At 61.3% G+C, this 49,531-nt stretch carries 39 protein-coding genes; 19 read left to right on the top strand and 20 right to left on the bottom strand.

The features are described 5' to 3' along the window. Both L6D81_RS26640 and rlmKL read right to left on the bottom strand, forming a co-directional pair. Positions 1–2,352: sensor domain-containing diguanylate cyclase (locus L6D81_RS26640; protein WP_236182583.1), on the bottom strand; the 2,352-nt coding region annotated here is incomplete at its 3' end. Positions 2,353–2,498: 146 nt separating this feature from the next. Beyond that, entirely contained in the window at positions 2,499–4,769 is a 2,271-nt protein-coding gene (gene rlmKL, locus L6D81_RS26635) for a bifunctional 23S rRNA (guanine(2069)-N(7))-methyltransferase RlmK/23S rRNA (guanine(2445)-N(2))-methyltransferase RlmL (protein WP_236182582.1), read from the bottom strand. 531 nt (positions 4,770–5,300) lie between these two features. On the opposite strand from rlmKL, the gene rmf reads away from it, so the two are divergent. Beyond that, the gene (rmf, locus tag L6D81_RS26630; protein ID WP_003223300.1) at positions 5,301–5,516 is read left to right on the top strand and encodes a ribosome modulation factor; all 216 of its coding nucleotides are present in this window, start codon (positions 5,301–5,303) and stop codon (positions 5,514–5,516) included. Between the two features lie 139 nt (positions 5,517–5,655). Here the strand turns inward: rmf and L6D81_RS26625 are convergent, their stop codons facing one another. After that, positions 5,656–6,675, bottom strand: a complete 1,020-nt coding sequence (locus L6D81_RS26625) for a quinone-dependent dihydroorotate dehydrogenase (RefSeq protein ID WP_011333259.1) — start codon at positions 6,673–6,675, stop codon at positions 5,656–5,658. Positions 6,676–6,897: 222 nt separating this feature from the next. Here L6D81_RS26625 and L6D81_RS26620 point away from each other — a divergent pair, with 222 nt between their 5' ends. The 8 genes from L6D81_RS26620 to cobA all read left to right on the top strand — a co-directional run bounded on the left by L6D81_RS26620 (position 6,898) and on the right by cobA (position 18,435). Next, positions 6,898–8,109, top strand: a complete 1,212-nt coding sequence (locus L6D81_RS26620; RefSeq protein WP_236182581.1) for a CmpA/NrtA family ABC transporter substrate-binding protein — start codon at positions 6,898–6,900, stop codon at positions 8,107–8,109. A gap of 15 nt (positions 8,110–8,124) precedes the next feature. After that, a complete protein-coding gene (locus L6D81_RS26615; RefSeq protein ID WP_007916390.1) occupies positions 8,125–8,700 on the top strand; it encodes an ANTAR domain-containing response regulator in 576 nt (191 codons plus the stop codon). A 275-nt stretch (positions 8,701–8,975) separates the two neighbouring features. Continuing rightward, complete coding sequence (locus L6D81_RS26610) at positions 8,976–10,187, top strand: nitrate/nitrite transporter (RefSeq protein ID WP_236182580.1); 1,212 nt, start codon at positions 8,976–8,978, stop codon at positions 10,185–10,187. 7 nt (positions 10,188–10,194) lie between these two features. Continuing rightward, positions 10,195–11,865 (top strand): bifunctional protein-serine/threonine kinase/phosphatase, encoded by a 1,671-nt coding sequence (locus L6D81_RS26605; protein WP_236182579.1) that lies wholly within the window; start codon positions 10,195–10,197, stop codon positions 11,863–11,865. 322 nt (positions 11,866–12,187) lie between these two features. Then, positions 12,188–14,641 carry a nitrite reductase large subunit NirB gene (gene nirB / locus L6D81_RS26600; RefSeq protein ID WP_236182578.1) on the top strand — a complete coding sequence of 818 codons (2,454 nt, stop codon included), beginning with the start codon at positions 12,188–12,190 and terminating at the stop codon, positions 14,639–14,641. Next, positions 14,638–14,955: a nitrite reductase small subunit NirD gene (gene nirD, locus L6D81_RS26595; RefSeq protein WP_007951992.1), complete on the top strand. Its 318-nt coding sequence runs from the start codon at positions 14,638–14,640 to the stop codon at positions 14,953–14,955. Before nirB ends, nirD begins: the two co-directional genes overlap by 4 nt. Next, positions 14,955–17,669, top strand: a complete 2,715-nt coding sequence (locus L6D81_RS26590) for a nitrate reductase (protein WP_236182577.1) — start codon at positions 14,955–14,957, stop codon at positions 17,667–17,669. Before nirD ends, L6D81_RS26590 begins: the two co-directional genes overlap by 1 nt. Before the next feature lie 13 nt (positions 17,670–17,682). Beyond that, the gene (cobA, locus tag L6D81_RS26585; protein WP_236182576.1) at positions 17,683–18,435 is read left to right on the top strand and encodes a uroporphyrinogen-III C-methyltransferase; all 753 of its coding nucleotides are present in this window, start codon (positions 17,683–17,685) and stop codon (positions 18,433–18,435) included. Positions 18,436–18,510: 75 nt separating this feature from the next. On the opposite strand, the gene L6D81_RS26580 is transcribed toward cobA, so the two are convergent. The 8 genes from L6D81_RS26580 to ppsA all read right to left on the bottom strand — a co-directional run bounded on the left by L6D81_RS26580 (position 18,511) and on the right by ppsA (position 26,674). Continuing rightward, positions 18,511–19,545: an OmpA family protein gene (locus L6D81_RS26580; RefSeq protein WP_236182575.1), complete on the bottom strand. Its 1,035-nt coding sequence runs from the start codon at positions 19,543–19,545 to the stop codon at positions 18,511–18,513. Positions 19,546–19,652: 107 nt separating this feature from the next. Next, positions 19,653–20,243, bottom strand: coding sequence for an RNA polymerase sigma factor SigX (gene sigX, locus L6D81_RS26575; protein WP_011333251.1), 591 nt, complete (start codon positions 20,241–20,243; stop codon positions 19,653–19,655). Positions 20,244–20,333: 90 nt separating this feature from the next. Continuing rightward, complete coding sequence (locus L6D81_RS26570; protein ID WP_007951987.1) at positions 20,334–21,158, bottom strand: mechanosensitive ion channel family protein; 825 nt, start codon at positions 21,156–21,158, stop codon at positions 20,334–20,336. Between the two features lie 2 nt (positions 21,159–21,160). Then, on the bottom strand, positions 21,161–21,409 hold the full coding sequence (locus L6D81_RS26565; RefSeq protein ID WP_085700244.1) for a CrfX protein: 249 nt from the start codon (positions 21,407–21,409) through the stop codon (positions 21,161–21,163). A gap of 63 nt (positions 21,410–21,472) precedes the next feature. Then, entirely contained in the window at positions 21,473–22,468 is a 996-nt protein-coding gene (locus tag L6D81_RS26560) for a zinc transporter ZntB (RefSeq protein WP_236182574.1), read from the bottom strand. Between the two features lie 24 nt (positions 22,469–22,492). Further along, positions 22,493–22,984 carry a ribonuclease E activity regulator RraA gene (rraA, locus tag L6D81_RS26555; RefSeq protein WP_236182573.1) on the bottom strand — a complete coding sequence of 164 codons (492 nt, stop codon included), beginning with the start codon at positions 22,982–22,984 and terminating at the stop codon, positions 22,493–22,495. Between the two features lie 226 nt (positions 22,985–23,210). Continuing rightward, positions 23,211–24,200 carry an alpha/beta fold hydrolase gene (locus L6D81_RS26550; RefSeq protein ID WP_236182572.1) on the bottom strand — a complete coding sequence of 330 codons (990 nt, stop codon included), beginning with the start codon at positions 24,198–24,200 and terminating at the stop codon, positions 23,211–23,213. A gap of 98 nt (positions 24,201–24,298) precedes the next feature. Further along, on the bottom strand, positions 24,299–26,674 hold the full coding sequence (ppsA, locus tag L6D81_RS26545) for a phosphoenolpyruvate synthase (RefSeq protein WP_236182571.1): 2,376 nt from the start codon (positions 26,672–26,674) through the stop codon (positions 24,299–24,301). Positions 26,675–26,848: 174 nt separating this feature from the next. Here ppsA and ppsR point away from each other — a divergent pair, with 174 nt between their 5' ends. After that, positions 26,849–27,667, top strand: coding sequence for a posphoenolpyruvate synthetase regulatory kinase/phosphorylase PpsR (ppsR, locus tag L6D81_RS26540; RefSeq protein WP_236182570.1), 819 nt, complete (start codon positions 26,849–26,851; stop codon positions 27,665–27,667). On the opposite strand, the gene prpD is transcribed toward ppsR, so the two are convergent. From prpD to L6D81_RS26510, 6 genes are all read right to left on the bottom strand, one after another. Beyond that, entirely contained in the window at positions 27,660–29,144 is a 1,485-nt protein-coding gene (gene prpD / locus L6D81_RS26535; RefSeq protein ID WP_236182569.1) for a 2-methylcitrate dehydratase, read from the bottom strand. The two genes, ppsR and prpD, sit on opposite strands and share 8 nt — an antisense overlap. A 117-nt stretch (positions 29,145–29,261) precedes the next feature. Continuing rightward, entirely contained in the window at positions 29,262–30,452 is a 1,191-nt protein-coding gene (gene prpF, locus L6D81_RS26530; protein WP_236182568.1) for a 2-methylaconitate cis-trans isomerase PrpF, read from the bottom strand. A 56-nt stretch (positions 30,453–30,508) separates the two neighbouring features. Next, positions 30,509–33,103 (bottom strand): Fe/S-dependent 2-methylisocitrate dehydratase AcnD, encoded by a 2,595-nt coding sequence (gene acnD / locus L6D81_RS26525; protein ID WP_236182567.1) that lies wholly within the window; start codon positions 33,101–33,103, stop codon positions 30,509–30,511. 61 nt (positions 33,104–33,164) lie between these two features. Next, positions 33,165–34,292, bottom strand: coding sequence for a bifunctional 2-methylcitrate synthase/citrate synthase (gene prpC / locus L6D81_RS26520; protein ID WP_236182566.1), 1,128 nt, complete (start codon positions 34,290–34,292; stop codon positions 33,165–33,167). Between the two features lie 43 nt (positions 34,293–34,335). Further along, complete coding sequence (prpB, locus tag L6D81_RS26515; protein ID WP_236182565.1) at positions 34,336–35,226, bottom strand: methylisocitrate lyase; 891 nt, start codon at positions 35,224–35,226, stop codon at positions 34,336–34,338. Then, complete coding sequence (locus L6D81_RS26510; protein ID WP_169432611.1) at positions 35,223–35,945, bottom strand: GntR family transcriptional regulator; 723 nt, start codon at positions 35,943–35,945, stop codon at positions 35,223–35,225. Before L6D81_RS26510 ends, prpB begins: the two co-directional genes overlap by 4 nt. Positions 35,946–36,244: 299 nt before the next feature. Between L6D81_RS26510 and rloA the strand changes: the two genes are divergently transcribed. The 4 genes from rloA (at position 36,245) to pabB (ending at position 40,820) form a co-directional block, all read left to right on the top strand. Further along, positions 36,245–36,781 (top strand): retropepsin-like aspartic peptidase RloA, encoded by a 537-nt coding sequence (gene rloA, locus L6D81_RS26505; RefSeq protein WP_011333239.1) that lies wholly within the window; start codon positions 36,245–36,247, stop codon positions 36,779–36,781. A 5-nt stretch (positions 36,782–36,786) separates the two neighbouring features. Continuing rightward, complete coding sequence (gene rloB / locus L6D81_RS26500; protein ID WP_236182564.1) at positions 36,787–38,322, top strand: osmotic stress tolerance membrane protein RloB; 1,536 nt, start codon at positions 36,787–36,789, stop codon at positions 38,320–38,322. Then, the gene (locus L6D81_RS26495) at positions 38,322–39,308 is read left to right on the top strand and encodes an alpha-L-glutamate ligase-like protein (RefSeq protein WP_236182563.1); all 987 of its coding nucleotides are present in this window, start codon (positions 38,322–38,324) and stop codon (positions 39,306–39,308) included. Before rloB ends, L6D81_RS26495 begins: the two co-directional genes overlap by 1 nt. Positions 39,309–39,476: 168 nt before the next feature. Further along, the gene (gene pabB, locus L6D81_RS26490) at positions 39,477–40,820 is read left to right on the top strand and encodes an aminodeoxychorismate synthase component I (RefSeq protein ID WP_236182562.1); all 1,344 of its coding nucleotides are present in this window, start codon (positions 39,477–39,479) and stop codon (positions 40,818–40,820) included. Between the two features lie 51 nt (positions 40,821–40,871). On the opposite strand, the gene thrH is transcribed toward pabB, so the two are convergent. Beyond that, on the bottom strand, positions 40,872–41,489 hold the full coding sequence (thrH, locus tag L6D81_RS26485) for a bifunctional phosphoserine phosphatase/homoserine phosphotransferase ThrH (RefSeq protein WP_236182561.1): 618 nt from the start codon (positions 41,487–41,489) through the stop codon (positions 40,872–40,874). Positions 41,490–41,651: 162 nt separating this feature from the next. Between thrH and L6D81_RS26480 the strand changes: the two genes are divergently transcribed. From L6D81_RS26480 to L6D81_RS26470, 3 genes are all read left to right on the top strand, one after another. Continuing rightward, complete coding sequence (locus tag L6D81_RS26480; RefSeq protein ID WP_236182560.1) at positions 41,652–42,386, top strand: phosphoadenylyl-sulfate reductase; 735 nt, start codon at positions 41,652–41,654, stop codon at positions 42,384–42,386. 508 nt (positions 42,387–42,894) lie between these two features. After that, positions 42,895–44,439, top strand: a complete 1,545-nt coding sequence (locus L6D81_RS26475; RefSeq protein ID WP_236182559.1) for an NCS1 family nucleobase:cation symporter-1 — start codon at positions 42,895–42,897, stop codon at positions 44,437–44,439. A gap of 53 nt (positions 44,440–44,492) precedes the next feature. Next, complete coding sequence (locus tag L6D81_RS26470; RefSeq protein WP_236182558.1) at positions 44,493–45,221, top strand: aspartate/glutamate racemase family protein; 729 nt, start codon at positions 44,493–44,495, stop codon at positions 45,219–45,221. On the opposite strand, the gene L6D81_RS26465 is transcribed toward L6D81_RS26470, so the two are convergent. Continuing rightward, positions 45,190–46,131 carry a LysR family transcriptional regulator gene (locus L6D81_RS26465; RefSeq protein WP_236182584.1) on the bottom strand — a complete coding sequence of 314 codons (942 nt, stop codon included), beginning with the start codon at positions 46,129–46,131 and terminating at the stop codon, positions 45,190–45,192. The genes L6D81_RS26470 and L6D81_RS26465 overlap by 32 nt on opposite strands. A 125-nt stretch (positions 46,132–46,256) precedes the next feature. Here L6D81_RS26465 and L6D81_RS26460 point away from each other — a divergent pair, with 125 nt between their 5' ends. Next, positions 46,257–47,003: a 3-oxoacyl-ACP reductase family protein gene (locus L6D81_RS26460; RefSeq protein WP_236182557.1), complete on the top strand. Its 747-nt coding sequence runs from the start codon at positions 46,257–46,259 to the stop codon at positions 47,001–47,003. 76 nt (positions 47,004–47,079) lie between these two features. On the opposite strand, the gene L6D81_RS26455 is transcribed toward L6D81_RS26460, so the two are convergent. After that, positions 47,080–47,775, bottom strand: a complete 696-nt coding sequence (locus L6D81_RS26455) for an HAD-IA family hydrolase (protein ID WP_039769963.1) — start codon at positions 47,773–47,775, stop codon at positions 47,080–47,082. Positions 47,776–48,024: 249 nt separating this feature from the next. Here L6D81_RS26455 and L6D81_RS26450 point away from each other — a divergent pair. After that, a partial coding sequence (locus L6D81_RS26450; protein WP_236182556.1) for a DUF6531 domain-containing protein occupies positions 48,025–49,531 on the top strand: 1,507 nt, incomplete at its 3' end.

Here is a 49,531-nt window from a genome sequence, read left to right as displayed (position 1 = left end):
GCCCTGCTTCGCTGCGTAAACCCCGGAATCCGCCCGCAGCAACAGCGCGTCCGCGCCCTCCCCCGGTCGCCAGCTGGCGATGCCGAAACTGGCCGTCACCACCCCCACCACGTCGATCGGCGCACTGCGCAGGCTGTGCCATAACTCCTCGGCCAGCATGTGGGCGTGATCGCCGTCGATGTCCGGGCACAGCACCATGAACTCTTCGCCGCCCAACCGGCAGAACACGTCGGTACGCCGCAGACGATGGCCGATGCGTTCGCAGACCGCCTGCAACACGCGGTCGCCCACCGCGTGACCGTACTGATCGTTGATCCGTTTGAAGTGGTCGATGTCGAGCATGATCACCGACAACTCGCCACCGCCACGCTCGACCCGGGCCATCTCGGTGGTCAATCGCTCCTGGAAATAGCGGCGGTTGTGAATGCCGGTCAGGGAATCGGTCACCGACAGTGCGCGCAGTTCTTCTTCAACGCGCTTCAGGTCGGAGATGTCGGAAATATAACCGTGCCACAGCACCCCGCCGCCCGGCAGTTCCTCCGGGGTCGCCTCACCACGAACCCAGCGCAGGCCGCGCTCGGGTAACTGCACACGATATTCCTCGCGCCACGGGCTGAGGTTGTCCGCCGAGGCGCGGATCGACTTGCGCACCCGGCTGACGTCCTGCGGATGAATGCGGGTGAAGATCGCTTCGGCATTGAGCAGCAGCACGTCCGGCTCCAGCTCGTAGATTTCGCGGATACCGTCGCTGGCGTAGATCACGCTGAAGCGTCCGTCGAACTCCATCTTGAATTGATAGATCCCGCCGGGAACGTGGGCGCTGAGCTTCTTCAACAGCACGTCCCGCGCCGCCAGGGCTTCATGCACACGCTTGCGTTCGGTGATGTCGATGCAGATCGCCAGATGCCCGACCCACAGGCCCTGCTCGTCCAGCACCGGGGTGGCGAGCATGTTCACCGGCAGGTGGCTGCCGTCCTTGCGCACCAGTGTCCATTCCCGCGCCTCGTGCCCGCCGACTTCGCCGCCCTCGACCAGCATCGCCTGACAGGTCGGAATGGCCTTGCCATAACGGGCGCTGAGTTCCGCCGCGCGGGCCACCAGTTCCCGGGGAAAGTGCAGGTTTTCCAGGGTCATGTGACCGACCACTTCCTGGCTGCGGAAGCCGAGCATCTGCTCGGCACCAGGATTGAAGGTGTTGATCACGCCGCGCAGGTCGGTGGCGATGATTGCCACTTGAGTCGCCGCGTTGAGCACCCCGCGCAACTGGCCGTGGGTGCCGCGCAGTTCCTGTTCACGCTCATGCAGTTCCTGAGTGCGCAACTCGACCATGCGCAACGCGCGCTGGCGCTGACTGACCAGCACATAAAGCAGCGCGCTCAGCAGTACACTGAGTAATCCGCCCAGCACCACCACGCTGCCCACCGACGAATGGTTGGCCTGCATGAAGGCTTCGCTGGGCAGGATATCCACCTGATAGTCGTGATCGGCCATGCGCACCAGCCGAGTGGCCGACAAATCGCTCGACACCGGTTCATTGGTGGATTCGAACAGCACTTCATGCTGATCGTTGGTGGAGAGATCGAGAATACGTAACGACAGATAATCATGGAGTGCATCCGGCAGGCCGTCCGCCAGCAGCTGACGCATGCTGATGACAGCCATCACATAGCCATATGATCTGGACTCCCCTTCACGCAGCACCGGTGCCACCAACAATACGCCGCGTGCGTAAGCCGGCTCGATACCGACCAGATGCATCGGCTGCGACACTGTCAGGCCGCGAAGCTGGTCGGCACGCTCCAGGGTCGATCGGCGCAACGGTTGTGCCAGCAGGTCGTAACCCAGCAACGAGCCGAGCCGGCTCTGGGTCTGGCTGTACAACAACACCACGTATTCATCGCGGGCCGAGGCCAGTTGTAGCTCGCCGCGCGCATTGAGTTCGCGCACGCTGAAGGTGCTCAGGCCCTCGTCGCGCACCTTCTGCTCGAAAGCAGCGCGTTCGGCACCACTCACCCGCAGGGCAAACGAATAGGCCTGGGTGCGCAGCAATAAAGGATGGGTGTAGCCGTCGAATTCGGCGCGGGACACCGATTCGGAGTTGGCGAAGAACCGACGCAGGCCGTCGAGACGTTGCTCCTGATCCTGAAAACGTTCTTCGATGCGGCTGTAACGTTCGTTGGCCAGTAGCTGAAAGCGTTGGCGCAACTGGCTGTGAAACTGATTGAAGGTGCCCCAGGCAAGCAGCCCCGTGAGAATCCCGCCGGCGAGCAATACCAGCAGCGCGACCAGCCAGGCCGAGACGTCTTCGCTGATGAAACCCAATATCTTCGGGCGTACGGGGTGCAACGACATAAAAGCCACTCACTACGTCAGCAACTGCGGGAAAAACCCCATCGGCCGTGTGTGAGTTATAGCTATTAGCCACTAATTTGGCTAGCTCTGAACGGATCCAAGAGCCTTTAAAAATCAAGGCTCTGTGGATCCAATTTTGCAGAGTGTCAACGAGCCGTGATTTTCCAGGCGCGGTGGATCTTGCCGTTACGGGCGAAATCCGGGTCGATGGTGCTGGCGGTGATTTCCTCGACCGCGTAACGCTCGGCCAGGTTGTCTTCGAGCTGGAACTTGCGGAAGTTGTTGGAGAAGTACAACACCCCACCGCTGGCCAGACGCGCCATGGCCAAGTCGATCAACTGCACCTGGTCACGCTGCACGTCGAAAATCCCTTCCATGCGCTTGGAGTTGGAGAAGGTCGGCGGATCGATAAAGATCAGGTCGTACTCCTCGCGGCAGTTTTCCAGCCACGCCATCACGTCGCCCTGCTCCAGACGGTTCTTGTCGGAGAAACCGTTGAGCGACAGGTTGCGGCGCGCCCAGTCGAGATAGGTTTTCGACAGGTCGACGCTGGTGGTGCTGCGCGCGCCGCCCTTGGCTGCGTGGACGCTGGCAGTCGCGGTGTAGCAGAACAGGTTGAGGAAGCGCTTGCCGGCGGCCTCTTTCTGAATCCGCATGCGCATCGGCCGGTGGTCGAGGAACAGCCCGGTGTCGAGGTAGTCGGTGAGGTTGACCAGCAACTTGACGCCGCCCTCGGTCACTTCATTGAATTTGCCTTGGGCAGCCTGCCGCTCGTATTGCCTGGTGCCGCTCTGGCGCTCGCGGCGCTTGACCACCACGCGGCTCTTGTCGATGTTCAGCGCCTGCGGGATGGCCGCCAGCGCATCGAACATGCGGATCGAGGCCTTTTCCGGGTCGATCGACTTCGGCGCGGCGTATTCCTGAACGTGTACCCAGTCGTGGTACAGGTCGATGGCCATGGCGTATTCCGGCATGTCCGCATCGTAGACGCGGTAGCAATCGATGCCTTCACGCTTGACCCACTTGCCCATCGCCTTGAGGTTTTTCTGCAGGCGGTTGGCAAACATCTGCCCGCCTTCGCTCAGGCGCGGTTGTTCGACCACCGGCGCGGGGGCCGGCGTCGGTTTGATCGGATTGCCGTTCTTGTTGAACTTGCGCTCTTGCGGCTCGTTCGGCGTCTGGTCGTAAGCGGCTTGCTCGCGCTCGGCCTGACGCTGTTCCGGTGTGCGGCGCTCGCCGGTGACGAATTGATCCGGCAACACTTTGATCAACAGCAGCTTGCACGGCAGCGCGCCGTTCCAGAACGAATACTGCTTGTGGCTGCGGATGCCCATGCGCTTGCCCAGGTCCGGCGCGCCGGTGAACACCGCCGCTTCCCAGTTCAGGCAGGCCTGACGCAGGCGCTCGCCGAGGTTCTGGTAGAGGTACAACAGGCTGGCTTCATCACCCAGACGCTCGCCGTACGGCGGGTTGCAGATGACCAGACCTTTCTGGTTCTGGTCCGGACGCGGTTCGAAGGTCGCGACTTCGCCCTGGTAGATCTTGATCCACTCGCTCAAACCGGCGCGTTCAACGTTGTTGCGGCCCGGCTGGATCAACCGGGGGTCGGCTTCATAACCACGGATCCACAGCGGCGGCCTGGCCAGACCGGCAGCGGCGCGCTCGACCGCTTCTTCATGCAGTTTTTTCCACAGCGCCGGCACGTGACCGAGCCAGGCGGTGAAGCCCCACTGTTCGCGACGCAGGTTCGGCGCCATGTCGGCGGCGATCATGCCGGCTTCGACCAGGAACGTGCCGACACCGCACATCGGGTCAGCCAGCGCGCCACCCTCGGCGGCAATGCGCGGCCAGCCGGAACGGATCAGGATCGCAGCTGCGAGGTTTTCCTTCAGCGGCGCAGCGCCCTGCTGCAAGCGGTAGCCGCGCTGGTGCAGGCTGTGGCCGGAGAGGTCGAGCGACAGAATCGCTTCGCCGCGATCCAGGCGCAGGTGAATGCGCAGGTCCGGGTTGAGCTTGTCGATGCTTGGGCGATCGCCCTGCGGGGTGCGCAGTTTGTCGACGATGGCGTCCTTGACCTTCAGGGCGCCGAAGTGGGTGTTGTCGATGCCCGAACCGTGACCGCTGAATTCCACGGCCAAAGTGCCGTCAGCCAGCATGTGATCCTGCCAGTCGACGTCCAGTACGCCGTGGTACAGGTCTTCGGCGTTTTTCATCGAGAAACGCTTGAGCACCAACAGCACCCGATTGGCCAGACGCGACCAGAGGCACAGGCGATAAGCGGTTTCCATGGTCGCCATGCCACGCACGGCGGAGGTGTGTTCGCGGGCCTCTTCAAGGCCAAGCCCGACGGCTTCCTCGATGAGCAGGCCTTCAAGGCCTTTGGGGCAAGTGAGGAAGAGTTCGAAACGGTCGGACATGGTTTTTCCAGAGCCTTTGGCTGATGAACCGGCAACGCATTGCCGATCCGGTTTTCAATCAGGCGCTTTTCTAAAAGAGCGCCCGCGTGGCACGAAGGTGTGCCGTTCCATCCCCCGCTGCTCGGGTTAAAAGAGCTTAGATGCCGGGACAGATAAAAAAGTTGAAGCAACAAAATGATTCAAAGCAACCCTTCGTCGAATAGTACCCCAGCGTAAACGTGGGTCATTCTCACTAAAGGATTAACCTCATCATCCAGCGCGGAGCCGATCATACCGGGGTTTGGCCAACAGACGCAGGACAAATACGCGGTTACTTATGGCCATAGCATCTTTTTCGTTACGTCCTTATGACAAAACGGTCATTCCATCGATGTGACTCATTGGTTAGAACTGGACACAGGTTGACGTCGCAACGGCGTCAACACCTTGGCTCGCCACGCCGGCAGCGAGCCGCCAACGGCAGAGTATTTCTGCCAGACCTCAATTGAGGTCGACGCGACAAAAACAGTCAACAAGTGAGGGAAACACCCTATGAGAAGACTTAAGCGTGATCCGTTGGAAAGAGCATTTTTGCGCGGATATCAATATGGCGTTGGTGGCAAATCCCGTGAGCTTTGCCCATTTACTCTACCGTCGGTACGTCAAGCCTGGATCAACGGCTGGCGAGAAGGACGCGGCGACAACTGGGACGGTATGACCGGCACTGCGGGAATCCACAGACTCAACGAACTTCACGCCGTCGGCTGACACAGGGCACTTATTGCGACACGACAAACTGATTTCATAACCACCTGATCACCATGCACGTCCTTCCCGGACGGCGGGCTACGGCCCAGGGGCTCCTTCGAGGAGCCCTTTTTTATGCCTGACTTTTTATGTCGGCCAATCAGCGCTTGGCGGCGATGGCGTCGACCGATTCGCGGATCAGCGCCGGGCCCTTGTAGATGAAGCCGGAATAGATCTGCACCAGACTCGCGCCGGCAGCGATCTTCTCCGCCGCATGCTTGCCCTCGGTGATGCCGCCCGCCGCGATGATCGGCAGTTTGCCGCCCAACTCGGACGCCAGCACTTTCACAGTGTGGGTGCTCTTCTCGCGCACCGGCGCACCGGACAGACCGCCCGCCTCGTCACCGTGTTCCATGCCTTCGACGCCCACGCGGCTGAGGGTGGTGTTGGTGGCGATCACCGCGTCCATCCCGGTTTCGATCAGTGCTTGGGCGACTTGCGCGGTTTCTTCGTCGGTCATGTCCGGCGCGATCTTGATCGCCAGCGGTACATGTTTGCCGTGGCGCAGGGCCAGCTCGGCGCGGCGCGTGGCCAGGTCCGCCAGCAATTGCTTGAGCGAATCACCGAATTGCAGGCTGCGCAGGCCCGGGGTGTTCGGCGAGCTGACGTTGACCGTGACGTAACTGGCGTGGGCGTAGACCTTGTCCAGGCAGATCAGGTAGTCGTCCACTGCGCGCTCGACCGGGGTGTCGAAGTTCTTGCCGATGTTGATCCCCAGCACGCCTTTGTATTTGGCCGCCGCCACCCGCGCCAGCAGGTTATCCACACCGAGGTTGTTGAACCCCATGCGGTTGATGATCGCCTCGGCTTCCGGCAGACGGAAAATCCGTGGTTTCGGGTTGCCCGGCTGCGGGCGCGGGGTCACGGTGCCGATTTCGACAAAACCGAAACCCAGTTGGGCGAAGCCGTCGATGGCCGCGCCGTTCTTGTCCAGACCGGCTGCCAGACCGACAGGGTTCGGGAACTGCAGGCCCATGACGTTTACCGGCAACGACGCCGGCGCCTTGCACAGCAAGCCATTGAGGCCCAAACGCCCGCCCGCGCCGATCAGATCCAGCGACAGATCGTGGGAGGTTTCCGGGGAAAGTTTGAACAACAGCTGACGGGCCAGGGTGTACATGGGCGGCAATGACTCGGGCGGCGAAAAGAGGCGGCGATTATAGCCGGGCATCGTCCCGCCGCGCGAGGCGCACGGGTAAATCGGTGCGCATGGCATATGCCTTGCACCTTCCTCGGCATCAGCCCGCAGGCCAATGGCGGCGTGCAGGCAAGGACAATGGCGTCGTCTCTCGGTTTTGCGCGGGCAAAGCCTGGGACGACGTTTTTTTTGAGGGTGGCTTTCATGACTCGAACCTCCGCCGGGCCGCTGGCCTGGGTCAACGGCAGCGATGCCCCGGAAAAAAGCGCGATCAACCTGGGTTTCATGGCGCTGAGCGACTGCGCCTCGCTGGTGGTCGCGGCCACCCAGGGCTTTGCCCAGCCTTACGGCCTGACCCTCAATCTCAAGCGCCAGAGTTCCTGGGCCAACCTGCGGGACAACCTGGTCAGCGGCGAACTCGATGCCGCCCACAGTCTCTACGGCCTGATCTACGCGGTGCATCTGGGCATCGGCGGTGTCGCGCCGACCGACATGGCGGTGCTCATGGGCCTGAACCAGAACGGCCAGAGCCTCAACCTGTCCCACGGTTTGCAGGGCCTGGGCGTGACCGGTCCTGAAGCGCTGCACCACCATGTGCACCAAACCCGCGCAAAACTCACCTTCGCCCAGACCTTCCCCACCGGCACCCATGCCATGTGGTTGTATTACTGGCTGGCGAGCCAGGGCATTCATCCGTTGCAGGATGTCGACAGCGTCGTGGTGCCGCCGCCGCAAATGGTCGCGCACCTTCAGGCCGGTCGCATCGATGGCCTCTGCGTCGGCGAACCGTGGGCGGCCAGCGCCGTGCAGCAGAATCTCGGTTTCACCCTGGCCACCAGCCAGACCATCTGGCCCGATCACCCGGAAAAAGTCCTCGGCTGTACCCGCGCCTTTGTCGAGCAATACCCCAACACAGCCCGAGCGTTGGTGATGGCAATCCTCGAGGCCAGCCGTTTCATCGAAGAGAGCCCGGAAAACCGCCGCAGCACCGCGCAATTGTTGAGCGCCGCGGAATACCTCGACGCCCCGGTGTGCTGCATCGAACCGCGCTTTCTCGGCGACTACGACGATGGCCTCGGCAATCGCTGGCGAGACCCGCACGCCCTGCGCTTCCACGGCGATGGCGCGGTGAATCTGCCGTATCTGTCGGATGGCATGTGGTTCATGACCCAGTTCCGCCGCTGGGGCTTGCTGCGCGATGACCCGGACTACCTCGCCGTCGCCCGGCAGGTGCAACAACTGGCGCTGTACCGCGACGCCGCCAGCGCCATGGGCGTGTCCGTGAGCACCGAGGACATGCGCAGCAGTCAGTTGATCGACGGCAAAATCTGGGACGGCAGCGATCCGGCCGCCTATGCCCGAAGCTTCAAGCTCCACGCGCTGAGCGACAGCGCCCCCCTTCTTGCCCACCGCTGACAGGAGACCGCGAACATGCTGCGCATTCTGCTGATCAACGACACCGCGAAAAAAGTCGGGCGCCTGAAAGCTGCGTTGACCGAGGCCGGTTTCGAAGTGATCGACGAGTCGGGCCTGACCATCGACCTGCCGGCGCGCGTCGAAACGGTGCGTCCGGACGTGATTCTGATCGATACCGAGTCACCGAGCCGCGATGTGATGGAGCAAGTGGTATTGGTCAGCCGCGACCAGCCCCGACCGATCGTGATGTTCACCGACGAGCACGACCCCGGCGTGATGCGTCAGGCGATCAAGTCCGGGGTCAGTGCCTACATCGTCGAGGGCATTCACGCACAACGCCTGCAGCCGATTCTCGACGTGGCCATGGCCCGCTTCGAGAGCGATCAGGCCCTGCGCGCCCAGCTTCAGGCCCGCGACCAGCAACTGGCCGAGCGCAAGCGCATCGAGCTGGCCAAGGGGCTGTTGATGAAAATGAAGGACTGTAACGAAGAAGAGGCCTATACCCTGATGCGCCGCCAGGCCATGAGCCGCCAGCAGAAACTGATCCAGGTCGCGGAGCAGATCATCGCCATGAGCGAGCTGCTTGGCTGAAGCCCTGCCCTGCCTTAATCGTTCCCACGCTCCGCGTGGGAATGCAGCCACATCGATCTGGCACAAATCTCGCTATGTAATCCCTACAGGTAACCAACGGCGGTTGCCCCACCTACGACAAAGACGTCGCTCACCTTCTTCGCCCCTTTCGGCGATCCGGGTAGCGGCGTTTTTGCGTTTTGGCCCCACAGCCCGGGGCCGGTGGAGCGGCCGTGGCGGCGCCCCACTGTGCGGTTCTGATTCCTTCTCGAGATTCTCTACAGCTGAGGTGCGCGATGAATAAAAGCTTCTGGAAATCCGGCCACACCCCGACCCTGTTTGCGGCCTTCCTGTATTTCGATCTGAGCTTCATGGTCTGGTACCTGCTCGGCCCGCTGGCGGTGCAGATTGCCGGTGACTTGCACCTGACCACCCAACAGCGTGGCCTGGTGGTGGCCACGCCGATTCTGGCCGGCGCGGTGCTGCGTTTTGCGATGGGCATGCTCGCCGATCGCCTGTCGCCGAAAACCGCCGGGCTGATCGGCCAGGTCATCGTGATCTGCGCGTTGTTCGGTGCCTGGAAACTCGGCATCCACAGTTACGAACAGGCCTTGCTGCTCGGTCTGTTCCTCGGCATGGCCGGCGCCTCATTCGCCGTGGCCCTGCCGCTGGCCTCGCAATGGTATCCGCCGGAGCATCAGGGCAAGGCGATGGGCATCGCCGGGGCCGGCAACTCCGGGACCGTGTTTGCAGCGCTGATCGCCCCGGTACTGGCGGCGGCGTTTGGCTGGAGCAATGTGTTCGGTTTCGCCCTGATCCCGCTGATCCTGACCCTGGTGCTGTTTGCCTGGCTGGCGAAAAACGCACCGGAGCGACCAAAAGCCAAATCCATGGCCGACTACTTCAAGGCCCTGGGCGACCGAGACAGCTGGTGGTTCATGTTTTTCTACAGCGTCACCTTCGGCGGCTTCATCGGTCTGGCCAGCGCCCTGCCCGGCTACTTCAACGATCAATACGGCTTGAACCCGGTGACCGCCGGTTATTACACCGCGGCCTGCGTGTTCGGTGGCAGCCTGATGCGTCCCCTCGGTGGTGCGCTGGCTGACCGTTTCGGTGGTATTCGCACACTGTTGGCGATGTACACGGTGGCGGCGGTCTGCATCGCGGCAGTCGGCTTCAACCTGCCGAGTTCCTACGCGGCGCTGGCCCTGTTCGTCTGCACCATGCTCGGTCTCGGCGCGGGCAACGGCGCGGTGTTCCAACTGGTGCCGCAGCGCTTTCGACGCGAAATAGGCGTGATGACCGGGCTGATCGGCATGGCCGGCGGCATCGGTGGTTTTGCCCTGGCGGCGGGCATGGGCGCGATCAAACAGAGCACCGGCAGCTATCAACTGGCGCTGTGGCTGTTCGCCAGCCTTGGTGTGTTGGCGTGGTTTGGCTTGCATGGCGTCAAACGTCGCTGGAGAACCACCTGGGGTTCGGCGGCCGTGACCGCTGCCCGGGTCTGAGGCCCGAATGGCCCTGCAACTGAGCTTTGCCGAAGCCAGCGCCACCGGCCCGCGCGCGGAAAACCAGGACGCCGTGCGCCTGGTGACCCCGGCCCCGGCGCTGGCCGCCAGCAAGGGGTTCCTGTTCGCCATCGCCGACGGTGTCAGCCAGTGCGCCGATGGTGGTCTGGCCGCGCGTTCGACCTTGCAGGCGCTGGCGCTGGACTACTACGCCACCCCGGAAACCTGGAGCGTGGCCCAGGCCCTCGATCGTCTGCTGCTCGCGCAAAACCGCTGGTTACAGGCCAACGGTGGCGGTCAACCGCTGCTCACCACGGTCAGCGCGCTGGTCCTACGCGGCCGGCGCTTTACCCTGGCGCACGTCGGCGATTGTCGGGTCTATCGCTGGCACGCCGAGACCTTGCAGCGGATCAGCGAGGATCACGTCTGGGATCAACCGGGCATGCAACATGTGCTCAAGCGCGCACTGGGGCTGGATCAGCATCTGGTGCTGGACTTTCTCGACGGCGAACTGCGTGACGGTGAATGTTTCGTGCTGCTCAGCGATGGCGTGTGGGCCGCGCTTGGCGATACCGCCATCGCCGGGATTCTGCGCGATCAACCGGACCTGCACAGCGCCGCGCAAACGCTGGTCAACGCCGCGCATCTGGCCGGCAGTCAGGACAATGCCAGCGCTTTATTGGTGCGAGTGGATGCCGTTGGCGAGGCCAGCCTCGGCGATGCGCTGATTCATCTGCAGCAATGGCCCCTTCCGCCGCCGCTGAAACCGGGTCAGGCCTTTGAAGGCTGGCGGGTTCAAGAGGTTATCAGTCAGAGTCAGCAATCGTTGCTGTATCGCGTGCTCGATGGTCAGGGCCAGGCGTGGCTGTTGAAGACCTTGCCTGCACAACTGGCAGACGACACCCAGGCCGGCCAGGCCTTGCTGGCGGAGGAATGGTTTCTCAAACGGGTCGCCGGGCGGCATTTCCCTGAAGTCCATGGCGCCGTTCAGCGTCAGCATTTGTACTACGTGATGCGTGAATATTCGGGGACCACCCTGGCGCAGCTGTTCGAACCAAGCGGCCCGCTGCCACTGCCTCAATGGCAGGATCTGGCCGAACGCCTGCTGCGGGCCGTCGGCCTGCTGCATCGACGGCAGATCCTGCACCGCGACATCAAACCGGAAAACCTGCATCTGGGAGACGACGGCGAATTGCGCCTGCTGGATTTCGGTCTGGCGTATTGCCCCGGCCTGTCGCAGGACGCACCGTCAAGCTTGCCCGGAACGCCGAGCTACATCGCGCCGGAAGCCTTTCAGGGCGCAGCACCCGGCGCACAACAGGATCTGTATGCGGTAGGCGTGACTCTGTATTTCTTGCTCACGGGGCATTTTCCCTACGGCGAGATCGAAGCGTTCCAGCGCCCGCGTTTCGGGGTGCCGGTGAGTGCCGGTCGCTACCGCCCGGATCTGCCGGAGTGGCTGGCGCAGTGTCTGGAACGCGGGGTCTCAGCCGATCCTTTGCAACGCTATGAAACCGCCGAGCAATGGTTGCTGATTCTGGAGCAAGGTGAGCGCCGCAGCCTGAGTGTGCGCCCTCGCCCCTTGCTGGAACGCGAGCCGCTGAAGGTCTGGCGGACGTTGGCGTTGCTGGCAATGCTGGGCAATCTGGTGCTGCTGTTGCTGTTGTTTCATGGCTGACCTACAGGGTCAGAACATCGCTCCATTAACGTGCAGACTGCTTCCATTCAGTGCAAAAACCACAACGAACATCTGGCCAATTCCAGCATTACCCCAGTGAATTCGCGGCCCGCCGCGACTTGGCACAACCACTGCATTACCGTTTTCAACTGACATAAAGCCCGACCTTCAACGACGAAGGCCAGGCTTCCCGAGAGAACGGGACAAGGACAAAGGCGTCCTCGCTAGGTAACTGGCGGGACGCCTTTTTTGTTTGCGCCATTTTTGTCGAGCAAGGCCTGACTGCCCACAAGAGGCAAGCCCGATGCTTGCGGAGAACCTGATGAAAAAACTCAAACTGGTGATGATCGGCAATGGCATGGCCGGGGTCCGCACCCTGGAAGAATTGCTCAAGCTGAGCAACGAGCTGTACGACATCACGGTCTTCGGCGCCGAACCGCACACCAACTACAACCGCATCCTGTTGTCGCCGGTACTGGCCGGCGAACAGACCTTCGAAGAAATCGTGCTCAACGACCTCGACTGGTATTTGGAAAACGGCATCAAACTGCTGCTCAACCGCAAAGTCGTGGAGATCGACCGGGTCAAGCGCCGGGTGATCGCCGAAGACGGCACCGAGGCCGAATACGATCGCCTGCTGATCGCCACCGGCTCGACCCCGTTCATCCTGCCGATCCCCGGCAACACGTTGCAGGGCGTGATCGGCTACCGCGACATCGCCGACACCCAGGCCATGATCGACACCGCCAAAACCCACAAACACGCCGTGGTGATCGGCGGCGGCCTGCTCGGCCTCGAAGCGGCCAACGGCTTGATGCTGCGCGGCATGCACGTCACCGTGGTGCACCTCGGTGAGTGGCTGCTGGAGCGGCAACTGGACAAGACCAGCGGCCAGCTCCTGCAAACCGCCCTCGAAGCCCGCGGCCTGCACTTTCGCCTGAGCGAGCAGACCCAGGCCCTGCACGACGCCGGCAATGGTCGGGTCGGCTCGGTGCAGTTCAAGAACGGCGACATCATTCCTGCCGATCTGGTAGTGATGGCTGCCGGCATTCGCCCCAACACCGAACTCGCGGAAAAAGCCGGCATCCCGTGCAACCGCGGGATTCTGGTCAACGACACCCTGCAAACCTACGACCCACGCATCTATGCCATCGGCGAATGCGCCAGCCATCGCGGCATCGCTTACGGCCTGGTCGCACCGTTGTTCGAACAGGCCAAGGTCTGTGCCAACCACCTGGCGCAACTGGGTTTCGCCCGTTATCAGGGCTCGGTGACATCGACCAAATTGAAGGTCACCGGCATCGACCTGTTTTCCGCCGGCGATTTCATGGGCGGCGAAGGCACCGAAACCATCACCCTCTCCGACCCGATCGGCGGGGTGTACAAAAAACTGGTGATCAAGGATGACGTGCTGGTCGGCGCCTGTCTGTACGGCGATACGGCAGATGGCGGTTGGTATTTCCGGCAGATTCGTGAGAATCACGCCATCGGCGAGATCCGCGATCACCTGATGTTTGGAGAAAATGCACTTGGCGATGTAGGACATCAGGGCCAGGACAAAGCCATGAGCATGGCCGACAACGCCGAAGTCTGTGGCTGCAACGGCGTGTGCAAGGGCACCATCGTCAAGGCGATTCAGGAACACGGGCTGTTCAGCGTCGACGAAGTGAAGAAACACACCAAGGCCGCCAGTTCCTGCGGTTCCTGCGCCGGGCTGGTCGAGCAGATCCTGATCAACACCGTCGGCGGCGCGGCGGACGTCAAACCGAAAAGCGAAAAAGCCATCTGCGGTTGCAGCGACCTCAACCACGGCCAGATTCGCCAGGCCATCCGCGAACAGCACCTGCTGACCATCGCCGGCACCATGAGCTACCTCAACTGGCGCACTCCGAACGGTTGCGCCACCTGCCGCCCGGCCCTCAACTACTACCTGATTTCCACCTGGCCCGGCGAAGCCAAGGACGATCCGCAGTCGCGCCTGATCAACGAGCGGGCCCACGCCAACATCCAGAAGGACGGCACCTATTCGGTGGTGCCACGGATGTGGGGCGGCGTGACCAATCCGTCGGAACTGCGACGGATCGCCGACGTGGCGGACAAATATCAGGTGCCGATGGTCAAGGTCACCGGCGGCCAGCGCATCGACCTGCTGGGGATCAAGAAACAGGACCTGCCCGGCGTGTGGAAAGACCTCGACATGCCGTCCGGCCACGCCTACGGCAAATCGATCCGCACCGTGAAAACCTGCGTCGGCAGCGAGTTCTGCCGCTTCGGCACGCAGAATTCGACCCAGCTGGGCATCGACCTCGAACACGACCTGTTCAACATGTGGTCGCCGCACAAAGTGAAGCTGGCGGTCTCTGGATGCCCGCGCAACTGTTCGGAAGCGGGGATCAAGGACGTGGGAATTATCGGCGTCGATTCCGGCTGGGAGATGTACATCGGTGGCAACGGCGGGATCAAGACCGAAGTCGCCGAGTTCTTCGTCAAGCTCAAGACCGCCGAGGAAGTGCGCGAATACAACGGCGCGTTCCTGCAGCTGTACCGCGAAGAAGCCTTCTACCTCGAACGCACCGTGCACTACCTGCAACGGGTCGGCATGGAGCACATCAAGAAAGCCGTGCTGGAAGATCCCGAGCGCCGCAAGGCGCTGAACGAGCGCCTGCAATTCTCCCTGTCGTTCGAACAGGACCCGTGGAAAGAGCGCCTGGCGCAGCCGCAACTGAAGAAAGAATTCGACGTGATCCCTGTGAAAAACCTGGAGGTGCCGGCATGAACTGGCTCGATATCTGTGCCCTGGAAGAGATCAACGCCCTCGGTTCGCGGATCATCGCCGGCCCCAAGGGTGACATTGCGATCTTTCGCACAAGCGACGACGAAGTTTTCGCACTCGATGACCGCTGCCCGCACAAGGGCGGCCCATTGTCCCAGGGCCTGATCTACGGCAAACGCGTCGCCTGCCCCCTGCACAACTGGCAGATCGACCTGCAATCCGGCGAAGCCCAGGCACCGGACGTCGGCTGCGCCCATCATCACCCGGCCCGGGTCGAAAACGGCCGCGTGCAACTGGCCCTGCGGGATGCCGTCTGATGAACCGCCAGACGACCGCCTCGACCTGCTGCTATTGCGGGGTCGGCTGCGGCATGCTGATCGAGCATGACGGCAAGCGCATCCTCGGCGTCAGCGGCGATCCGGCGCATCCGGCCAACTTCGGCAAACTGTGCAGCAAAGGCTCGACCCTGCACCTGACCGGCGACCTGGCGGCCCGAGCGCTGTACCCGGAATTGCGCCTGAGCAAAGCCCTGACGCGCAGTCGTTGCGACTGGGACACCGCGCTGGAACATGCCGCCAACGTGTTCGCCGACACCATCGCCGAACACGGCCCGGACAGCGTGGCGTTCTACATCTCCGGGCAGTTGCTGACCGAGGATTACTACGCCTTCAACAAACTGGCGCGGGCGCTGGTCGGCACCAATAACATCGACAGCAATTCGCGGCTGTGCATGTCTTCGGCGGTGGTCGGCTACAAGCGCAGCCTCGGCGCCGACGCACCACCGTGCAGCTACGAAGACCTGGAGTTGAGCGATTGCGTGGTGATCGTCGGCAGCAACATGGCCTACGCTCATCCGGTGCTTTTTCGCCGCCTCGAAGAAGCCAAATCCCACCGCCCGCAGATGAAAGTCATCGTCATCGACCCACGGCGCACCGACACCTGCGACCTGGCCGACCTGCATCTGGCGATTCTGCCGGGCACCGATGTCGCGCTGTTCCATGGGATTTTGCATCTGCTGTTGTGGGAAGACTGGATCGACCGCGACTTCATCCAGGCCCACACCGATGGCCTCGCCGAGCTGAAAAGCCTGGTGCGCGATTACACCCCGGCGATGGTTTCGCAGCTGTGCGGGATCAGTGTCGAACAATTGCAGCAATGCGCCGAATGGATCGGCACTTCACCGAGTTTTCTGTCGCTGTGGTGCATGGGCCTGAACCAGTCCACCGCCGGTAGCGCAAAGAACAGCGCGCTGATCAATCTGCACCTGGCCACCGGGCAAATCGGCCGGCCGGGTGCAGGACCTTTCTCCCTGACCGGTCAGCCAAATGCTATGGGCGGACGCGAAACCGGCAGTCTGTCCAATCTGTTGCCCGGGCATCGTGAAGTGGCCAACCCGGAGCACCGTGCCGAAGTGGCGGCGTATTGGGGTGTGGATAAGCTGCCGGAAAATACAGGTCTCAGCGCCATCGAACTGTTTGAACAAGTGCGCAGCGGCAAGATCAAGGCGTTGTGGATTGCCTGCACCAACCCCGCGCAATCGATACCGGACCAGAACGCCGTGCGCGCCGCGCTGGAGGCTTGTCCGTTCGTGGTGTTGCAGGAGGCGTTTCGCACCACCGAAACCGCCGCGTTTGCCGATCTGTTGCTGCCGGCGGCCAGTTGGGGCGAGAAGGAAGGCTCGGTAACCAACTCCGAGCGGCGGATTTCCCACGTCCGCCAGGCCATTGCCGCACCGGGTGAAGCGCGCCCGGACTGGGCGATCACGGTAGATTTCGCACAACGCCTTGAGAAACGTCTGCGCCCGCAACAACCGGGTCTGTTTGCCTTCGAGCAATCGGCGCAACTGTTTGACGAATACAAACAACTGACCCGGGGGCGCGATCTGGATTTGTCCGGGATCAGCCATCAGTTGATTGATGAGCTGGGGCCACAGCAATGGCCCTTCCCCGCTGGCGCTCGCCAAGGCACAGCCCGGTTGTATGGCGACGGGATCTTTCCTACAGCGAACGGGCGCGCGCGATTCGTTGCCGATCCCTATCGCGCCGCCAAGGAACAACGCGACGCGCGCTTTCCACTGACCCTGATCACCGGTCGCCTGCGTGATCAATGGCACGGTATGAGCCGCACCGGAACGGCGGCGCAGTTGTTCGGCCATGTCAGTGAAGCGGCGTTGAGCCTGCACCCGGACGAATTGCGCCGCCACCGCTTGCAGCCGGGGGATCTGGTGAACCTGAAAAGTCGTCGGGGCGCGGTGATCGTGGCGGTCGCCAGCGATGACAGTGTGCGTCCGGGCCAGGCATTCCTGCCGATGCACTGGGGCGATCGTTTCCTCAAGGGCGGCGTGAACAGCCTGACCCTGCCCGCCTTCGATCCTTTGTCGAAACAACCGGAACTCAAGCACAGCGGTGTGCGGCTGGAATCGGTGGACTTGCCATGGCAACTGTTCGCACTGATCGAGGGCGATGTTCAACGGCATTTAGAGGCACTTCGACCGCTCTGTGAGGCGTTTTCCTACGCAAGTCTCAGCCTTGTCGGACGTGAACGGCCTGCGTTGCTGATACGCGCAGCCAGCGCCGTGGCACCCGAGCCGCGATTGCTGGGTGAAATCGACCAGTGCCTGGCCCTGATCGACGGGCCGGTGCTGGCTTATGACGATCCTCGCCGCGCCATCGGCAAACGGGTGCGCATCGAAAACGGACGAATCACCGCGATCCGCCTGGCCGGTGAAACCCTCGCCCAGCACTGGTTGCAAGGTCTGTGGCTGGAAGGCCGCACCGACGAACAACTGCGGCGCTGGCTGCTGGCACCGATGAGTGCACCGCCGGGCAATGCCGGCGCGCAGGTTGTGGCGGACAAGACCCTGTGCAACTGCAAGAACGTCAGCCACAGCGCGGTCTGCGCCGGTATCCGTGAAGGTCTGGATCTGCAGGGTTTGAAAAATACATTGGGGTGCGGCACGCAATGCGGTTCCTGCGTCCCGGAAATCAAGCGTTTGCTGGCCGCTGAAGTGCGTCCGGTCGCCGTCATCTGAAGAGGAAAACACCATGAACGCGAAAGTCTGGCTGGTGGGCGCGGGCCCCGGTGATCCTGAATTGCTGACGCTCAAAGCGGTGCGGGCCCTGCACGAAGCCGAGGTGGTGCTGATCGACGATCTGGTCAACGAAGCGGTGCTGGAGCATTGCCCGGCTGCGCGGATCATTGCCGTCGGCAAACGCGGCGGCTGCCGCTCGACGCCCCAGGCGTTCATTCATCGGTTAATGTTGCGTTACGCCCGTCAGGGCAAATGCGTGGTGCGGCTCAAGGGCGGTGACCCGTGCATTTTCGGGCGCGGGGGCGAGGAAGCGCAGTGGTTGCGCGAGCGCGGGGTCGAGGTGGAACTGGTCAATGGCATCACCGCCGGACTGGCCGGCGCGACCCAGTGCGATATTCCGCTGACATTGCGCGGCGTCGCACGGGGCGTGACGCTGGTCACGGCCCATACCCAGGACGACAGCCAGTTGAACTGGCGGGCCTTGGCGCAGGGCGGCACGACGCTGGTGATTTACATGGGGGTGGCGAAGCTCGGCGAGATTCGCGAGCAGTTGTTGGCGGGGGGGATGGCGGCGGATACGCCGGTGGCGATGATCGAGAATGCCTCGTTGCCAGAACAGCGCGAATGCCGCAGCGATCTGACAGCGATGGAAGACGATGCCCTTGGCTTCCAGCTCAGGAGCCCTGCGATTCTGGTCATAGGCGCCGTCGCAGCCGCTGCGACCCAGGTCGACTCGATTGACTGGGCAGCCGATCGACTGGCCTGACAATCTCTGGTTTCATCAAATCGCAGGCAAAGAAAAGCCCGGCCTGAGCCGGGCTTTTCTCGCAGCGGCAGCTAATTACTTAGCTTGAGCTTCAACCTGCGCTTCTACGCGACGGTTAACAGCGCGGCCAGCGTCAGTAGCGTTGTCGGCAACTGGGCGGGACTCGCCGTAGCCAACAGAGTTGACGCGGGACGATTCAACACCGTACTGGTTGGTCAGAACTTGCTTAACGGCGTTTGCACGACGCTCGGACAGTTTCTGGTTGTAAGCGTCAGGACCGACGGAGTCAGTGTGACCTTCAACAGTAGTGGTGGTGGATGGGTACTGCTTCATGAAGTCAGCCAGGTTTTTGATGTCGCCGTAGCTGTTTGGCTTCACAACCGACTTGTCGAAGTCGAACTTCACGTCCAGCTCAACACGAACAACTTCGGCAACTGCAGGGCAGCCATCAGCGTCAACAGTTACGTTGGCTGGGGTGTCCGGGCACTTGTCAACGTTGTCGCACACGCCGTCGTTGTCGCTGTCGGAGCAGACTTCAGCGGGTGCTGGAACTGGAGCAGCAGCTGGCTTGGAGCCGCCACCGAAGTTCACACCGATACCGACGCTAGGAGCCCACTCGGTGTCGCCCTGGTCGATGTTGTACTGAGCTTCAACGCCAGCACGGGCGTAGAAGTTCTCGGTGAAGTACAGCTTGGCACCGCCGCCAACGTTGGCGAAGGTGGAACGGTTACGACCGTTCGAACCGTTCTGGTCGATGCTCTGGTCAGAGAAACCGGCCGAAACGTATGGACGCAGCATGTCGCCTGGGTTGTTGAAGTGGTACAGAGCGTCCAGAGCGGTGTTGGCGCCCTTGACGTTCTTGCCGTCGTCAGCACGTACGTTGTGCACTTCGTCGTAGGCCAGACGCAGTTCAACGTCGTCGGTCAGGAAGTAACCGATCGAACCGCCGAACAGGTTGCCGTTGTTCTTGAAGTCACGAGCGCTGTCGAATTGTTCTTTCTTTGCGAAGCCTTCGATTTCAACTGCGCCTTGGCCTTGTGCCAGAGCGCCGAAAGAAGTGGCGGCAATCAAAGAACCAATGGCCAAGCCCAAGGTGTTTTTCAGTTTCATCCGTTAAATCCCCATCTGGTGATTGTGAAGCAGTCCCGCAAACCGGGGGACAACTCGGCGGCAAGTCTATCAGAACTTGCCTACACGTAAGAGATATTTGCGCCGAACTAAGTTTCAGCAATACCTGCAAATTTCTCACGCAATTTATCAAGAGCACGCTTGTAACGCATTTTTGTCGCACTCAAACCCATGTGCATGATGTCTGCGATCTCCTGAAACTCCAGCTCTGCGACAAATCGTAGCACCAGAATTTCCCGGTCAATCGGGTTCACATACACCAGCCAGCGATCCAGTCCGCCCTTCTCCTCGGGTTTCGGCGCCTTTTCTTCGGACGCTTCCTCGAGAGGGTCAAGACTCAGTGCGTCCATCAAGCGACGCTTTCGCCGTTCCTTCCGATACTGTGTGATGCATTCGTTGTAAGTGATGCTGTATAGCCATGTCTTGAACTTCGATTTCCCCTCGAAGTTCTTCAGGCCGTACAGCACCTTCAACATCACTTCCTGACAGACATCGTCTGCGTCGCGATCGTTCCCGAGATATCGCGCACAAACGTTAAATAATGTCCGCTGGTAACGCCGCATCAGTTCTTCGTACGCGCGCGTCACGTGAAAAAGCTCGGTATGCGAGCGCGCGACCAACTCCTCATCAGAGAGCTCGCGGGGGTCGTAGCGCGTGGATAGCGTTTGGGCTTTATTCAAAACAAGTCGTGCCGACAGTCAGGTCAATGTCCACCGCAGCCAGCGACGGCTGGCATTTTGCGGCGGCATACATTAGCAGGGTTTGCCGGGTTAGCGGCTACTCACATGCTGCTCCAGCAGGATCCGATTGGAGAGAGAGACTAGCTCACCCTCATCGGTCAGCAATGTGGTCTTAACCGTGCCGATCTCTTCGATCTGGCCTTCGACCTCGCCAATACGCACTTGTTGCCCAACCTGATACAACTCACGCACATAGATTCCCGCAAGAATCTGCCCGGCAATTTCCCGGCTTCCCAAACCCATCGCCAGCGCAACCGCCAGACCAACGGTAATCAATACGATGACGATCACATGGTTCAGCAGGTCGGTCTTGACCTCCAGCTGACTGATCGCGACCGAAATGCTGATGATGATTACCAGGCCCTGGGCAATTCGCCCAAGTCCTGAAGCGTAGTCCAGGCCTACGCCTTCTGCCGCCCCGCGTACCAGGCCGTTGGCCAGTTGCGCAAGCAGGACACCCACAAGCAACACCAGCGCGGCACCGAATACTTTCGGTAAATACAGCGCCAGCATGTCAAGCGTAGCTGAAACTCGCTCAAGTCCAAGGGATTCTGCTGCAGAAACAAGAAAAATCAGCAGAACGAACCAATAGACGATTTTGCCGATCAACGTGGAGATCGGCACTTGCAGCCCGGCGCGGGACATCAATTTGGTCAGGCCGGTGCCGCCCATCAGGCGATCGAGGCCCAGTTTGGCCAGCAGTTTGGACAGCAAGGTATCGAGCAGCTTGGCCACGACGAAACCCAACAGCAGCACAACCAGTGCGCCGAACAGGTTCGGAATGAAGTTAGCGACTTTGGTCCACAACGCAGTCATTGCAGTGACGAGGCTCTGAGTCCAGAGATCAAGTTCCATATTCAATCAGCCTTATCAGCAGTGCGAGCGGTAGGTTTACGGAGACGGGAGACCGGCGCGACATGGGCCGAGCCGTTGTTCAGGGCGATCATCAGCGCGGGCAGCCAGCGGCCCAGCAGGCTGAAGAGATCGCCGGCACCCACCTGGCGGTTGGCGGTTTTGAGTACGCGGCCCAGGCAGGCATCGTCGTCGCGACCGGACGGCGAGGCGTTGAGCATGTCGCGCAAAGACTGTTCAAACGGATCGTGCATACGCACCTCTCGTGATGTCTGTGAAAGACGCGGGCAAATTTGGTCGGGTCACATGGTGCATCGTCAGACCCAGCGCAATCGGCGGAACAACCACCACTGGCCGAACGCCAGGGCGAGCACTGTCAGGCAAGCGATCAGGAAACCATAAGGGCTGCTGGCGAACGGTATTCCGCCAACGTTTATGCCCAACAGACCGGTAATAAAACTCATCGGCAAGAAGATGCAGGTGATGATCCCGAAACGATACATCGTGCGATTCATGTGCACGCTCAGGCGCCGGTCTTCGGCCTCCAGCACAAGCCCCACACGCTCCCGAGTCAATTCGAGCTCTTCGAGATAACGAGTCAGGCTGTTATTCAATTCGTTCCAGTAGTCGGCATCGTCATCGACGAACCACGGCAGTTTTATTCGCGTCAGTTGTCCGAAAATATCCCGTTGCGGTGCCAGAAAACGCTTCAGTCCGGCGGCCCGGCGACGGATGTGCAAAATGGCGCCATGCTCCGGAGTATACCGTTCGTCGGCATCCAGTTTTTCTTCCTCTTCATCGACCACTTCGGAGAGGCAAGTCACAAGATCCTGCACCTTATTGGTGAGGAATTGCGCCAGATAAAGCATCAGTTCGGACGAGGTTTTCGGCCCCTTGCCCTCACCCAGCATCACCAATAATTCATCGGTGGCGCGCAATGGACGCAAGCGCAGGGAAATCACCCGCCGGGCCGAGGCAAAAATCCGCACCGACACCATGTCTTCCGGCTCGGCGCCCGGGTTGAGATTGACCCCGCGTAAAAACAGCAACAGCTCGGAGTCCGGCAGCGGCAACAGACGTGGACGGGTGTTTTCTTCCAGCAGCAGGTCGCAGGTGAACTCGTTGAGCCCACTGGATTTGCGCAGCCAGGTCTGGGTCTGCGGGTGACTGCGATCCCAGTGCAACCACAGGCTTTCATGGGCCTGCAGCTGCAAATCGTCGAGATCAGTCCGGGCTATCGAACGCGCACCGCCTTTACCGTCCAGCACCAGGGCATGCACCAGCCCCCATTGCGCGTTTTCTTCCTCGAACATCCTCACCCCTGTGGTTACCGCGATTTATTCAGGCATTTTCAGCGGACTTGGCGAGATGATCACGCCGTTGTTGTCCGCATAGAGGTACTGGCCGGGCTGGAAAGTGACGCCCGCGAAAGTCACGGGTACGTTGAGGTCGCCGAGACCGCGTTTCTCAGTCTTTTTCGGATGGCTGGCCAACGCCTGAACGCCGAGATCGGTCTGAGCGATGACATCCACATCACGGATGCAGCCATAAATCACCAGCCCTTCCCACCCGTTTTTCGAGGCTTTCTCGGCGATCATATCGCCCAGCAGCGCGCAGCGCAGCGAACCACCGCCATCGACCACCAGCACTTTGCCGTTACCCTTGAGTTCCGCTTGTTCCTTGACCAGCGAGTTGTCTTCGAAGCACTTGATGGTCACGATTTCGCCGCCGAACGAATCACGGCCGCCGAAATTGCTGAACATCGGTTCCAGCACCTGGACCAGCTCCGGATAGGCGTCGCACAGGTCAGGCGTAAGGTAATGGTTCATCGAAAAACTCCTGTAACAAGGAAAACGATCAAGGATGTCGCACTCTTTTGAAACGAGTCCCAACGGTCGCTGTTTACCTTAGCCCATGTCATGGTCGCTGAACGAACCTGAACACAGGCTGAAACGTAATAGCGAAACAGTCACCAAATATGACCAGAACCGTCCATAGCGTCATATCTTAGCCGCAAGCCGATTCGAACGAAATGCTCTTTTCAGGGCACTTCGCCTACACCGCTGTCGCCAGATCCGGCTTCTCGCCGAGCAACGGCGTGTGCTGATCCGCCAGCCAACGCGCCACCAGTGGCCAGACCTCAGCCTGCGCCGCCTTGCTGACCAGCATCTCGACATGCCCGAACTGATCGTTGAAACCCTGCTCACGGCCCAGGTTGATGAACTGCTTGTGCTCGGAACCGATCTGTTCGAACAGCTTCCGGCACGCCCAGGCCGGATCCTGATGATCCCCCGCCGCGCTCACTGCCAGCACCGGCACCTGCACATCGGCAAGGCCGGCCCACCAATCCTTGTCCTTGTCGCCGAAACGGCCGAACAGCCCATACCAGCGCATGCTTTCCAGCGCCAGGCCGATCGGCTCGTCCTCGGGGCCGCGCTTGAGCCGCGAGCCGGACAACTGGGCAAAACGCTTGAGAATGAAGCGCCCGCTCCACTCCACCGGCGGAATCTTCAGCGGCCAGTACGTACGGCTGACCTGGGTGCCGAAAAACGCCGCCGACGCAACCGCTGGCTCGCCAAGGTATTCGCCGCCCAGCGCAGCCGCCAGCGTGATGCCTCCCAGCGAGTGGCCGATCCAGTGCGGAATCTGCCCGCTCTGCTCTCGGACGAACGCCGCGATCGCCGGCAGATCGTAACGGGCGTAGTCGGCGACCCGGTTGCGACGGTAGTCCTCGTTGCGCTGGGACAGACCGTGACCGCGCATTTCCGGGATCCACACATCGAAACCCAGACGCGTCAGATACGCGCCCAGGCCCAGGCCCTTCGGCGAGAACCAGAAGCGCCGATTGGAAAAACTGCCGTGCAGCAAGATCACCGGCACGCCGCGCGACGCCGGCTCATCGGCCATACCGAGACGGGTCACCGCGATCTCCACGGACCAGTCAGGGCTGTTGCCCGGTTTCAAACGATAAACGTCTTCGCTCAGATCACCGCGTCGCTCGGCGCTGATCAGGGCGACAGGAAATAGGTTGCTGCTGCTTTGCATAATGCTCTTGCACAAAAAAGGGCGGCATCCGGAGAGCTCGCCCTACTTCAATCTTAAAGCCTCGACCCGGTTCAACGGGCCGAAGCTTGATTCACGGCTTATTCCGCCGCCTGGCCTTCGGCAAGGAAGAACCAGGTTTCCAGCACGGTGTCCGGGTTCAGCGACACGCTTTCGATGCCCTGCTCCATCAGCCACTTGGCCAGATCCGGGTGGTCCGAAGGCCCCTGACCGCAGATGCCGATGTACTTGCCGGCCTTGTTGCATGCGGCAATCGCGTTGGCCAGCAACTTCTTGACCGCCGGATTACGCTCGTCGAACAGGTGCGCGATGATCCCGGAGTCACGGTCCAGGCCCAGGGTCAGCTGAGTCAGGTCGTTGGAGCCGATCGAGAACCCGTCGAAGAACTCGAGGAATTCTTCGGCCAGGATAGCGTTGGACGGCAGTTCGCACATCATGATCACGCGCAGACCGTTGTCGCCACGGGCCAGGCCGTTTTCGGCGAGCAGATCCACCACCTGACTGGCTTCGCCCAGAGTACGGACGAACGGCACCATGATTTCGACGTTGGTCAGGCCCATCTCGTTGCGCACGCGTTTCAGCGCACGGCACTCGAGTTCGAAGCAGTCCCGGAACGATTCGCTGATGTACCGCGAAGCGCCACGGAAGCCCAGCATCGGGTTTTCTTCTTCCGGCTCGTAGAGTTTGCCGCCGATCAGGTTGGCGTACTCGTTGGACTTGAAGTCCGACAGACGCACGATGACCTTCTTCGGTGCGAACGCAGCAGCCAGGGTGCTGATGCCTTCAACCAGCTTCTCGACATAGAAGCCGACCGGATCGTCGTAACCGGCGATGCGCTTGTCGACGCTTTCCTTGATGTCCTGTGGCAGGCCGTCGTAGTTCAACAGCGCTTTCGGGTGCACGCCGATCATGCGGTTGATGATGAATTCCAGACGGGCCAGGCCCACACCGGCGTTCGGCAGCTGCGCGAAGTCGAAGGCGCGGTCCGGGTTGCCGACGTTCATCATGATCTTGAACGGCAGCTCCGGCATGGCGTCGACGGAGTTCTTCTTGATGTCGAAACCCAGTTCGCCTTCGAAGATGTAACCGGTGTCGCCTTCGGCACAGGACACGGTCACGCCCTGGCCATCCTTCAGCAGTTGGGTGGCGTTGCCGCAACCGACAACAGCAGGAATACCCAGCTCACGAGCAATGATCGCCGCGTGGCAGGTACGGCCGCCACGGTTGGTGACGATGGCGCTGGCGCGCTTCATGACCGGTTCCCAGTCCGGGTCGGTCATGTCGGAGACCAGCACGTCGCCCGGCTGGACCTTGTCCATCTCGGAGACGTCCTTGATGATCCGCACCTTGCCCGCGCCGATGCGCTGGCCGATGGCACGACCTTCCACCAGCACGGTGCCGGTTTCTTTCAGCAGGTAACGCTCCATGACGTTGGCCTGGGTGCGGCTCTTCACGGTTTCCGGACGGGCCTGCACGATGTACAGCTTGCCGTCGTCACCGTCCTTGGCCCACTCGATGTCCATCGGGCAGCCATAGTGCTTCTCGATGATCATCGCCTGCTTGGCCAGCTCGCTGACTTCTGCGTCGGTCAGGCAGAAGCGCGCGCGGTCGGCCTTTTCGACATCAACGGTTTTCACGGAACGACCGGCCTTGGCCTCGTCGCCGTAAATCATCTTGATGGCCTTGCTGCCCAGGTTGCGCCGCAGGATCGCCGGGCGACCGGCTTCCAGCGTGCCCTTGTGGACATAGAATTCGTCCGGGTTCACCGCGCCTTGTACAACGGTTTCGCCCAGGCCGTAGGCGCCGGTGATGAACACCACGTCACGGAAGCCGGATTCGGTATCGAGGGTGAACATCACGCCGGCGGTGCCGGTTTCCGAACGCACCATGCGCTGCACGCCGGCCGACAGGGCGACCAGCTTGTGGTCGAAGCCCTGGTGGACGCGGTAGGAAATGGCACGGTCGTTGAACAGGGATGCGAACACTTCCTTGGCCGCGCGGATGACGTTTTCGACGCCACGGATGTTCAGGAAGGTTTCCTGCTGACCGGCGAACGAAGCGTCCGGCAGGTCTTCGGCGGTGGCGGAGGAACGCACCGCCACCGCCACGTCAGGATTGCCGGCCGACAACGCGGCGAACGCGGTGCGGATCTCGGTGTTCAGTTTTTCAGGGAATTCGGCTTCCATGATCCATTGGCGGATCTGGGCGCCGGTCTTGGCCAGGGCATTGACGTCATCGACGTCCAGCACATCGAGGGCCTTGTGGATCTGATCGTTCAGACCGCTCAGTTCCAGGAAGTCGCGATAGGCTTGCGCGGTGGTGGCGAAGCCGCCGGGGACCGAAACACCGGCACCGGCCAGGTTACTGATCATCTCGCCCAGGGATGCGTTCTTGCCCCCCACATGCTCAACATCGTGTTTGCCGAGCTTATCGAGGGAAACTACGTACTCTACCAAGGTGATCTCTCCACTAACTGTGTTGGAAAAGCTCAGAAACCGGCGGCTCGGGGGAGCATTGGCCGGCTGTATGGCCTGGACCTGGAAAATAAGTGAGAATGCGGGCCAATGGCGGCCGGCAAACCGCGCCTATCATATCCAGAAATGCTCATTAGCTTAAGGCCCAAGGTGCAAATGAAACGATCTGCTTTCTTTATCTCCGATGGCACCGGCATCACCGCCGAAACCCTGGGTCAAAGCCTTCTGGCGCAGTTCGAAAACATTTCCTTCAGCAAATTCACGCGACCGTACATCGACAGCGTTGAAAAAGCGCGGGCCATGGTACAACAAATCGACAAAGCCGCTGAAACCGACGGTTTCCGGCCGATTATCTTCGACACCATCGTCAATCAGGACATCCGTGAGATTCTCGCAACCTCCAATGGTTTCATGATCGACATTTTCTCGACGTTCCTCGCCCCGCTCGAGCAGGAACTGACCGAGCATTCTTCCTACACCGTCGGCAAGTCCCACTCCATCGGCCACAACTCCAATTACATGGAGCGGATCGAGGCGGTGAACTTCGCCCTCGACAACGACGACGGCGCCCGCACCCACTATTACGACAAGGCCGACCTGATACTAGTGGGCGTGTCGCGTTGTGGTAAGACGCCGACGTGTCTGTACATGGCGATGCAATTTGGCATCCGCGCAGCCAACTATCCGCTGACCGAAGACGACATGGAACGCCTGCAACTGCCGGCCGCCCTGCGCGCCCACCAGCACAAGCTGTTCGGCCTGACCATCGACCCGGACCGCCTCACCGCAATCCGCAACGAACGCAAGCCCAACAGCCGTTATTCGAGCTACGCCCAGTGCGAGTTCGAAGTGCGCGAGGTGGAAAACCTGTTCCGCCGCGAGAACATCCCGAACATCAACTCCACGCATTTTTCGGTGGAAGAGATTTCCGCGAAGATCCTCGTGGAGAAAGGCGTCGAGCGGCGCTTCAAATAACCCATAAATCCATAAACCGGTTCACCGGCGTGGCCTCGAGCCGCGCCTGATCCTTGCACAACGCAACAATCTCCCCGCTGCGCTGCCCGGTGAAGCGGGTCGCCAGATTTGCCCTGAATTTGTCCTCAAGCAATGGAATGCCCTCGGCGCGACGCCGGCGATGCCCGATCGGGTACTCCACCACCACGTTTTCCGTGCTCGAACCGTCCTTGAAAAACACCTGCACCGCGTTGGCAATCGAGCGTTTGTCAGCCTCCAGGTATTCGCGGGTGAAGCGCGGATCTTCGACAATGACCATTTTTTCGCGCAGCACATCGATGATCGGATGGGCCTTGTGGAAATCGTCTTCGTACTGCTCGGCCACCAGATTGCCGAACGCCAGCGGCACGGCGGTCATGTACTGAAGGCAGTGATCGCGATCAGCGGCGTTGGCCAGCGGCCCGACCTTGGAAATGATGCGGATCGCCGATTCGTGGGTGGTGATGACGATCCGGTCGATTTCATGCAGTCGGTTGCGCACCTGAGGGTGCAGCGCCACAGCCGCTTCGCAAGCGGTTTGCGCGTGGAATTCGGCGGGGAAGCTGATCTTGAACAGCACGTTTTCCATCACGTAGCTGCCGAACGGCCGCGAGAAGCTGAAGGCGCGCTTGTCTTCCGGCTTGAGCGCCAGATCGTTGTTGGTGTGGCTGAACAAAACGTCGTAAAAGCCCCACTGCCTGGCACTCAAGACGCCGGGAATCCCCATTTCGCCGCGCATCGCGATATCCGCCAGCCGCACGCCCCGGCTCGATGCATCCCCCGCCGCCCAGGATTTGCGCGAACCGGCGTTCGGCGCATGGCGGTACGTGCGCAATGCCTGACCGTCGGCGAACGCATGAGACAACGCCGATAACAGTTGCTCGCGGTTGGCACCCATCAGTTTGGCGGTCACGGCCGTCGAGGCGACTTTCACCAGGATGACGTGGTCGAGGCCTACACGATTGAAGGAGTTTTCCAGGGCGATCACACCTTGAATCTCGTGGGCCATGATCATGGCTTCGAGTACATCGCCCACGGTCAGCGGCGCTTCGCCAATGGCCAGGCGCTTTTGCGACAGGTGATCGGCCACCGCGAGAATCCCGCCGAGGTTGTCCGACGGATGGCCCCACTCAGCGGCGAGCCAGGTGTCGTTGTAATCGAGCCAGCGCACGATGCAGCCGATGTCCCACGCCGCTTTTACCGGGTCGAGGCGATAGGACGTGCCGGGGACCCGAGCGCCGAACGGCACGACGGTACCTTCGACAATCGGGCCGAGGTGCTTGGTGCATTCGGGGAAACGCAGGGCCAGCAGGCCGCAGCCCAGGGTATCCATCAGGCAGTTGCGGGCGGTATCGAAGGCTTCGGGGGATTGGATTTTGCAGGTGAGGACGTAATCGGCGATGTCCTGCAGGACACGGTCGTAGTCGGGGCGGTTGTTCAGGTCGACGTTGGCGCTCATGTTCGATTCACTCTTGAAAGTGGTTCGTTGATGGGACCTCGGCTCAGGGCTGATTTTCTTCTTATTGAACTCCATATTGCGGTGAGAGCGAACAAGCTCGCTCTCACCTGCTGCTCGTTAGAACGAATCTCCAGGCACGCGGACGAAGCCTTCCATGAGGACCCGCGCACTGCGGCTCATGATCGCCTTCTTCACCACCCACTCACCGTTTTCCAGGCGGGCCTCAGCCCCGACGCGCAACGTCCCGGACGGATGTCCGAAGCGCACCGCATTACGCTCGACACCACCAGCCGCCAGGTTCACCAAGGTGCCCGAGATGGCTGCTGCGGTGCCAATCGCCACCGCCGCCGTTCCCATCATCGCGTGGTGCAGCTTGCCCATCGACAGCGCCCGCACGAGCAAATCCACATCCCCGGCGCCAATGGCTTTGCCACTCGACGCCACGTAATCCGCAGGTTTGGCGACAAACGCAACCTTAGGCGTGTGTTGACGCTTGGCCGCTTCATCCAGACTGGAAATCAGCCCCATGCGCAGCGCGCCATAAGCGCGAAGGGTTTCAAACATCTGCAACGCTTTCGGATCGCTGTTGATCGCGCCCTGCAGTTCGGTGCCGGTGTAACCGATGTCTTCGGCGTTGACAAAGATCGTCGGGATACCCGCGTTGATCATGGTCGCCTTGAACGTACCGACGCCCGGCACTTCCAGCTCGTCGATCAGGTTGCCGGTGGGGAACATCGAGCCACCGCCGCCCTCTTCTTCCGCCGCCGGGTCCATGAATTCGACCTGGACTTCGGCAGCCGGGAAGGTCACGCCGTCGAGCTCGAAATCACCGGTTTCCTGGACTTCACCGTTGGTGATCGGCACATGGGCAATGATGGTCTTGCCGATGTTGGCCTGCCACACGCGAACCACCGCCACGCCGTTGTGCGGAATGCGGCTGGCGTCCACCAGACCGTTGCTGATGGCGAACGAACCGACCGCCGCCGACAGGTTGCCGCAGTTGCCGCTCCAGTCCACGAACGGCTTGTCGATCGACACCTGACCGAACAGGTAATCGACGTCGTGATCGGCCTTGATGCTTTTCGACAGGATCACGGTTTTGCTGGTGCTGGACGTGGCGCCGCCCATGCCGTCGATCTGTTTGTCGTAGGGGTCGGGACTGCCGATCACCCGCAGCAACAGCGCATCGCGGGCCGGGCCGGGAATCTGCGCGGCTTCGGGCAGATCCTTGAGGCTGAAAAACACGCCTTTGCTGGTGCCGCCACGCATGTACGTGGCGGGGATTCTGATCTGTGGTGCGTGAGCCATGAGTGCTCCTCAAAAGGGACCAAAGGACTCATCGTCCCTTGGTCGCCTGGCTTGTTTTAAACGGCAACCGCCGACTCTTCGAGGAAGTCCTGGGCGAAGCGCTGCAATACGCCGCCAGCCTCATAGATCGACACTTCTTCGGCGGTGTCGAGGCGGCAGGTCACCGGCACGTCAACGCGTTCGCCGTTCTTGCGGTGGATCACCAGCGTCAGGTCGGCGCGCGGCGTGCGCTCGCCGATCACATCGTAGGTTTCACTGCCGTCGATGCCCAGGGTCTTGCGGTCGGTGCCCGGTTTGAATTCCAGCGGCAACACGCCCATGCCCACCAGGTTGGTGCGGTGAATGCGCTCGAAACCTTCGGCGGCAATCGCTTCCACACCCGCCAGACGCACCCCCTTGGCCGCCCAGTCGCGGGACGAACCCTGACCGTAGTCGGCGCCGGCGATGATGATCAGCGGCTGCTTGCGCTCCATGTAGGTTTCGATGGCTTCCCACATGCGCATGACTTTGCCTTCCGGCTCGACACGCGCCAGCGAGCCCTGTTTGACCTTGCCGTTTTCCACGACCATTTCGTTGAACAGTTTCGGGTTGGCGAAGGTCGCGCGCTGCGCGGTCAGGTGGTCGCCACGGTGGGTCGCGTAAGAGTTGAAGTCCTCTTCCGGCAGGCCCATTTTCGCCAGGTATTCGCCGGCGGCGCTGTCGAGCATGATCGCGTTCGACGGCGACAGGTGATCGGTGGTGATGTTGTCCGGCAGCACCGCCAGCGGGCGCATGCCCTTGAGCGGGCGAGCCCCGGCCAGCGCGCCTTCCCAGTACGGCGGACGGCGGATGTAGGTGCTCATTTCGCGCCAGTCGTACAGCGGCGTGACTTTCGGGCCGGTGTCTTCATGGATGGCGAACATCGGGATGTAGACCTGACGGAACTGCTCGGGCTTGACCGAGGACTTGACCACGGCGTCGATTTCTTCGTCGCTCGGCCAGATGTCTTTCAGGCGGATTTCCTTGCCGTCGACCACGCCCAGCACATCTTTCTCGATATCGAAGCGGATGGTGCCGGCAATCGCGTAGGCCACCACCAGCGGCGGCGAAGCGAGGAACGCTTGCTTGGCGTACGGGTGAATCCGCCCGTCGAAGTTACGGTTACCGGACAGCACAGCGGTCGCGTACAGATCCCGGTCGATGATTTCCTGCTGAATCACCGGATCCAGCGCGCCGGACATGCCGTTGCAGGTGGTGCAGGCGAAAGCAACGACGCCGAAACCAAGTTGCTCCAGCTCCGTGGTCAGCCCCGCTTCATCGAGGTACAGCGCCACGGTTTTCGAGCCCGGCGCCAGCGACGACTTGACCCACGGCTTGCGGGTCAGGCCGAGCTTGTTGGCGTTGCGCGCCAGCAGACCGGCGGCGATCACGTTGCGCGGGTTGCTGGTGTTGGTGCAACTGGTGATGGCAGCGATGATCACCGCGCCGTCGGGCATTTGCCCCGGCACGTCTTCCCACTGGCCGGCGATGCCTTTGGCCGCCAGATCCGACACCGCCACACGGGCGTGCGGGTTGCTCGGGCCGGCCATGTTACGCACCACCGAAGACAGATCGAAGGTCAGGCCGCGCTCGTACTGCGCGCCCTTCAGGCTGTCGGCCCACAGACCGATCTGCTTGGCGTATTGCTCGACCAGTTGCACTTGCTGGTCTTCACGACCGGTGAGTTTCAGGTAGTCGATGGTCTGCTGGTCGATGTAGAACATCGCGGCAGTGGCGCCGTATTCCGGGGCCATGTTGGAGATGGTCGCGCGATCGCCCAGGGTCAGCGCGGAGGCTCCTTCGCCGAAGAACTCCAGCCAGGCGCCGACCACTTTCTGTTTGCGCAGGTATTCGGTCAGCGCCAGCACCATGTCGGTGGCGGTGATGCCCGGCTGCAGCTTGCCGGTCAGTTCGACGCCGACGCTTTCCGGCAGGCGCATCCACGACGCGCGGCCGAGCATCACGCTCTCGGCTTCCAGACCACCGACGCCGATGGCAATCACGCCCAGCGCATCGACGTGCGGGGTGTGGCTGTCGGTGCCGACGCAGGTATCCGGGAACGCCACGCCGTCGCGCACCTGGATCACCGGGGACATTTTCTCCAGGTTGATCTGGTGCATGATGCCGTTGCCCGGCGGGATCACGTCAACGTTCTTGAAGGCCTTTTTGGTCCAGTTGATGAAGTGGAAACGGTCTTCGTTGCGGCGGTCTTCGATGGCGCGGTTCTTCTCGAAGGCCTGCTTGTCAAAACCGCCCGCCTCCACCGCCAGCGAGTGGTCGACGATCAGTTGGGTCGGCACCACCGGGTTGACCTGCGCCGGGTCGCCGCCCTGCTGGGCAATCGCGTCGCGCAGGCCGGCCAGATCCACCAGCGCGGTCTGGCCGAGAATGTCGTGGCACACCACACGCGCCGGGAACCACGGAAAGTCGAGGTCGCGTTTGCGCTCGATCAGTTGTTTCAGGGAATCGGTGAGCGTGGCCGGGTCGCAGCGACGCACGAGGTTTTCCGCCAGCACGCGAGAGGTGTACGGCAGGGTGTCGTAGCTGCCAGGCTGGATCGCATCGACAGCCGCGCGGACGTCGAAAAAGTCCAGCGGCGTGCCAGGCAGGTTCTTGCGAAATTCTGTGTTCATCGGTCAGGACTCGGTCACGGTAATTTCAAAGAGGGGGCGCCTGTGCCGGCGCCCTCCCCGGTCAGCGCTGTTCGATGGGCACGAACTTGCGCTGTTCGACGCCGGTGTACTCGGCGCTTGGACGGATGATGCGGTTGTTGGCGCGCTGTTCGAACACGTGCGCTGCCCAGCCGGTCAGGCGCGAGCAGACGAAGATCGGGGTGAACAGCTTGGTCGGGATGCCCATGAAGTGGTACGCCGAGGCATGGTAGAAGTCGGCGTTGGGGAACAGTTTCTTTTGCTCCCACATGGTCTTGTCGATGGCTTCCGAAACCGCGAACAACACCTTGTCGCCGACTTCGTCAGCGAGTTTTTTCGACCAGCCCTTGATCACCTCGTTGCGCGGATCGCTGTCCTTATAGATCGCGTGGCCGAAGCCCATGATCTTGTCCTTGCGCTCGAGCATGCCGAGGGTGCCCTTGATCGCCTCTTCCGGCGACGAGAAGCGCTCGATCATTTCCATCGCCGCTTCGTTGGCGCCGCCGTGCAGCGGACCGCGCAGCGAGCCGATGGCCGCCGTGACGCAGGAATACAGGTCGGACAGGGTCGACGCACACACCCGAGCGGTGAAGGTCGAGGCGTTGAATTCGTGCTCGGCGTAGAGGATCAGCGACACGTTCATCACCTTGACGTGCAGGTCGCTCGGCTTCTTGTCGTGCAGCAGGTGCAGGAAGTGGCCGCCGATGGACTGCTCGTCAGTCACGCAGTTGATGCGTTTGCCGTCGTGGCTGAAGCGATACCAGTAGCACATGATCGCCGGGAAGGCAGCCAGCAGGCGGTCGGTCTTGTCGCGTTGCTCGGAGAAGTCTTTCTCCGGCTCGATGTTGCCCAGGAACGAACAACCGGTGCGCATCACGTCCATCGGATGGGCGTCGGCGGGGATGCGTTCCAGCACTTCTTTCAGCGCTTGCGGCAGGTCGCGCAGCTTGCTCAGTTTGCCTTGATACTCGGCGAGCTGTGCCTGGGTCGGCAGCTCTCCGTAGAGCAGCAGGTACGCCACTTCTTCAAATTGTGCGTCTGCCGCCAGTTCGCGCACGTCGTAGCCACGATAGGTCAGCCCGGCACCGGCCTGGCCCACGGTGGACAGTGCGGTTTGCCCGGCGACCTGGCCCCGGAGCCCGGCGCCACTGAGTACTTTTGCTTCGGCCATTGTTGTCTCCAATCTTGAATTTATTAGGGAGTACGGTTGCGGCTTACTTCTTCGCCGCAAACAACGCGTCGAGCTTTTGCTCGAAGGTGTGGTAATCGATGCGATCGTAAAGCTCCATGCGAGTCTGCATGGTGTCGATGACATTCTGTTGGGTGCCGTCGCGGCGGATCGCGGTGTAGACGTTTTCCGCCGCCTTGTTCATCGCACGGAACGCCGACAGCGGGTACAGCACCAGCGACACATCTGCTCCCGCAAGCTGCTCGGTGGTGTACAGCGGCGTCGAGCCGAATTCGGTGATGTTGGCCAGGATCGGCGCTTTCACGCGGCTGGCGAACAGCTTGTACATCTCCAGCTCCGTGATGGCTTCCGGGAAGATCATGTCGGCGCCGGCCTCGATGCACGCGGCGGCGCGATCCAGTGCCGATTCCAGACCTTCAACGGCCAATGCGTCGGTGCGGGCCATGATCACGAAGCTGTCGTCGGTGCGGGCATCGACGGCGGCCTTGATGCGGTCGACCATTTCCTGCTGGGTCACGATCTCTTTGTTCGGACGATGGCCGCAGCGCTTGGCGCCGACCTGGTCTTCGATGTGAATCGCCGCCGCGCCGAACTTGATCATCGACTTGACGGTGCGGGCCACATTGAACGCCGAGGCGCCAAAACCGGTGTCCACGTCCACCAGCAGCGGCAGGTCGCAGACGTCGGTGATGCGGCGGACATCGGTCAGCACGTCATCCAGACCGGTGATACCCAGGTCCGGCACGCCGAGGGAGCCGGCAGCCACCCCGCCACCCGACAGGTAGATCGCCTTGAAACCGGCGCGCTTGGCCAGCAGTGCGTGGTTGGCGTTGATCGCCCCGACCACTTGCAGCGGATCTTCGCTGGCGACCGCATCGCGGAAACGCTGGCCTGGAGTGCTCTTGTTGGAACTCATGACTCACCTCGTTCAGTGGCTGTCTTGTTGTCGGCGCCGTCCTGGTAATGACGGGCGATGTTGCGTTTCGAGGCGCCGATGTGACGGCGCATCAACAATTCCGCGAGCTCGCCGTCACGGTCGGCGATGGCATCGAGAATCCGGTGGTGTTCGGCAAAGGCCTGGCGCGGGCGATTGGGTGTGGTGGAAAACTGGATGCGGTACATGCGCACCAGTTGATAGAGCTCGCCGCAGAGCATTTGCGTGAGGGTGCGGTTGCCGCTGCCCTGGATGATCCGGTAGTGAAAGTCGAAATCGCCTTCCTGCTGGTAATAGCCGACGCCGGCCTGAAACGCCGCATCACGCTCGTGGGTTTCCAGCACCCGGCGCAGTTCGTCGATTTCTTCGACGCTCATGCGTTCGGCCGCCAGACGGCAGGCCATGCCTTCGAGGGATTCGCGGATTTCGTAGAGTTCGAGCAATTCGGCGTGGCTCAGCGACACCACCCGCGCACCGACGTGCGGTACGCGCACCAGCAGGCGCTGGCCTTCCAGCCGGTGGATCGCCTCGCGCAGGGGCCCGCGGCTGATGCCGTAGGTGCGCGCCAGTTCCGGCTCGGAGATCTTGCTGCCCGGGGCGATCTCGCCTTTGACGATGGCCGCCTGGATGCGCCGGAAGACGTTTTCCGAGAGCGTCTCGGAATCGTCGCCGCTGATCACCGGGGGATCGAGTTGATCCAGCATATTGTCGACACCTTCAAATCCAATGCGGCAAAAACTAGCGAATCAGCCCGTATCAGTCAAAGGATAAATAAGGATTGTCGACAATCGTCTAATAAGCCTTTGTAACAGCCCCAAGGGTTATAGACCGGTCCCGGCGCTGGCGCCATAAAAACACCGTGCTAGAATGCCGCCCGCATTTGCGAGTCATTTGCACGGCTTGTCATAAAAAGCTGATAGGCACACGAAGGCGATGGGCAGACAGGGTTTCCTGATGCCATGGCCCTGAACCGAGAACGGAACGCTGCTCGCCAGGATTTATGAGACTCAAGCCCTTCCCCACATTCTTTGCACTGTTTTGCCTGCCCGGCCTCGCTGCGGCGGGGGAAAAGACCGTGTACGGCCTCAACGAATACGCAGCCCTCGACGGGATCAACCTGGAAGTGGCGGCGAAACTCGACACCGGGGCGAAAACCGCCTCTCTGAGTGCCCGCGACATCAAACGCTTCAAACGCAACGGCGAGTCCTGGGTGCGTTTCTACCTGGCCATCGACGCCGCGCATTCGCACCCGATCGAACGGCCGCTGGCCCGGGTCAGCAAGATCAAGCGCCGCGCCGGCGACTACGACCCGGAAGAAGGCAAGAAGTACACCGCGCGCCCGGTAATCGAGCTGGACATCTGCATGGGTTCGGCGATGCGCAGCATCGAAGTGAACCTGACCGACCGTAGTGCGTTCCAATACCCGCTTTTGATCGGCTCCGAGGCGCTGAAACGCTTCGATGCGCTGGTCGATCCCAGTCTTAAATACGCTGCCGGCAAACCTGCCTGCGCCATCGCCGCTCATACCGCCGAGTAATTTCCATGCGTTCTCTAACCTTCCACCTGAAAGTCCTGATCACCATCCTGGTGTTGTTGGGCGTTTCGGTTACGGCCTATCAGATTTTCGTGCTCGGCATCCCGGTGACCGAAGACGCCACCGACGACTTGTGGAACATCGACGCCAAGGTCGAGTTCGTCGCCAGCTCCAAGGATCCGGTGAAGATCCAGATGTTCGTGCCGCCCCTGAGCCGCGATTACGTCAGCCTCAATGAAAGCTTCATCTCCAATAACTACGGCGTGGCGGTCAACCGCGTCGACGGCAACCGCAAGGTCACCTGGTCGGCGCGCCGGGCCAAGGGCAATCAGACTCTTTATTACCGGCTGGTGCTGACCAAGCGTTACACCGCCGAGAAAACCAAGGTCAAAGGCCCGACGTTCCGCGACAGCATGGCCGTCGAAGGCCCGGAAAAGATCGCCGCCGAAGCCTTGCTCGCGCCGATCCGTCAGCACTCGGCCGACGTCGAGACCTTCATCGGCGAAGCGATCAAACGTGTCAACAACGTCAACGACGACAACGTCAAACTGTTGCTGGCCGGCGATCCGTCGACACCGCACAAAGCCAAAATCGTTGAACTGCTGCTGTCCATCGCTCACGTGCCGGTGGAGAAAGTCCACACCATCCGCCTCGTCGCCGATCAGCCGCAAACCCCGGAACTCTGGCTACGCAGCTTCAACGGCACCGACTGGCTGTACTTCAACCCGGACACCGGCGAGCAAGGCCTGCCGACCGACCGCCTGCTGTGGTGGAGCGGTGACGAGAACCTGATCACCGTTGACGGCGGCAAGAAAGCCAACGTGACCTTCAGCCTGAACAACAGTGAGATGAACGCGATTCGTCTGGCCAAGCTGACCGACGAAAACACCGACGCCAACTTCCTCGAGTACTCGCTGTACGGCCTGCCGCTGCAAACCCAGCAGACGTTCATGATCATGGTGATGATCCCGATCGGCGTGCTGGTGATCCTGATCCTGCGCAACCTGATCGGCCTGCAGACCCTCGGCACCTTTACACCGGTGCTGATCGCCCTGGCCTTCCGCGAAACCCAGCTGGGCTTCGGCATCCTGCTGTTTACCGTGATCACCGCGCTCGGGTTATCGCTGCGTTCGTATCTGGAACACTTGAAGCTGCAAATGCTGCCGCGCCTGTCGGTGGTGCTGACGTTCGTGGTGGTGCTGATCGCGGCGATCAGTCTGTTCAGTCACAAGCTGGGGCTGGAGCGCGGCCTGTCGGTGGCGCTGTTCCCGATGGTGATTCTGACCATGACCATCGAACGCCTGTCGATCACCTGGGAAGAACGCGGCGCCAGCCATGCCATGAAAGTGGCGATCGGCACTTTGTTCGCGGCGTCCCTGGCGCACCTGATCATGACCGTTCCGGAGATGGTGTACTTCGTGTTCACCTTCCCGGCGATCCTGCTGATTCTGGTGGGCTTCATGCTGGCGATGGGTCGCTATCGCGGTTATCGGCTGACCGAGCTGGTGCGTTTCAAGGCTTTCCTGAAGAAGGCTGACGCCTGATGTTCGGTTTCTGGAAGACCTGGAAGGCCCTGGAAGCGCGGGGCATCATGGGCATCAATCGGCGAAATGCCGACTACGTGCTCAAGTACAACAAGCGCAGCCTGTACCCGATCGTCGATGACAAGATCATCACCAAGGAACGCGCGATCAAGGCCGGCATTCACGTGCCGGAACTGTATGGCGTGATTTCCACGGAGAAGGAAATCGACAAGCTCGGCCAGATCATCGGCGGGCACAACGACTTCGTGATCAAGCCGGCCCAGGGCGCCGGCGGTGACGGCATCATCGTGATCGCCGACCGTTTCGAGGGCCGCTATCGCACGGTGTCGGGCAAGATCCTCGCCCATGAAGAGCTGGAGCACCATATCTCCAGCATCCTCACCGGCCTGTATTCGCTGGGCGGGCACCGCGACCGGGCGCTGATCGAATATCGGGTGACCCCGGACCAGATCTTCAAGAGCATCAGCTACGAAGGCGTGCCGGACATCCGCATCATCGTGCTGATGGGTTACCCGGTGATGGCGATGCTGCGTTTGCCGACCCGCCAGTCCGGCGGCAAGGCCAACCTGCACCAGGGCGCCATCGGCGTCGGTGTCGATCTGGCCACCGGCCTGACCCTGCGCGGCACCTGGCTGAACAACATCATCACCAAACACCCGGACACCACCAACGCGGTGGACGGCGTGCAACTGCCCTACTGGGACGGGTTCATGAAGCTCGCCGCCGGCTGCTATGAGCTGTGTGGCCTGGGTTACATCGGCGTGGACATGGTGCTGGACCAGGAGAAAGGCCCACTGATTCTGGAGCTGAATGCGCGACCGGGGCTGAATATCCAGATCGCCAACGATTGCGGGCTGACGTTGCGCACCCATGCGGTGGAAGCGCATCTGGAAGAGCTCAAGGCGCGTGGTGTGACGGAGTCGGTTGAAGAGCGGGTGGCGTTTGCCCAGGAATTGTTCGGGCATATTCCGGCGGTCGAGGGCTGATACCACGAGGATCGATTTCATGATCGTTCCCACGCAGACGGTTCGACGCGGGAATGATCAAGCGTGATACCTGCCGCCAATCTGCCAATCCCCGACATCCCCTCTAGGAGCAATTCCCGGAGGGGACTACAATCCCCACCCCGCCTCGATGGCCGATCTGCCCCGCCCATGTTGACCTGTTCCGTACACCCGCTGCCCTACCGCGCCAACCCCGCCGACTATTTTGCGGCCGTCCGCCATGCGCCCGGCGCCGTGCTGCTCGACAGTGGCCGGCCGAGTGCCGACCGTGGCCGTTATGACCTGCTCAGCGCCTGGCCGCTGGAACAACTGGCGGTATTGCCGGACGAACGCGGCGACAGTTTCCTGCAACGCCTGCGAGACACTCTGACGCGGTTGGGCGAAGCACAATTGCCTGACGGGTACGAATTGCCTTTCGCCGGCGGCCTGATCGGTTATCTGAGCTATGACTTCGGCCGGCATCTGGAAAATCTGCCGAGCCAGGCCCGGGATGACCTGCAACTGCCTGATGCGCGTTTTGGTCTGTACGACTGGGCCTTGATCAGCGATCACCAATCGGCCACCAGCCAACTGGTGTTTCACCCGTCGGTCAGCCCCCGGGAGAAACAGCGCTTGGTCAATGTATTCAGCCAACCGGCAGGCAGCGAATTGATCCCGTTCAGGCTGAACAGTCCCATGGCGGCTGATCTTTCGGCCGATGAATACCGCCAAGCCTTCGAACGTATCCAGCATTACATCCAGGCCGGCGACTGCTATCAGGTCAACTTCGCCCAGCGATTCCGAGCGCCGTGCCAGGGCGATCCATGGCTGGCCTACTGCAAGTTGCGCGAAGCCTGCCCGACACCGTTTTCCGGGTTCCAGAGCCTGCCTGACGGCAACGCGGTGCTGAGCCTGTCGCCCGAGCGTTTCGTCAAAGTCAGCCAGCGTCAAGTGGAAACCCGCCCGATCAAGGGCACCCGCCCCCGTGGCGCGACCCCGGCCGAAGATGCGGCGAACGCCGCCGAACTGCTGGCCAGCCCCAAGGATCGTGCGGAAAACCTGATGATCGTCGACCTGCTGCGCAACGATCTGGGCCGTACCTGCCGCATCGGCTCGGTGCGGGTACCGGAGCTGTTCAGCCTGGAAAGCTATCCGAACGTGCATCACCTGGTCAGCAGCGTGACCGGTGAACTGGCGGAAAATCGCGACGCCCTGGACCTGATCGCCGGTAGCTTCCCCGGCGGCTCGATCACTGGCGCACCGAAGATTCGTGCGATGCAGATCATCGACGAACTGGAACCGACCCGACGCGGGTTGTATTGCGGTTCGTTGCTGTATCTGGACGTGCGCGGCGAGATGGACAGCTCTATCGCGATCCGCAGTCTACTGGTGAAGGATGGGCAGGTGTGCTGCTGGGGCGGTGGCGGGATCGTCGCCGATTCAGATTGGGAAGCGGAGTATCAGGAGTCGATCACCAAGGTCAGAGTCCTGCTGGAAACCCTGCAGAGCCTCTGACTAGAGCACTTGATCGTTCCCGCGCTCCGCGTGGGAACGATCATCAGGCGGCTAAAGGGATAAGTCGCGGTTCGAGGCTTTGAGGAATGCCTGCTTCAACTCGGCAAACGTATGCACCGCCGGAAACTGCGGAAACTCCCGAATCACGTTATCCGGCGCATGAAACAGAATCCCCGCATCCGCCTCGCCCAGCATGCTGGTGTCGTTGTAGGAATCCCCCGCCGCAATCACCCGGTAATACAGGCTCTTGAAGGCCAGGACGGACTGACGTTTCGGATCTTTCTGACGCAACTGATAGCTGGTCACCCGACCGCTGTCGTCCGTGATCAGACGGTGGCAGAGCAACGTCGGAAAGCCCAGCTGACGCATCAGCGGCTGGGAAAACTCGTAGAACGTGTCCGATAGAATCACCACCTGGAACCGCTCGCGCAGCCAGTTGACGAACTCCACCGCACCGTCCAGCGGTTTGAGGGTGGCGATCACTTCCTGAATGTCCGAAAGCTTCAGGCCATGCTCGTCGAGGATACGCAGGCGCTGTTTCATCAGCACGTCGTAGTCGGGAATGTCCCGGGTGGTGGCCTTGAGCGATTCGATTCCGGTTTTTTCGGCGAAGGCGATCCAGATTTCCGGTACCAGCACCCCTTCAAGATCAAGACAGGCAATTTCCACAGGACACTCCATTTGTAATGTTTATTGAGCCGAGCGAGCCCGAACTCTAGCGGCTCGATCTGGAGCGCGCAACGCAGAGGCTGCCCCGGCGCGCGTTGCTTTTTGTTAACATCGCCGCCATATAGAGCGCCCAGCGCCACCGACCTGTAGGAAGCCGCCCTGATGAGCCCAACGTTCGACGTCGTGGAACTCGCCACGACCCATGCCAACAAATCCGCGCAGGACATCCTCAAGCTCGCGTTCGCCGAGTTCGGCGATGACCTGTGGATATCTTTCAGCGGCGCCGAGGATGTGGTGCTGGTGGACATGGCCTGGAAGCTGAACAAGAACGTCAAGGTGTTCAGTCTCGACACCGGCCGCCTGCATCCGGAAACCTACCGGTTCATCGATCAGGTGCGCGAGCACTACAAGATCGACATCGAACTGGTCTCGCCGGACTACACGAAACTTGAACCCTTCGTGAAGGAAAAAGGCCTGTTCAGCTTCTACAAGGACGGTCATGGCGAATGCTGCGGGATCCGCAAGATCGAGCCGCTGCGCCGCAAGCTCTCCGACGTGAAGGCCTGGGCCACCGGCCAGCGCCGCGACCAAAGCCCAGGCACCCGCAGCGCCGTCGCGGTGATGGAAATCGATACAGCGTTCTCCACTCCGGAGCGCACCCTGTACAAATTCAACCCACTGGCGCAGATGACCAGCGAGGAAATCTGGGGCTACATCCGCATGCTGGAGCTGCCGTACAACAGCCTGCATGAGCGCGGTTTCATCAGCATCGGCTGCGAACCCTGCACCCGCCCTGTCCTGCCAAACCAGCACGAACGTGAAGGTCGCTGGTGGTGGGAAGAAGCGACCCAGAAAGAATGCGGGTTGCATGCCGGGAACATCATCAGCAAGGCATAAATTCCCGGCCCGATGATACGACTGTGGGAGCCAGTCAGCTCCCACAGTGTTCTATACCCGCCTTAAAAATGTGTACACACGAATGTCACCATCGGTGCCATTTATGTGTGCACTTTTCATTTCTGCGCCCTGAAAAGTTACATCGCGCTCCCGAAGCGGTCCTTCCCCGCGCCAGCCAAAATCCCGGCAGAAAAATAAATACCTGTTCAAACGGTCAATTTATATCGCCGGCATTTCAATGACTTGGCGAACATCAATAACTTTTCGAAATCAGCGGTGGTTTTCATAGATCGCCGGCTGGCACAGATCTGGCTTTAGTGCATACATGTTTTGTATACAAAACCGCAAAACATGAACCCACACTTTCGATCCGCAAGCCTGAAGCGCCCTATCCCGTACAGGCTGCAGATGCCCCTAACCTGTGATGTTTCACCGCCGCGACGAAGATCTGCCGAGCCCGAACGCTCATGCACAGTCATCGCGGCCCGAACATCAGGAGCCTGCCGGAATGCGTACGAGTCTCTCCAATAACAACATCGCGCTGAATCTGCCCGCCTCTTCAACCCTCGATCACACCGTGCCCGGTGATGGGATCGTCGAACCGCTGCAACTGAGCCCGCGTCTGCACAACAGCGACCTCGCGCCGACCAGGGTCGAGGGACGACGCTGGGGCAAATACAGCATCTTTGCCCTGTGGACCAACGATGTGCACAACATCGCCAACTATTCGTTTGCCATCGGTCTGTACGCCTTGGGCCTGGGCGGCTGGCAGATTCTGCTGTCGCTGGGGATCGGCGCGGCGCTGGTGTACTTCTTCATGAACCTGTCCGGTTACATGGGGCAGAAGACCGGGGTACCGTTTCCGGTGATCAGCCGGATCAGTTTCGGCATCCACGGGGCGCAGATTCCTGCATTGATCCGGGCGGTGATCGCCATCGCCTGGTTCGGGGTTCAGACGTACCTGGCGTCGGTGGTATTGCGCGTGTTGCTCACGGCGATCCATCCCGGTTTCGCCGACTATGACCACGACTCGATCCTCGGTCTGTCGAGCCTGGGCTGGGTGTGCTTCGTGGCGATCTGGTTCGTGCAGCTGGCGATCCTGGCCTACGGCATGGAAATGGTTCGCCGCTACGAAGCTTTCGCCGGGCCGGTGATTCTGCTGACCGTCGCCTGCCTTGCCGCCTGGATGTACACCCAGGCCAACGCCACCATCGCGTGGTCGATTCGTGAGCCGCTGAGCGGCGGCGAGATGTGGCGCAACATTTTTGCCGGCGGCGCCTTGTGGCTGGCGATCTACGGCACACTGATCCTCAACTTCTGCGACTTCGCGCGCTCTTCGCCGTGCCGTAAAACCATCAAGGTCGGAAACTTCTGGGGCCTGCCGGTGAATATTCTGGTGTTCGCCGGGATCACTGTCCTGCTGTGCGGAGCGCAATTTCAGATCAACGGCCGGATCATCGAAAGCCCGACCGAGATCATTGCCTCGATCCCCAATACATTCTTTCTGGTGCTCGGCTGCCTGGCGTTCCTGATCGTCACCGTGGCGGTGAACATCATGGCCAACTTCGTCGCGCCGGCCTTCGTGCTGAGCAACCTGGCGCCGAAGTACCTGACCTTCCGCCGTGCCGGACTGATCAGCGCAACGATTGCCGTGCTGATCCTGCCGTGGAACCTCTACAACAGCCCGCTGGTGATCGTGTATTTCCTGTCCGGCCTCGGCGCCCTTCTTGGCCCGCTGTACGGCGTGATCATGGTCGACTACTGGCTGATCCGCAAAGGCCGGATCCACGTGCCGCAGTTGTACAGCGAAAACCCCAACGGCGCTTATTACTACAGCCGCGGGGTCAATCTGCGGGCCGTGGCGGCCTTCATTCCGGCCGCACTGATCGCCATCGTTCTGGCTCTGGTGCCGGGCTTCCACAGCGTCTCGCCCTTCTCCTGGCTGATCGGTGCCGGCATTGCCGGGATGCTCTACTTGATCATCGCCAAACGCCAGCCGCACTACGCCAACGTGGACGGTGAAGCCATCGCCGTCGACAACGTCAGCCACTGAATCTTGGCGGCCCTTTCGCGGGGCCGCAGAACCAACCGTTATAAGGACTTCCCATGCGTATTCTCGTGGTCAACGTCAACACCACCAAATCCATCACCCAGGCCATCGCCCGTTCGGCGCAGGCTGTCGCGTCCCCCGGCACCGAAATCGTCGGCCTGACGCCGCACTTTGGCGCTGACTCAGTTGAAGGTAATTTCGAAAGTTATCTGGCCGCCATTGCCGTGATGGACCGGGTGATGTCCTACGACCAGCCATTCGACGCGGTGATCCAGGCCGGTTATGGCGAGCACGGTCGCGAAGGTTTACAGGAATTGCTCAACGTGCCGGTGGTGGACATCACCGACGCGGCGGCCAGCACCGCGATGTTTCTCGGCCACGCCTATTCGGTGGTGACCACACTGGATCGCACCGTGCCACTGATCGAGGATCGGCTGAAATTGTCCGGCCTGTGGGATCGCTGCGCCTCGGTGCGGGCCAGTGGTCTGGCGGTTCTGGAGCTGGAGCACGAGCCGCAACGGGCGCTGGAAGCGATCGTGCATCAGGCGGAACTGGCAGTGACGCAGGATAAAGCCGAAGTGATTTGCCTGGGTTGCGGCGGCATGGCCGGGCTCGACGAGAAGATCCGTCAGCGCACCGGAGTGCCGGTGGTGGATGGCGTCACGGCGGCCGTGACCATCGCCGAATCGCTGGTGCGACTGGGCCTGTCGACCTCCAAGGTACGCACGTACGCGACGCCACGGCCGAAAACCATCATCGGCTGGCCAGCACGTTTTGCGCGTTGAACCGTTCGGCGAGGCCCAGGGTTGAAAACTGCTCGATGACAAAATCAACGAATGCCCGGGTCTTGCCCGGCAACAATTTGTGTTCGGCGTAATAAATGGAGATGTTGCCGTCGTCGACGTACCAGTCCGGCAAGACCCGCTGCAACGTCCCCGCCTCAAGATAGCCGACGGCAAACGGCATGCTCACCAACGCAATCCCCAGCCCCTGCGCCGCCGTGGCGCAGGCGGCTTCGGAATCGCTCATGGTCATTCGTGCCTTGAGGGTCAGCGGGCTGTGTTGTCGGGTTCGGTGCGTCAACTGCCAGGAGCGCACGCGTCCGGTTTGCGGTGAGCGGATCAGGATGCCCTCGTGCAGCGTGAGGTCGTCCGGTTCACTGATCGGCGCGTACCGATCCAGATAATCCGCAGAAGCCACCAATACCCGATGCGCCGGCGTCAGCCTGCGCGCCACCACGCCTTGGGGCAGTTCGAAGCCACCGCCAATCGCCGCATCGAAACCCTGTCCGATCAGATCGACCTGCCGGTTATCGAAGTGCCAGTCCGGGTTGATCGCCGGAAACCTTTTCAGGAATTCCCCCAGCAACGGCACGATGTACAAGCGGCCAAACACCGTGCCCATGCTGACTTTCAGCGTGCCGGCCGGTTGGCCACCAGCGCTGGCCAGATTGTTCACCGCGTTCTGGATGGTGATCAGGCTGCCGCTGACCTCACTCAGAAACAATTGCCCCGCTTCCGTCAGGGTCAACCGACGAGTGCTACGCTGGAACAGCCTCACGCCGAGGCGCGCTTCCAGTTTCGCCACGCTTTTGCCCACGGCGGCCGGTGTCAGGCTCAGGCGTCGCGCGGCCTCGGCAAAGCTGCCGACTTCGGCGCTGCGAACGAAGCATTCGATACTGCTGAAGGTTTCCATGGCGGCCATTCTAAACTTTTGGTTTACACAGACTATAGCAACCACGGTCTACCCGCTTATTGGCGAGGGGCAGATACTCGACACCACACCAAGGCAGCCTGCCTTGAAACTTCTGGAGATCGAACATGACCACTCAACACCTCAGCGGTAAAGTCGCTCTGATTCAAGGCGGCTCTCGCGGCATCGGTGCCGCCATCGTCAAACGCCTGGCCGCTGAAGGCGCCGCGGTTGCCTTTACTTACGTCAGCTCGGCTGCCAAGGCTGAAGAACTGCAAAACAGCATCACGGCTACCGGCGGCAAAGCCCTGGCGATCAAGGCTGACAGCGCCGACGCCAGTGCCATCCGCCACGCCGTAAGCGCCACTGTCGAATCCTTTGGCCGCCTCGACATTCTGGTCAACAACGCCGGTGTGCTGGCCGTCGCCCCGCTGGAAGATTTCAAACTGGAAGACTTCGACCAGACCCTGGCAATCAACGTGCGCAGCGTGTTCATCGCCAGCCAGGAAGCCGCCAGACACATGGGCGAAGGCTCGCGCATCATCAACATCGGCAGCACCAACGCCGACCGCATGCCCTTCGCCGGTGGCGGCGTGTATGCGATGAGCAAGTCCGCGCTGGTGGGCCTGACCAAAGGCCTGGCCCGCGACCTCGGCCCACGCGGTATCACCATCAACAACGTGCAGCCCGGCCCGGTCGATACCGACATGAACCCGGCCCACGGCGAGTTCGCCGACAGCCTGATTCCGCTGATGGCCGTCGGCCGTTACGGCACGGCCGAGGAAATCGCCAGCTTCGTCGCCTACCTCGCAAGCCCGGAGGCCGGTTATATCACCGGGGCCAGCCTGACCATCGACGGTGGTTTCGGCGCCTGATTGATCAGGTTGTCGATAACGAAAAACGCCACCCCTCCTTTAACAGAGGGGCGGCGTTTTCATGTCGGCGGTTTGATCAGGCCCAGTCCAGCGCCGGCAAGCCGCACGCACTCGGCGTGAACGCTTTCAACGTACGAAGAATCCCGTCGGCGTGTGCGTATTTTTCATCGGCCATGGCGGCATCGGGAATCGCGATGGCGGTCATGCCGGCTGCTTTCGCCGCTGTCACGCCGAATGGCGAATCTTCGAACACCAGACAATCTTCCGGCGCTACACCCAGGCGGCGCGCGGCGGTGAGGAAGATGTCCGGTGCCGGTTTGGCCGCGCCGACTTCCGGGTCGTCCGCCGTGACGATGAAGTCGAACAGCGCGAACCAGTCGCGGTGCAACGTGGTTTTCTGACCGAACGACTGACGCGATGAACTGGTGCCGACGGCAATCGGAATGTTGTGCGCCTTGAGGTGGCGGATCAGTTCCTCGGCGCCCGGCATCGCTTGCGCGGTGGGAAAACGCTCGCGCATCAGCGGTTCGCGAATCACCAGAAACTCTTCGGCGGTGATCGGCAAATCCAGCGCTTCGACGACATACCGGGCCAGATCGCCGGCGCCACGCCCGATGATGTTCTGCTTGATGCTCCAGTCGAAGGTGCGCCCGTAACGCGCGGCAATCAGCGAGGTAACCTCGGTATAGATGCCCTCGGTGTCCAGCAGCAAACCGTCCATGTCGAAAATCACGGCCTTGATCGGGCCGAACGCCTTCAGCGGTGCATTCATCATCGGATCCGTTATCAAAGACATCCCAGGCGGCGTGTGTAGCGCCGCTGCTCGGATCTGATTAAAGGGTTCAGCAGCATAACGAGCGCGGTTGAGGTTGAGCAACGGGCAATGTTGGTTGTCCGCTGAACACCCTCCCGCACATTTAGAGAATCGCCCTACAGACATCGCCTACTCGGCTGACTTCTTTCCTGTTTGATCCCCCGCACAGTTTCGCGCCATCCCCCTGATGCGCACGAGTGACTGCGAATGCTTCCATCCGACCAACTCCTGAAACTGAACAACAGCATTGGTTTGCTGGTGGTCGCTGCGCTGAACCCTGATCAGCCCGACGTCGAAAAGCTGATTCGTGAATTTCGCCTCTGCCTCAACCACTATGACGCCTGGGCCGAGCAGTTCTGGACGGGCACCGCATTGAGTGTCGAGCAGGTGTTCCAGGTCGGCAACGATGTTCGACTCAGTGCACCGGTTGGCAGCCGCAAACCCATCAGCTCCTCCGTGGTCATGTGCCCCGCCACCGGCCCCCTGACGCTGGTGCACATGTTCGAAGCCGCGCGCTTCGTGCCGATCGGCGATACGCCGGTGATTCTTGAACCGGTCATTTCCGATGTCGACGGCGTTTTGGGGTTCGGCGATCCACTGCGTTACACCATCGGCCCCAGCGGCATTCTCAAGGTCGACGATTGCGACCGGGGCCAGCGTTATCGCATCACCTTCTTTCCCGATGTTTCTACCGCGCATGTCCAGGCGTTGTATGCCTCGTATCAGGGTCTTCTTGAGGGTCTGGAAGGCTGGTTGCGTGAGGAATGGAAAGGGTTTCAACCGCAGTGGACGGCGTTTTCCAGCGCCGGTTTCACCGAGCGTTACGGGCAGCTGCAACGGGCTGACTGGCACGGTTTCGAAACAGCGCTGAACGGTGTCTGGGCCGACGTGAAGCAGTTGTTTGCCCTGCTTGCAGACTTGCAGGCCAACAGCGAAAAACTTCTGCAGTACCTGTCCAGCACTGAACTGGAGGCCTTGCTCCAGGCGTCCACCGAAGCCATCGCCAACGGCCTGCTGATGCTCAGCGATGAGCCGTTGCTGTTCATTTATCTGGCGGCCTTTACCAGTTGGCTGAAGATGCTGCCGCCACAGTATCTGGCCGAGGTGGTGGCCGAAGTTCGCGCCGAGCTGCTGATCAGTTTTCTGTTGATGTGTGTGTCGGGTGGCATGGGTGTGCCGCTGCGGTTGAGCACCCAGGTACTGGGCAAGATCAAGTCGCCACGAGCCCGGGAATGGCTGGCGGCTTCGGCGCTGCGGCTGGCGGAGCTGACCTCCGCGCCTGATCTGACCCGGCATGCGAGCGCATTGAAACCGCTGATGGTCAATGCAGGTCCGGCACCGTTGCGGCCGACACCGGCTATTCCGCTGGAGGTTCGCACGGCCGATTCGCTGGTGCTGACAGTGCCCAATCCAGCGGCCATTTCCCGTGACAAGTCCCACGGCATGACGCGAATGGAACGGCATGAGCCTCGGGATGAGGCTTCGGATCAGGCGAAAAATCCTAACGGTGACAGCGTCGATTGTGCGCCGAGGACCTGCACCAACGGCTGTCCGGTGTCGATGGTCACCGGCGAAGAATTGCTGACGCTGACTGACGGCGTGCTCGACGGGCTGCTGCCGTTCGAGTTCACTCGGTTGTACCGCAGCAGTGCCGCCGAGATCGATGTCGGGTTGGGGTTCGGCTGGAGCCATTCGCTGGCGCATCGGCTGGAGG

The sequence above is a fragment of the Pseudomonas sputi genome, assembly GCF_021603585.1.
GTDB classification, from domain to species: Bacteria; Pseudomonadota; Gammaproteobacteria; order Pseudomonadales; family Pseudomonadaceae; genus Aquipseudomonas; species Aquipseudomonas sputi.
Note: the sequence above shows the minus strand (reverse complement) of the source record. Positions and strands in the feature narration are given on the sequence as shown.

What these genes read in the sequence shown, in the direction of transcription:
- L6D81_RS26605 (WP_236182579.1), top strand. Translation starts at nt 10,195, where the DNA reads ATGGCCCTGCAACTGAGCTTTGCCGAAGCCAGCGCCACCGGCCCGCGC.
- L6D81_RS26550 (WP_236182572.1), bottom strand. Translation starts at nt 24,200, where the DNA reads ATGCAAAGCAGCAGCAACCTATTTCCTGTCGCCCTGATCAGCGCCGAG.
- L6D81_RS26465 (WP_236182584.1), bottom strand. Translation starts at nt 46,131, where the DNA reads ATGGAAACCTTCAGCAGTATCGAATGCTTCGTTCGCAGCGCCGAAGTC.
- L6D81_RS26480 (WP_236182560.1), top strand. Translation starts at nt 41,652, where the DNA reads ATGAGCCCAACGTTCGACGTCGTGGAACTCGCCACGACCCATGCCAAC.
- L6D81_RS26590 (WP_236182577.1), top strand. Translation starts at nt 14,955, where the DNA reads ATGAACCGCCAGACGACCGCCTCGACCTGCTGCTATTGCGGGGTCGGC.
- L6D81_RS26455 (WP_039769963.1), bottom strand. Translation starts at nt 47,775, where the DNA reads ATGAATGCACCGCTGAAGGCGTTCGGCCCGATCAAGGCCGTGATTTTC.
- L6D81_RS26580 (WP_236182575.1), bottom strand. Translation starts at nt 19,545, where the DNA reads ATGAAACTGAAAAACACCTTGGGCTTGGCCATTGGTTCTTTGATTGCC.
- L6D81_RS26565 (WP_085700244.1), bottom strand. Translation starts at nt 21,409, where the DNA reads ATGCACGATCCGTTTGAACAGTCTTTGCGCGACATGCTCAACGCCTCG.
- rloB (WP_236182564.1), top strand. Translation starts at nt 36,787, where the DNA reads ATGCGTTCTCTAACCTTCCACCTGAAAGTCCTGATCACCATCCTGGTG.
- rlmKL (WP_236182582.1), bottom strand. Translation starts at nt 4,769, where the DNA reads ATGTCCGACCGTTTCGAACTCTTCCTCACTTGCCCCAAAGGCCTTGAA.
- L6D81_RS26460 (WP_236182557.1), top strand. Translation starts at nt 46,257, where the DNA reads ATGACCACTCAACACCTCAGCGGTAAAGTCGCTCTGATTCAAGGCGGC.
- cobA (WP_236182576.1), top strand. Translation starts at nt 17,683, where the DNA reads ATGAACGCGAAAGTCTGGCTGGTGGGCGCGGGCCCCGGTGATCCTGAA.
- acnD (WP_236182567.1), bottom strand. Translation starts at nt 33,103, where the DNA reads ATGAACACAGAATTTCGCAAGAACCTGCCTGGCACGCCGCTGGACTTT.
- prpF (WP_236182568.1), bottom strand. Translation starts at nt 30,452, where the DNA reads ATGGCTCACGCACCACAGATCAGAATCCCCGCCACGTACATGCGTGGC.
- L6D81_RS26625 (WP_011333259.1), bottom strand. Translation starts at nt 6,675, where the DNA reads ATGTACACCCTGGCCCGTCAGCTGTTGTTCAAACTTTCCCCGGAAACC.
- prpB (WP_236182565.1), bottom strand. Translation starts at nt 35,226, where the DNA reads ATGAGTTCCAACAAGAGCACTCCAGGCCAGCGTTTCCGCGATGCGGTC.
- L6D81_RS26570 (WP_007951987.1), bottom strand. Translation starts at nt 21,158, where the DNA reads ATGGAACTTGATCTCTGGACTCAGAGCCTCGTCACTGCAATGACTGCG.
- L6D81_RS26560 (WP_236182574.1), bottom strand. Translation starts at nt 22,468, where the DNA reads ATGTTCGAGGAAGAAAACGCGCAATGGGGGCTGGTGCATGCCCTGGTG.
- rloA (WP_011333239.1), top strand. Translation starts at nt 36,245, where the DNA reads ATGAGACTCAAGCCCTTCCCCACATTCTTTGCACTGTTTTGCCTGCCC.
- L6D81_RS26475 (WP_236182559.1), top strand. Translation starts at nt 42,895, where the DNA reads ATGCGTACGAGTCTCTCCAATAACAACATCGCGCTGAATCTGCCCGCC.
- rraA (WP_236182573.1), bottom strand. Translation starts at nt 22,984, where the DNA reads ATGAACCATTACCTTACGCCTGACCTGTGCGACGCCTATCCGGAGCTG.
- L6D81_RS26495 (WP_236182563.1), top strand. Translation starts at nt 38,322, where the DNA reads ATGTTCGGTTTCTGGAAGACCTGGAAGGCCCTGGAAGCGCGGGGCATC.
- L6D81_RS26610 (WP_236182580.1), top strand. Translation starts at nt 8,976, where the DNA reads ATGAATAAAAGCTTCTGGAAATCCGGCCACACCCCGACCCTGTTTGCG.
- nirB (WP_236182578.1), top strand. Translation starts at nt 12,188, where the DNA reads ATGAAAAAACTCAAACTGGTGATGATCGGCAATGGCATGGCCGGGGTC.
- prpD (WP_236182569.1), bottom strand. Translation starts at nt 29,144, where the DNA reads ATGAGCGCCAACGTCGACCTGAACAACCGCCCCGACTACGACCGTGTC.
- L6D81_RS26620 (WP_236182581.1), top strand. Translation starts at nt 6,898, where the DNA reads ATGACTCGAACCTCCGCCGGGCCGCTGGCCTGGGTCAACGGCAGCGAT.
- L6D81_RS26615 (WP_007916390.1), top strand. Translation starts at nt 8,125, where the DNA reads ATGCTGCGCATTCTGCTGATCAACGACACCGCGAAAAAAGTCGGGCGC.
- ppsR (WP_236182570.1), top strand. Translation starts at nt 26,849, where the DNA reads ATGAAACGATCTGCTTTCTTTATCTCCGATGGCACCGGCATCACCGCC.
- rmf (WP_003223300.1), top strand. Translation starts at nt 5,301, where the DNA reads ATGAGAAGACTTAAGCGTGATCCGTTGGAAAGAGCATTTTTGCGCGGA.
- L6D81_RS26470 (WP_236182558.1), top strand. Translation starts at nt 44,493, where the DNA reads ATGCGTATTCTCGTGGTCAACGTCAACACCACCAAATCCATCACCCAG.
- pabB (WP_236182562.1), top strand. Translation starts at nt 39,477, where the DNA reads ATGTTGACCTGTTCCGTACACCCGCTGCCCTACCGCGCCAACCCCGCC.
- prpC (WP_236182566.1), bottom strand. Translation starts at nt 34,292, where the DNA reads ATGGCCGAAGCAAAAGTACTCAGTGGCGCCGGGCTCCGGGGCCAGGTC.
- nirD (WP_007951992.1), top strand. Translation starts at nt 14,638, where the DNA reads ATGAACTGGCTCGATATCTGTGCCCTGGAAGAGATCAACGCCCTCGGT.